At 32.9% G+C, this 57671-nt stretch carries 53 protein-coding genes and 1 pseudogene (2 of these 54 cut by a window edge); 31 read left to right on the forward strand and 23 right to left on the reverse strand.

From position 1 onward, the window contains the following. The 5 genes in view from Q0912_RS06965 to Q0912_RS06985 are tightly spaced (at most 52 nt apart) and all read right to left on the reverse strand, a layout consistent with a single transcriptional unit that may run on beyond the window. Positions 1 to 542, reverse strand: the beginning of a protein-coding gene (locus Q0912_RS06965) for an RsmD family RNA methyltransferase (RefSeq protein WP_299113420.1). Its footprint begins 637 nt before the window's first position; 542 of the gene's 1179 nt are visible here — the first part of the coding sequence; its start codon is at positions 540 to 542; its stop codon lies off the left edge, out of view. Positions 543 to 549: 7 nt separating this feature from the next. Beyond that, entirely contained in the window at positions 550 to 1638 is a 1089-nt protein-coding gene (locus Q0912_RS06970; protein ID WP_299113422.1) for an AI-2E family transporter, read from the reverse strand. A 25-nt stretch (positions 1639 to 1663) separates the two neighbouring features. After that, complete coding sequence (locus Q0912_RS06975) at positions 1664 to 2167, reverse strand: TrmH family RNA methyltransferase (protein ID WP_299113424.1); 504 nt, start codon at positions 2165 to 2167, stop codon at positions 1664 to 1666. 52 nt (positions 2168 to 2219) lie between these two features. Further along, complete coding sequence (locus Q0912_RS06980; RefSeq protein ID WP_299113426.1) at positions 2220 to 2552, reverse strand: hypothetical protein; 333 nt, start codon at positions 2550 to 2552, stop codon at positions 2220 to 2222. 10 nt (positions 2553 to 2562) lie between these two features. Next, complete coding sequence (locus Q0912_RS06985; protein ID WP_299113731.1) at positions 2563 to 3183, reverse strand: DUF4159 domain-containing protein; 621 nt, start codon at positions 3181 to 3183, stop codon at positions 2563 to 2565. Between the two features lie 76 nt (positions 3184 to 3259). Here Q0912_RS06985 and Q0912_RS06990 point away from each other — a divergent pair, with 76 nt between their 5' ends. Further along, entirely contained in the window at positions 3260 to 3985 is a 726-nt protein-coding gene (locus Q0912_RS06990; protein WP_299113428.1) for a DUF1223 domain-containing protein, read from the forward strand. Here the strand turns inward: Q0912_RS06990 and Q0912_RS06995 are convergent, their stop codons facing one another. From Q0912_RS06995 to tsaD, 3 genes are all read right to left on the reverse strand, one after another. Beyond that, positions 3986 to 4690 carry a 16S rRNA (uracil(1498)-N(3))-methyltransferase gene (locus tag Q0912_RS06995; RefSeq protein WP_299113430.1) on the reverse strand — a complete coding sequence of 235 codons (705 nt, stop codon included), beginning with the start codon at positions 4688 to 4690 and terminating at the stop codon, positions 3986 to 3988. Then, positions 4690 to 5319 carry a peptidylprolyl isomerase gene (locus Q0912_RS07000; RefSeq protein ID WP_299113431.1) on the reverse strand — a complete coding sequence of 210 codons (630 nt, stop codon included), beginning with the start codon at positions 5317 to 5319 and terminating at the stop codon, positions 4690 to 4692. Before Q0912_RS07000 ends, Q0912_RS06995 begins: the two co-directional genes overlap by 1 nt. A 555-nt stretch (positions 5320 to 5874) precedes the next feature. Then, positions 5875 to 6897: a tRNA (adenosine(37)-N6)-threonylcarbamoyltransferase complex transferase subunit TsaD gene (gene tsaD, locus Q0912_RS07005; protein ID WP_299113432.1), complete on the reverse strand. Its 1023-nt coding sequence runs from the start codon at positions 6895 to 6897 to the stop codon at positions 5875 to 5877. 193 nt (positions 6898 to 7090) lie between these two features. Between tsaD and Q0912_RS07010 the strand changes: the two genes are divergently transcribed. From Q0912_RS07010 to Q0912_RS07035, 6 genes are all read left to right on the forward strand, one after another. Further along, positions 7091 to 11470, forward strand: coding sequence for a translocation/assembly module TamB domain-containing protein (locus Q0912_RS07010; RefSeq protein WP_299113434.1), 4380 nt, complete (start codon positions 7091 to 7093; stop codon positions 11468 to 11470). A gap of 138 nt (positions 11471 to 11608) precedes the next feature. Further along, positions 11609 to 12595, forward strand: coding sequence for a 6-phosphofructokinase (pfkA, locus tag Q0912_RS07015; RefSeq protein ID WP_299113436.1), 987 nt, complete (start codon positions 11609 to 11611; stop codon positions 12593 to 12595). 31 nt (positions 12596 to 12626) lie between these two features. Further along, entirely contained in the window at positions 12627 to 13628 is a 1002-nt protein-coding gene (gap, locus tag Q0912_RS07020) for a type I glyceraldehyde-3-phosphate dehydrogenase (protein WP_299113438.1), read from the forward strand. Between the two features lie 76 nt (positions 13629 to 13704). Further along, positions 13705 to 14568 carry an N-acetylglucosamine kinase gene (locus tag Q0912_RS07025; protein ID WP_299113440.1) on the forward strand — a complete coding sequence of 288 codons (864 nt, stop codon included), beginning with the start codon at positions 13705 to 13707 and terminating at the stop codon, positions 14566 to 14568. Between the two features lie 122 nt (positions 14569 to 14690). Then, complete coding sequence (locus Q0912_RS07030; RefSeq protein WP_299113442.1) at positions 14691 to 14873, forward strand: hypothetical protein; 183 nt, start codon at positions 14691 to 14693, stop codon at positions 14871 to 14873. Between the two features lie 95 nt (positions 14874 to 14968). Then, a complete protein-coding gene (locus tag Q0912_RS07035; RefSeq protein WP_299113444.1) occupies positions 14969 to 16306 on the forward strand; it encodes a M24 family metallopeptidase in 1338 nt (445 codons plus the stop codon). Here the strand turns inward: Q0912_RS07035 and Q0912_RS07040 are convergent. Continuing rightward, complete coding sequence (locus Q0912_RS07040; protein WP_299113447.1) at positions 16303 to 17583, reverse strand: MFS transporter; 1281 nt, start codon at positions 17581 to 17583, stop codon at positions 16303 to 16305. The genes Q0912_RS07035 and Q0912_RS07040 overlap by 4 nt on opposite strands. A 2-nt stretch (positions 17584 to 17585) precedes the next feature. Further along, complete coding sequence (locus Q0912_RS07045; protein ID WP_299113450.1) at positions 17586 to 19229, reverse strand: carboxyl transferase domain-containing protein; 1644 nt, start codon at positions 19227 to 19229, stop codon at positions 17586 to 17588. Between the two features lie 198 nt (positions 19230 to 19427). On the opposite strand from Q0912_RS07045, the gene Q0912_RS07050 reads away from it, so the two are divergent. The 7 genes from Q0912_RS07050 (at position 19428) to ettA (ending at position 24427) form a co-directional block, all read left to right on the forward strand. Beyond that, positions 19428 to 19958 (forward strand): NAD(P)H-dependent oxidoreductase, encoded by a 531-nt coding sequence (locus Q0912_RS07050; RefSeq protein WP_299113452.1) that lies wholly within the window; start codon positions 19428 to 19430, stop codon positions 19956 to 19958. A 2-nt stretch (positions 19959 to 19960) separates the two neighbouring features. After that, positions 19961 to 20242 carry a GNAT family N-acetyltransferase gene (locus tag Q0912_RS07055; protein ID WP_299113454.1) on the forward strand — a complete coding sequence of 94 codons (282 nt, stop codon included), beginning with the start codon at positions 19961 to 19963 and terminating at the stop codon, positions 20240 to 20242. A gap of 1 nt (position 20243) precedes the next feature. After that, entirely contained in the window at positions 20244 to 20681 is a 438-nt protein-coding gene (locus Q0912_RS07060; RefSeq protein ID WP_299113457.1) for a MarR family transcriptional regulator, read from the forward strand. Positions 20682 to 20833: 152 nt separating this feature from the next. Then, positions 20834 to 21706, forward strand: coding sequence for a pirin family protein (locus Q0912_RS07065; RefSeq protein WP_299113459.1), 873 nt, complete (start codon positions 20834 to 20836; stop codon positions 21704 to 21706). Between the two features lie 19 nt (positions 21707 to 21725). Continuing rightward, on the forward strand, positions 21726 to 22442 hold the full coding sequence (locus tag Q0912_RS07070) for a pirin family protein (protein WP_299113462.1): 717 nt from the start codon (positions 21726 to 21728) through the stop codon (positions 22440 to 22442). 111 nt (positions 22443 to 22553) lie between these two features. Continuing rightward, on the forward strand, positions 22554 to 22736 hold the full coding sequence (locus tag Q0912_RS07075) for a CAL67264 family membrane protein (RefSeq protein WP_299113465.1): 183 nt from the start codon (positions 22554 to 22556) through the stop codon (positions 22734 to 22736). After that, positions 22736 to 24427 carry an energy-dependent translational throttle protein EttA gene (gene ettA / locus Q0912_RS07080; protein WP_299113467.1) on the forward strand — a complete coding sequence of 564 codons (1692 nt, stop codon included), beginning with the start codon at positions 22736 to 22738 and terminating at the stop codon, positions 24425 to 24427. The genes Q0912_RS07075 and ettA overlap by 1 nt, the downstream gene beginning before the upstream one ends. A 76-nt stretch (positions 24428 to 24503) precedes the next feature. Here the strand turns inward: ettA and Q0912_RS07085 are convergent, their stop codons facing one another. Together Q0912_RS07085 and Q0912_RS07090 are read right to left on the reverse strand one after the other, a co-directional pair. Continuing rightward, the gene (locus Q0912_RS07085; protein WP_299113469.1) at positions 24504 to 24731 is read right to left on the reverse strand and encodes a hypothetical protein; all 228 of its coding nucleotides are present in this window, start codon (positions 24729 to 24731) and stop codon (positions 24504 to 24506) included. Positions 24732 to 24937: 206 nt separating this feature from the next. Further along, a complete protein-coding gene (locus tag Q0912_RS07090; RefSeq protein ID WP_299113471.1) occupies positions 24938 to 25708 on the reverse strand; it encodes an MBL fold metallo-hydrolase in 771 nt (256 codons plus the stop codon). A gap of 167 nt (positions 25709 to 25875) precedes the next feature. Here Q0912_RS07090 and Q0912_RS07095 point away from each other — a divergent pair, with 167 nt between their 5' ends. The 9 genes from Q0912_RS07095 (at position 25876) to Q0912_RS07135 (ending at position 35716) form a co-directional block, all read left to right on the forward strand. Beyond that, a complete protein-coding gene (locus Q0912_RS07095) occupies positions 25876 to 27216 on the forward strand; it encodes a microtubule-binding protein (RefSeq protein ID WP_299113473.1) in 1341 nt (446 codons plus the stop codon). Between the two features lie 81 nt (positions 27217 to 27297). After that, entirely contained in the window at positions 27298 to 28338 is a 1041-nt protein-coding gene (locus Q0912_RS07100; RefSeq protein WP_299113475.1) for a hypothetical protein, read from the forward strand. A 2-nt stretch (positions 28339 to 28340) separates the two neighbouring features. Beyond that, a complete protein-coding gene (locus tag Q0912_RS07105; RefSeq protein ID WP_299113477.1) occupies positions 28341 to 28895 on the forward strand; it encodes a hypothetical protein in 555 nt (184 codons plus the stop codon). A 41-nt stretch (positions 28896 to 28936) separates the two neighbouring features. Next, complete coding sequence (locus tag Q0912_RS07110; protein WP_299113479.1) at positions 28937 to 30898, forward strand: AAA family ATPase; 1962 nt, start codon at positions 28937 to 28939, stop codon at positions 30896 to 30898. Between the two features lie 5 nt (positions 30899 to 30903). Continuing rightward, entirely contained in the window at positions 30904 to 31491 is a 588-nt protein-coding gene (locus Q0912_RS07115; protein WP_299113481.1) for an NUDIX domain-containing protein, read from the forward strand. Between the two features lie 52 nt (positions 31492 to 31543). Next, a complete protein-coding gene (locus Q0912_RS07120; RefSeq protein ID WP_299113483.1) occupies positions 31544 to 32779 on the forward strand; it encodes a DUF6638 family protein in 1236 nt (411 codons plus the stop codon). A 41-nt stretch (positions 32780 to 32820) separates the two neighbouring features. Next, positions 32821 to 33363, forward strand: coding sequence for a hypothetical protein (locus Q0912_RS07125; protein ID WP_299113485.1), 543 nt, complete (start codon positions 32821 to 32823; stop codon positions 33361 to 33363). Positions 33364 to 33470: 107 nt separating this feature from the next. Further along, positions 33471 to 35162 carry a hypothetical protein gene (locus Q0912_RS07130; RefSeq protein ID WP_299113487.1) on the forward strand — a complete coding sequence of 564 codons (1692 nt, stop codon included), beginning with the start codon at positions 33471 to 33473 and terminating at the stop codon, positions 35160 to 35162. Positions 35163 to 35242: 80 nt separating this feature from the next. Beyond that, the gene (locus Q0912_RS07135; protein ID WP_299113489.1) at positions 35243 to 35716 is read left to right on the forward strand and encodes a hypothetical protein; all 474 of its coding nucleotides are present in this window, start codon (positions 35243 to 35245) and stop codon (positions 35714 to 35716) included. On the opposite strand, the gene Q0912_RS17485 is transcribed toward Q0912_RS07135, so the two are convergent. Beyond that, positions 35705 to 36655 carry a bifunctional helix-turn-helix transcriptional regulator/GNAT family N-acetyltransferase gene (locus tag Q0912_RS17485; RefSeq protein WP_366125123.1) on the reverse strand — a complete coding sequence of 317 codons (951 nt, stop codon included), beginning with the start codon at positions 36653 to 36655 and terminating at the stop codon, positions 35705 to 35707. The two genes, Q0912_RS07135 and Q0912_RS17485, sit on opposite strands and share 12 nt — an antisense overlap. Before the next feature lie 73 nt (positions 36656 to 36728). Then, positions 36729 to 37739 carry a formimidoylglutamase gene (locus Q0912_RS07150; RefSeq protein WP_299113491.1) on the reverse strand — a complete coding sequence of 337 codons (1011 nt, stop codon included), beginning with the start codon at positions 37737 to 37739 and terminating at the stop codon, positions 36729 to 36731. Positions 37740 to 37846: 107 nt separating this feature from the next. On the opposite strand from Q0912_RS07150, the gene Q0912_RS07155 reads away from it, so the two are divergent. After that, positions 37847 to 38734: a chromosome partitioning protein ParA gene (locus Q0912_RS07155; protein ID WP_299113493.1), complete on the forward strand. Its 888-nt coding sequence runs from the start codon at positions 37847 to 37849 to the stop codon at positions 38732 to 38734. 26 nt (positions 38735 to 38760) lie between these two features. On the opposite strand, the gene hutI is transcribed toward Q0912_RS07155, so the two are convergent. The 3 genes from hutI to fumC form a co-directional block, all read right to left on the reverse strand. Continuing rightward, positions 38761 to 40029, reverse strand: a complete 1269-nt coding sequence (gene hutI, locus Q0912_RS07160) for an imidazolonepropionase (protein WP_299113495.1) — start codon at positions 40027 to 40029, stop codon at positions 38761 to 38763. A 93-nt stretch (positions 40030 to 40122) separates the two neighbouring features. After that, positions 40123 to 41556, reverse strand: a complete 1434-nt coding sequence (locus tag Q0912_RS07165) for a T9SS type A sorting domain-containing protein (RefSeq protein WP_299113497.1) — start codon at positions 41554 to 41556, stop codon at positions 40123 to 40125. A 79-nt stretch (positions 41557 to 41635) separates the two neighbouring features. Further along, positions 41636 to 43033, reverse strand: a complete 1398-nt coding sequence (gene fumC, locus Q0912_RS07170) for a class II fumarate hydratase (RefSeq protein ID WP_299113499.1) — start codon at positions 43031 to 43033, stop codon at positions 41636 to 41638. Positions 43034 to 43345: 312 nt separating this feature from the next. On the opposite strand from fumC, the gene Q0912_RS07175 reads away from it, so the two are divergent. The 5 genes and pseudogenes from Q0912_RS07175 (at position 43346) to Q0912_RS07195 (ending at position 48469) form a co-directional block, all read left to right on the forward strand. Further along, positions 43346 to 44050, forward strand: coding sequence for an alpha/beta fold hydrolase (locus Q0912_RS07175; RefSeq protein ID WP_299113501.1), 705 nt, complete (start codon positions 43346 to 43348; stop codon positions 44048 to 44050). Between the two features lie 38 nt (positions 44051 to 44088). Next, positions 44089 to 45036 (forward strand): annotated as a pseudogene (locus Q0912_RS07180) (hypothetical protein); the annotation flags it as partial. 296 nt (positions 45037 to 45332) lie between these two features. Continuing rightward, positions 45333 to 46427, forward strand: a complete 1095-nt coding sequence (locus Q0912_RS07185) for a carboxylate-amine ligase (protein ID WP_299113505.1) — start codon at positions 45333 to 45335, stop codon at positions 46425 to 46427. Between the two features lie 15 nt (positions 46428 to 46442). Then, positions 46443 to 47261: a GMP synthase gene (locus Q0912_RS07190; RefSeq protein ID WP_299113507.1), complete on the forward strand. Its 819-nt coding sequence runs from the start codon at positions 46443 to 46445 to the stop codon at positions 47259 to 47261. A gap of 5 nt (positions 47262 to 47266) precedes the next feature. Next, positions 47267 to 48469, forward strand: coding sequence for a hypothetical protein (locus Q0912_RS07195; RefSeq protein ID WP_299113509.1), 1203 nt, complete (start codon positions 47267 to 47269; stop codon positions 48467 to 48469). Between the two features lie 3 nt (positions 48470 to 48472). Here Q0912_RS07195 and Q0912_RS07200 read toward each other — a convergent pair whose 3' ends face one another. The 3 genes from Q0912_RS07200 to Q0912_RS07210 form a co-directional block, all read right to left on the reverse strand. Beyond that, entirely contained in the window at positions 48473 to 49672 is a 1200-nt protein-coding gene (locus tag Q0912_RS07200; RefSeq protein WP_299113511.1) for an ATP-grasp domain-containing protein, read from the reverse strand. A 102-nt stretch (positions 49673 to 49774) separates the two neighbouring features. Next, a complete protein-coding gene (locus tag Q0912_RS07205; RefSeq protein ID WP_299113513.1) occupies positions 49775 to 51214 on the reverse strand; it encodes a leucyl aminopeptidase family protein in 1440 nt (479 codons plus the stop codon). Beyond that, entirely contained in the window at positions 51199 to 51966 is a 768-nt protein-coding gene (locus tag Q0912_RS07210) for an alpha/beta hydrolase-fold protein (protein WP_299113515.1), read from the reverse strand. Before Q0912_RS07210 ends, Q0912_RS07205 begins: the two co-directional genes overlap by 16 nt. Before the next feature lie 269 nt (positions 51967 to 52235). Between Q0912_RS07210 and Q0912_RS07215 the strand changes: the two genes are divergently transcribed. Next, entirely contained in the window at positions 52236 to 53516 is a 1281-nt protein-coding gene (locus Q0912_RS07215) for an ammonium transporter (RefSeq protein WP_299113517.1), read from the forward strand. A 2-nt stretch (positions 53517 to 53518) separates the two neighbouring features. On the opposite strand, the gene Q0912_RS07220 is transcribed toward Q0912_RS07215, so the two are convergent. Both Q0912_RS07220 and Q0912_RS07225 read right to left on the reverse strand, forming a co-directional pair. Continuing rightward, the gene (locus Q0912_RS07220; RefSeq protein ID WP_299113519.1) at positions 53519 to 54178 is read right to left on the reverse strand and encodes an ABC transporter ATP-binding protein; all 660 of its coding nucleotides are present in this window, start codon (positions 54176 to 54178) and stop codon (positions 53519 to 53521) included. 33 nt (positions 54179 to 54211) lie between these two features. Next, the gene (locus tag Q0912_RS07225; RefSeq protein WP_299113522.1) at positions 54212 to 56740 is read right to left on the reverse strand and encodes a DUF5916 domain-containing protein; all 2529 of its coding nucleotides are present in this window, start codon (positions 56738 to 56740) and stop codon (positions 54212 to 54214) included. Positions 56741 to 56949: 209 nt separating this feature from the next. Between Q0912_RS07225 and Q0912_RS07230 the strand changes: the two genes are divergently transcribed. After that, a complete protein-coding gene (locus tag Q0912_RS07230) occupies positions 56950 to 57219 on the forward strand; it encodes a hypothetical protein (protein WP_299113525.1) in 270 nt (89 codons plus the stop codon). 55 nt (positions 57220 to 57274) lie between these two features. Here Q0912_RS07230 and Q0912_RS07235 read toward each other — a convergent pair whose 3' ends face one another. Next, positions 57275 to 57671 carry the 3' portion of a type 1 periplasmic binding fold superfamily protein gene (locus Q0912_RS07235; protein ID WP_299113528.1) on the reverse strand. It continues 158 nt past the right edge of the window, so the window shows 397 of its 555 coding nt (coding positions 159–555); the start codon falls outside the window, past its right edge — the gene reads right to left on this strand; the stop codon is at positions 57275 to 57277.

Consider the following 57671-nt stretch of genomic DNA (forward strand, 5'->3'; position numbering starts at 1 on the left):
GGTGTGCAATCTGATAGCATAAACACCTTTTTCTTAGTATGATCTCGACGTGAAGGATCAATATAAATCCAATCAAATGTTTGGTCTATACGGTTTAAAGCATCAATACCACTTTCGTTAAAACAGTCTATGTTAGAAACATTTAAAGCTTTATAATTGTGTTTTGCAATTTGTGATAGTGCAGAATTAATCTCGCAATGCACTACAGAATCTATACTTTTTGAAAAAAAATAAGCATCTACACCAAATCCACCTGTAAGGTCGATTAAGGATTTACCGGAAACTAAATTTGTTTTATATCTCGCTGTAGTTTCTGAAGAAGTTTGCTCTATGTTTAATTTATTAGGGTAGTATATGTTTTTTTCGCTAAACCAGGTTGGCAATTTTTTTTCGCAAGATTTTTTAGCTTCAATTTGCTCAATGATATCTTTAGGATCTATATAGTTAAAAGGAATCCCTTTTAATAGTAAACTCGCGATGTCAGTCTTAAGATTAGAATTTATAAATTCTTGAATTTCAATATTTAAAATTGAAGTATTCAAATGTGTATTATAAACCTTTTGTGAGTTTACCCACAACTTTATATTCAGATAAAAACTCTTTTAAAACCACTTTAATTGCTGTGTAAACAGGGATGGCTACTATCATTCCTATAATACCAAATAAAATACCAGCAATTATAATAACTAAGAAAATTTCTAGAGGGTGTGACTTTACACTCTTAGAAAATATAAATGGTTGACTAAAGAAATTGTCTACCAATTGAGCGATAATGAAGCCTATCATTACATAGGTGGTTTTTGGTAAAATAACTTCACTAAAACTTTCCCCCAAATTGCTAGACATACTTAGTAAAAGCATTAAAAAACCACTAACTAACGGTCCAACATATGGTACCAGATTTAATAAAGCACATAAAAAAGCAATAACTACAGCATTATCAATTCCAAAAATTAGTAGTACAATGGTGTAGATAATAAACAGAATTAATATTTGAAATATTAGACCAACAAAATAACGCGACAATAGATCTTTTATCTTAGTGAAGGAACGCTTTGTGCGCTTTTCATTCCCACTTGGTATAAACGTTAAAAGACCATCTTCAAATAAACGACTGTCTTTAAGAAAGAAAAAAGAAATGAACAAGACCGAAAACAGACCTATACTAAAGCTTCCTAAGCCACTGATTAAGCCATTAAAAAAGTTGGGAATCATTGAGAAATCTAGCTTAGATAATAAGTTAGAATCCTTTATAGATTGCTCTACATCAATATTTTTGAATTCAAAATATGTTAAAATCTCATTGTAAAGATTTTCAACATTGGTTTCTAATTGTTGAAGGTCTAAAAGTGATAACTTCTGGCCTTGATCTGTTATTAACGGAATAAACATACCAATTAATCCTACTAATAAACCTATAAATACAACCATAGTAACCACTACAGCAATCGTATTATTGAATTTTAATTTGCGCCTTAAAAACAAAACAATTGGCCTTCCAATTAACGAAATCACTGCAGCGACAGTAATATAAACAATAACAGATTGTATTTTATATAGAAAAAAGAGCACTAATACAATGGCTAGTAAAATACCTATTGCCCTTAAAATACCGTTTGCTATTATTTTTGAATTCATGGTTTAAATATAACTAAATTCTTATTTAAGAGTTAAGTTGTTTTACAATTTCATATAAGGTAATACTTGTAGCCTGTACTACATTCATACTACTATTGTTACCATACATGTTTATATGTACAATGGCATCAGATTGCTTAAGAATAGTTTCTGAAACGCCAAAACTTTCATCACCAAAAATTAATACTATTGGTCGACTTGTATCGATTTTAAAACCCGTAAGTTCTATGCTGTTTTCTGTAATTTCTAAAGCGATAACGTAATGATTATTGGTTTTTAATTTTTCTATAACCTCATTGATATCAGCTTCAACTTTATAGTTAACATAGCGTTCTGTAGAACGCGATGTTTTGGTCATACGCTTTCCTAGTGGAATATCATCACCACAAAAAATAAGTTCTGTAATACCAAAAGCATCAGCTATACGAAACAAGCTCCCGATATTTGGTGCATTACTTATATTATCACATACTAAAGTAATAGGGTTTTTTCGTTTTTTAAAATTGGAAGTATAGTGGGTGAGCTGCATTTATCTCTCTGGAAGAATATAATATAATTTATGTGGCTAGGCATTTAGTCATCTATTTTACCATAGTTCGATTAAACATACTTGACTTTTTTTTCATTTCTGTAAAAAACCAAATTGGTATAGAAAAGGTGAGTGTTGAAATATAACCAAAATCCCACAGCAAAACTGTGGCAATGGCAGCAAGTACAAAACCTATTATTACAAATGTATAATCATCATCGGCATATAATCTATTGATGTGTTTTTTTGTAAAATTTCCACAATGTTTACAACGTTCATTAAATTCGTTCGAACCCCTTTCCATCAGTAAACCGTGTCTGTCTTTTGCTTTAGTTTTAATAGTATTGTCTTTTTTGCAAGAACTGCAACGGTAACTTAGTTTCATGTATTAGTTTTTAATTCTCAAAAGCATACTTTACAATGTTCGCCCCCATTTTTAGAGCTTTCTCTCTCACTTCTTCTGGGTCATTATGTACTTCCTGGTCTTCCCAGCCGTCACCTAAGTCGCTTTCAAAAGTAAAGAGTACTACGAGTCTGCCTTCATGAAAAATACCAAAAGCCTGTGGTGCTTTACCATCGTGCTCGTGTATTTTTGGTAAGCCGTTTGGAAAATTATATACAGCACTGAAAATTTTGTGATTCTTCGGAATTTCTTTCAGCTCGTTATTTGGAAAAACTTTTTTTAGTTCTTTAGTAATGTATGGTTCCATACCATAATTGTCATCGATATGTAGAAAACCTCCAGAGATCAAATAATTTCTTAGATTATCAGCAGCATCATCTTCAAAGAAAACATTACCATGACCTGTCATATGCAACAGAGGAAACTGAAAAATATCTGTACTACCAACTTCTACAGTCTGAATGTTTTCATTAATATTAGTATCAATATTGTCATTACAATACTTTACCAAATTTGGTAGCGCTGTTGGGTTACTATACCAATCTCCACCACCTTTATATTTTAACACAGCAACATCTTGAGCAGCAAGAAAGCTAGTTGTTAAACTCATCATAATTCCTAAGAGTAGTGTAAGTGGGCGTATATTTTTCGACTTAGATATCATAATGTAAATTTAAAAAAGAAATTCTATGAAATCTGCACTATTAACATTATTTATAATACCGATTCTTTTCTTTTCTTCATTAATTGATAAGCCTCTTGAGTCCAGAAATGTAGTTGTGTTAGAATTATTTACTTCGCAAGGTTGTTCTAGTTGTCCACCAGCAGATAAATATTTAAACGACGTTAAGAGTGATAAGGTTATTGCGCTATCATATCATGTAGATTATTGGAATTATATAGGTTGGAAAGACCCATTTAGTAAATCTGTATATACTGAGAAGCAACGTTTATATGGTGCTAAGTTTAATAGTCGTACGATTTATACACCTCAATTGATCATTAACGGAAGTGAGCATATTGTCGGTTCTGACAAGCGTCTTGTTAATCAAAAAATAAAGGAATACTCAAAAAAGGACAATGCTAATAGTATTTTATTGTCTGAAGTTTTACAATCTGAAAGCCTAATAAAGTTCAATTACAATATTGAAGGAGATGTAGACGATAAATATATACGAACTATTTTGGTAATCAATCAACGAAAGACTTATGTGAAACGTGGAGAAAATAGAAATAAAGAGCTTATAAATACTAATATCGTTGTCAATGAGCAGCGCTTTAAGCTTGAAAAACCTATAGGTAAAGGTTCAGTGATAATACCTGAGATTGTTAAATCTTCGGACGATTTATCTTTAATAATTGTCATTGAAAATACGGCTTTAGATATAACAACAGCAGCACAAAAAGCTTTGTAGTTATTCGTTGATGAATGCTACGGAATGACAAGCCACTATAGCTGCAGTTTCTGTTCTAAGTCTTGTATTGCCCAATGTTACAGGAATAAAGTTAGTAGCTAGGGCTATTTTAATTTCATTACTACTAAAATCCCCCTCAGGACCAATTAAAATGATAATATCTTTATTGGTTTTAAGTTGAGTTTTTAAAGATTTTCGGTCGGTGTCTTCACAATGCGCTATAAATTTATGACCAAAAACTTCTTGTTTAATAAACTCTTTAAATGCAACAGGTGGATTCAGTTTAGGTAAATAGCACTGTAGGGATTGTTTCATTGCTGCTTGAAGAATCTTTTCAAAGCGTTCTTTTTTTATAACTTTACGTTCACTATTATCACAGATTATTGGTGTGATTTCTTCAATACCAATCTCAGTTGCCTTTTCTAAAAACCATTCGTAACGGTCATTCATTTTAGTAGGTGCAACCGCTAAATGCAGATTGTATTTCCGTTTAGGTTGTAAACTTTGCGAGATGATATTAACTGTGCAATGCTTCATATCAGCTTGTATTAATTGAGCTTTAAATAAATGACCTTTTCCGTTGGTAATATGTAATTGGTCACCAATGCTTTTACGGAGTACTTTTACGATGTGCCGACTTTCGTCTTTATCAAAGTTAAACCTTGTATCGTTTTCGGTAATATTTGGGTTATAGAATAGTTGCATTACTTAACAGCTTCTGTATATTTTAAAACTGTTATTTCTTCAATAGGCTTAGGGTCAAAGGTCTTTAAGACTATATAATACCAGTTTTTGTCAGCAATGTCTAAAGTAAAGATATCATTGGTTTTATGATGCTTCACTGCGTCTTCAAATTGAGGATGCATTTGTCCTTCAGGAAACCAACCTAAATCACCACCGCGTTTGGCATTAAGATCCATGGAATGTAGTTTAGCTAATGCATCAAATTTATAACCTTCATTGTATTGATTTAGTATTTTATTTCTTTTATCATTAATCTCGTTGAGTGTCATTTTATTGCCATCAAAATAGATATAGCTTACTCTATAATGCAGTACTTTGTTTTTGTCAATAATCTTATAATATGTTTTCTTATAATCTGTCTTTACGATTTGCTTTCCACCTTTTGAGAGCCTAAAAAGATCGTCAGCCAAACGTGTTTTGTGCTTTTCTTTATTAAAAGTAAAGAGTTTACTTTTATTCACTTTTTTATGAGTTTTTGCGAATGTTTTGGCTTCTTCTGTTGTAGTTATAGAATCTAGCTCCTGCTCTAAAGATTCTTGAGATAAACTGATGATTGGAAAAAATAATAACAGTATTAATAATCGTTTCATTTTTTATAGAGATTGATTGTGTCACAAAACAACTAAATTTTAAAATGTAATAGGAGTAATATAGTTTAGCTTATTAACAGATGTTTTAACAATTTCGGTTTTTTTTCGAGTAATGTTTAAATAGACTTATAAAAATATTTAAAATGAAAAATAATTGGGCAATTAATCCGATTAAAACCAAAGTTGTAATTAAAATATTGGATTTAGATGTATCGTCAAATAAAGGGAATTCAGATTTATAGAATCTATTTAATAAACAATATCCGATAAAATATGCAGGAATTACCAACAAACTAAGTATTATATGTATTAGAGAGAGGTCTATTTAGAGCAATGTTTGATTTTGAAAACATACAATATACAAACCCTAAAATCAAATAAAATAAACACAAAACAATGGTAATATGCCAATAAGAAATAACATAAAAGGTGTCATGTACATTTATATCTAAAACTGAGTCTCCAATTTTTGCTAAAACTATATATCTATAAATTAAAATAACCAGTGAAGTAAACCATAAGTAGTAATAAGGTTTTGAAAGATGTTTTTTCATATCATATCTTCAATCTAGCTGTTGCTATCACATCAAAACCTGAGAAATCTTTATTTAAATATTTTAAATAACCAACAATGCCAATCATAGCAGCATTGTCTGTAGTGTATTCAAATTTTGGAATATAAGTCGTCCAACCATGTTTGCGCTCGGCTTCTTTTAATGCTTTTCTAATACCAGAATTTGCAGAAACGCCTCCACCAATAGCAATATGTTTAATACCAGTTTGTTTTACAGCTAGTTTTAGTTTGTCCATCAAAATACCAATAATTGTATATTGAATTGAGGCACAAATGTCATTTAAATGTTCTTCAATAAAGTTTGGATTGGCTTTGGTTTCGCGTTGTACAAAATAGAGAATTCCTGTTTTTAATCCAGAAAAACTAAAATTAAGATCATCAACTTTGGGCTTGGTAAATTTATAAGCCTTAGGGTTGCCTAACTGAGCACGTCGATCAATCTCTGGACCTGCAGGATAGCCAAGACCTAATACTTTGCCACTTTTATCATAAGCTTCACCAACGGCATCATCAATAGTTTCTCCTAAGACTTCCATTTCAAAATGATGACTCACTTTTACAATTTGTGTATGTCCACCAGAGATGGTCATAGCTAAAAATGGGAAAGGAGGCTTTTTATGTTCGTCTTCATCAATAAAATGAGCCAGAATATGAGCTTGCATATGATTTACATCAATCAAAGGTATATCTAGCCCATAGGCTAAAGATTTTGCAAACGAAGTACCAACTAAAAGAGAACCCATTAAACCTGGTCCCCGAGTAAAAGCAATAGCACTTAATTGTTCTTTAGTAATACCAGCTTTTTCTATTGCTTGATGCACTACAGGAACTATGTTTTGCTGATGTGCTCTTGAGGCTAATTCTGGGACGACTCCTCCAAATTCTGCGTGTATTTTTTGGTCAGCTACAACATTGCTTAAAATTCTATCGTTACATAATACAGCAGCCGAAGTATCATCGCAAGAGGATTCAATACCAAGGATATAAATATTTTCTTTTTCCATAGTCGATGATGGCACTATAATTGTTAATTTTACAGGATATAATCCAATACCTTATGAAACAACGTATTATTACATGCAAAGGTAGTGAAGATTTCATCAATTTTTAAGCGTTAATCTTATCAAAAAAGTACTCAAAATAATAAGTAAGATAGTAGGCATATTTTTGCTGCTCTTTCTTATTGTTTTCTTAATCTTGGGGATTCCTGCTGTACAAACCAAACTTGGTAAATATGCAACAAAACGTCTCAACGAAGATTTTAAAACCGATATTAATATAGGCAAAGTTGGGCTTCAGCTTAACGGAGATATAGAGCTTAAAGAGATTCTTATTAAAGATTATAAAAAAGATACACTTATAGCTATAGGTGAATTAAATAGTTCTATTATTAGTTTTAAAAATCTATATAATAGTAAATTGAATTTTGGTGATATTGATATTGAAGACTTAGTCTTTAATCTCAAAACTTACGAAGGAGAAGACGACACAAATCTCGATGTTTTTGTTGCTAAGTTTGATGATGATAACCCTAGGCAAGGACCAAGTAAATTTTTATTTTCTTCTAGTGATGTATCCATAGAAAATGGAATCTTTAGATTAACTGATGAAAATCTGGAAACACCTAAAGTTTTTGAGTTTAGTAATTTGAATGCTAACACCACCAATTTCTTAATTAATGGACCAGATGTAAGTTCTCGGATTAATAAATTTAGTTTTACAGATAGTAGAGGTATTAGTATAGCGAATCTAATGGCTAATTTTGAATATACCTTAGATCATATGAACTTTGGTGATTTAAATATAAAGACCAAGGGTTCTGAGTTAAAAGGAAATTTAAGATTTAATTACAAACGTGAAGATTTAAAAGACTTTACTGATAAAGTAAATGTAATTGCCAGCTTTAGGGATTCTAAAGTTTCACTGACAGAGCTAAACGTGTTTTTTGATGAGTTTGGTACTAATCAACGTGCAAGTCTTAATGCTGATTTATTGGGTACGCTAAATAATTTAGAGGCCAAGAACCTTAATGTTAGTACAACCAGAAATACAAGAATTATTGGAGATATAGCTTTTAAGAATTTATTTAGTAAGGAAGCTGATAGTTTTACTTTAAATGGTAGATTTAAAAATTTGGCATCTAATTATAATGATCTTGTAGCATTACTCCCAAATATTCTTGGTAAGTCTATTCCGACTGTACTATCTAAAGTAGGTAATTTTAAAATTAATGGAACATCTCATATTACATCTAAGCGAATAGATGCTAATATAGAGATTGATACCGATTTGGGGTTTGTAAAATCTGACTTAGAGCTTACAGAGATTGACGATATAGACAATGCAAGTTATATTGGTAATATCGTTTTCGATGAGTTTAATATTGGAGAATTAATTGAAGACCCAAAGGTTAAATATGTATCAGCTAATGTAGATGTTGACGGTAAAGGTTTTACATTAGATAATCTACGGACTGATGTAAAAGGAGATGTGTTTAGTCTAGAATACAACGACTATACTTACGAAGGTATTAATGTTTCAGGGGATTTAGGAAACAAAGTTTTTAACGGAAAATTAAAGGCCAACGATCCAAATCTTAAAATGGATTTTAATGGTTTGGTTGACTATGCTGAAGAACAAAAAAAATTCGATTTTAAAGCAAATGTTGGTTATGCCAATCTTAAAGTTTTAAACTTTGTAACGAGAGATAGTATATCCGAATTTAAAGGTTTAGTTAATATCACTGCTACAGGTTCTAGTTATGATAATGCAAGCGGAGCAATTAATATTAAAAATACAATCTATAAGAATCAAGACAGTAGTTATAAGTTTCAGGATTTTGATATTGTTTCTACCTTTAAAGCTAATGAACGCACGATTTCCGTAAATTCACCCGATATTATTAATGGTAAGATTACGGGGCAATTTAAGACTAGGGATATCTTAAAGTTGATTGAAAATTCTATTGGAAGTATTTATACTAACTATGTTCCTAACGATGTAGAAGAAGGGCAGTACATTAATTTTAAATTTAATATTTATAATAAAATAGCAGCTGTATTCTACAAAGATCTCACCTTGGCAAGTAATACCTTTATTCAAGGTCGTATTGAAACCGAAGAAAAGGGATTTGAGCTTACATTCAACTCTCCAGAGATTAGGTTTCAAGAGTATTTTGTAAACAATATCAATGTAACAGTAGATAATAGTAATCCTATTTATAATACGTTTATTGAAATTGATACCTTGAGCACTGGTATTTATAACGCTTCAGATTTTAGTCTTATTAATGTTACTAAACGAGATACCTTACTCATTAAATCAGAGTTCAAAGGTGGTTTAGGTAATAGAGATCAATTCAACCTTAATCTGTTTTATACTATAGATGAAGCCAATAAATCTATCATTGGTTTTAGGAAATCTGATATTTTATTTAAAGGTTATGATTGGTTTATCAACTCTGAAAAAAACTCATTTAACAAAATACGTTTTGACAGACAGTTTAAAGCTTTCGATATTTTTCCAATAACGATTAATCAAGGCAATGAAGAGATTGAACTCTCTGGTATTATCAGTGATAAAACCAACAAAAATTTAAGAGTCGATTTTAAGGATGTGCAATTAGTGAAAATTACACCGCGCATAGATAGTTTAGCATTAAAAGGTGTTGTTAATGGTAAAGTAGATATTACGCAAGCCAATGGAATATATTTACCCAAATCTAATATAGAGGTTAGTAATCTTTTTGTAAATAATTACGATTTAGGCAATTTAACAGCCAAATTAGAAGGCAATAATTCAATCACTAATTATAAAGCAGATGTGTCATTGATTAATGATAATTTAACCTCTCTATCAGCAAAAGGGATCATTGATGTTGCAGAGCGTAACCCAACAATTAATTTAGATGTTGCTTTTGAAGAGTTCTTACTAGATCCTTTAAATCCGCTAGGGGAGGGAGTTATTAGTAATATAAGAGGATTGGTTTCTGGTAATGCAAAAGTTTCTGGGAGTCTTAAGAAACCGAGTATAGACGGTGAGCTCCTATTAGACAGAGCAGGTTTGTCTATTCCATATCTTAATGTGGATTATGGTTTTGATTTCGATTCTAAAGTAACCCTTCGAGATCAACGTTTTATCTTTAATAATGTCGCTATGACAGATTCAAAATACTTCTCACAAGGAAGATTAAATGGTTACATTGAACACAATAATTTTTCAGATTGGGAGTTAGGCCTTGACCTTTCTACCAATCGCCTTTTGGTATTAAATACTGAAGAGTCTGAAGACGAACTCTATTACGGCACAGGCTTTATATCCGGAACCGCAAAGATTAACGGGCCTACAGATCAACTGGTTATTAAAGTAGAAGATGGAAGAACAGAATCTGGTACAGAATTCTTTATTCCACTTAATGATTCTGAAAGTTTTGGCGATAACTCTTTTATACACTTCCTAACTCCAGAAGAAAAAGCAGCAAGAATAAGTGGCGAAATACAAGAACAAATTGCCGTTAAAGGATTAGTCTTAGATTTTGATTTAAATGTAAATCAAAACGCTACGATAGAAATTGTAATAGATAAAGACTCAGGAAGTACTATAAAGGGCAAGGGAGAAGGTAATTTAAACTTTTTGATTAATACCAAAGGTACATTTAACATGTGGGGAGATTTCTCTGTATTTGAAGGTACATATAACTTTAAGTATCGAGGTTTAGTGGAAAAGCGGTTCGATGTAGAAGAAGGAAGTATAGTTTGGGAAGGCAACCCTTTAAAAGCACAAATAGATATAAAAGCGGTTTATAAAGGATCAGCTAACCCATCAGTTTTGTTAGATAATCCAATTAATCAAACTATTCCTGTAGAAGTAGAAATACAACTTACAGGCCAATTAGAGCAACCAGACCCTGAGTTCAATTTTAGATTTCCAACTGTTACATCTACTGTAAAATCCGAGTTAGATTACAGATTGTCTTCAAGAGATGAACGCGATAATCAAGCATTGATTTTTTTAGCAACTGGAGGTTTCGCAAATGGAGTAAGCGGGCTCGATTTTAATGGTACTATTGCAGAGCGTCTTTCAGGAATAGTTAATAACCTATTAGGTAGTGATAATGAAGACTTACGCGTAGGTGTGGATTTAGAGTTAGGTCAAGATACACCTGAGTTGCAAACCAACAGTAGAGTGGGTTTAACACTGCAAACTAAATTATCGGATAAAATTTTGGTAAACGGTAAAGTTGGTGTACCATTTGGTACGGCTCAGCAAACTACTATTACTGGCGATGTGCAGATTGATTGGTTACTCAATGATGATGGTACATTACGTGCCAAGGTATTTAATAGAGAAAATACAATTAGAAATTTTGGAGAAGAAATTGGTTACACACAAGGAATAGGGTTGTCTTACAATGTAGAGTTTAATGACTTTAAAGAGTTAATTGATATAATATTTTCAGGGAAAAACAGAAAAGATAAAAAGGCAAAAAAAGAAGAAGAAAAGAAAGAAGAAGCAGAGGATAGTTTTATGCCAGAGTACATGTCAATGAAAAAGAAAAAGACAAAATCTAAGTCTTAAAACTCGTATCATTTTTCATTTTATCAAAATACTTATTAACGAAAACGTTTGAATTAATTATTGGTCTATTATTTTATGATAATAGTCACACTAAACTGTGTATTGTTTAGTAATTTTACTGTAAAGAATTAAAAAAAAATGCTACATACAATAAAAAAAATAGGAGTAATGACTTCTGGAGGTGACTCTCCAGGAATGAATGCAGCTGTTAGATCTGTTGTTAGAACTTGCGCTTTTCATAATATCGAATGCTATGGAATTTACAGAGGTTATGAAGGTATGATAGATGGTGATTTTGAAAAAATGGACGCACGTAGTGTAAAAGGTATAATCAATAAAGGTGGCACAATTTTAAAATCAGCACGTTCAAAAGAATTTAGAACTAAAGAAGGAAGAACTAAAGCACACAAGCAATTAAAAAAAGCTGGTATTGATGCCTTTGTGGTAATAGGTGGAGACGGAAGTTTTACTGGTGCTATGATATTTAACCAAGAGTTTAATTTTCCTGTAATGGGGATTCCTGGCACCATAGATAATGATATTTTTGGTACAACACATACCCTAGGCTATGATACAGCTTTAAATACAGTTGTAGGAGCTATAGATAAGATTAGAGATACAGCAAGTTCTCATAATCGTCTGTTTTTTATTGAAGTAATGGGACGTGATGTAGGGCATATTGCTTTAAATGTTGGTGTTGGTGCTGGTGCTGAAGAGATTTTAATCCCTGAGGAAGATTTAGGTTTAGATCGTTTATTGGAGTCCTTGAGGCGTAGTAAACAATCTGGTAAATCTTCAAGTATCGTTGTTGTTGCAGAAGGAGATAAAATTGGTAAAAACGTATTTGAATTAGCAGATTATGTTGAAGAAAATATGTCAGAATATGAAGTACGCGTATCTGTACTAGGGCATATGCAACGTGGTGGTTCACCATCTTGCTTTGATAGAGTATTAGCCAGTAGAATGGGAGTTAAAGCGGTAGAAAGTCTAATTGTTGGAAAAAGTAACTACATGGTAGGTCTTAAAAACGATATTATGGACTTAACACCGTTTGACCAAGCTGTTAAAGGAAAATCAAAAATAAATATGGAGCTCTTGAGAGTTTCAGATATAATGACAATATAAAAGATAACACTTAAATTAAACGAAAAGAAAAATGTCAAATTTAAAATTAGGAATCAACGGATTCGGTAGAATAGGTAGAATAGTATTTAGAGCCACAGTAAAACGTCCAGATGTCGATGTAGTAGCTATAAATGATTTATTAGATGTAGAGCATCTGGCATATTTATTAAAGTATGATTCTGTACATGGTCGTTTTGACGGTACAGTGGAGGTTAATGATGGTCACTTGGTTGTAGATGGTAAAACGATTCGTGTAACTGCTGAGCGTGACCCTAAAAATTTAAAATGGGACGAAGTTGATACAGATGTAGTTGCTGAATGTACAGGTATTTTTACAACACTTGAGACTGCACAATACCATATTGATGCAGGAGCTAAAAAAGTGGCAATTTCTGCCCCAAGTAAAGATGCACCTATGTTTGTTATGGGTGTAAATGATGATGAATTAACTGCTGATCATAAAATAGTTTCTAATGCATCTTGTACAACAAATTGTTTAGCACCAGTTGCTAAAGTTTTAGATGATAACTTTGGTATCGAAGAAGCTTTAATGACTACAATACATGCATCTACAGCAACGCAATTAACAGTAGATGGCCCATCTCGTAAGAACTATAGATTAGGACGTTCTGCGTTAAACAATATTATTCCTTCTACTACTGGTGCGGCAAAAGCTGTTGGTAAAGTTATCCCAAAACTAAACGGAAAATTAACAGGTATGGCTTTTAGAGTACCAACAGCAGATGTTTCAGTTGTGGATTTAACAGTAAGAACTAAAAACGAAACGTCTTTAGAAGAAATTAAAGCAGCATTTAAAAAAGCTTCCGAGAGTTCTATGAAAGGTGTGTTAGGCTATACAGAAGAAGCAGTTGTTTCTCAAGATTTTGTTAGCGACGTGCGTACAAGTATTTTTGATGCTAGTGCTGGCATTGAACTTAATTCTAAATTTTTCAAAGTTGTATCCTGGTACGATAATGAATTTGCTTATTCTAATAAGTTAGTAGATCTAGCTCAGAAGATTAATAGTTTATAATTAGATTTACAATTAATTCAGAAATTCCGTAGGATTATGAATTACCCATATCTACGGAATTTTTAATTTTTTTACTATGATTTTAATTACAGATGGCGGTTCTACAAAATGCGATTGGATTGCAATTGACGAAAGCGGAAACCTCGCAACTCAAAAAATTAGAACAAAAGGCTTAAACCCTGCTATACTTAGCGAAAAGAAGCTAAATAAAATTATAAGTAAGAGTGATGAACTCTTAGCCATGAGTAATGATGTAACTCATGTATTTTTCTACGGTGCAGGTTGCGGAACTGAAAACCCAAGAATTATATTAAAATCAATCTTAGAAGACATTTTTTATAATGCCAAAGTCGAGGTTCAAGAAGATACTATGGCAGCAGTAAGAGCTTGTATCAACACCAATGATGAAGCTGCTGTAGTATGTATACTGGGCACAGGATCTAATTGTAGCTATTTTGATGGTGAAAAACTTCATCAACGTGTTTTGAGCCTGGGATATACCTTAATGGATGAAGCTAGTGGTAATTATTATGGTAAGGAATTAATCCGAGATTATTATTTCGAAATAATGCCTCACTATTTAAAATTAGCATTTGATCATAAATATAACTTGGAGGCTGATTACATCAAATATAATTTGTATAAACAACCCAATCCTAATGCATATTTAGCAAATTTTGCAGAGTTTATGTTTTTAAATAAGGATTCAGATTATATTAAAAATTTAATTAAGCGTGGGTTGCGAAAATTCACAGAGCATATGATTCTTCAGTTTAAAGAAGAATTAAGTACAGGCATTCCGGTTCATTTTGCAGGGTCTATTGCTTATTTTTCGCAGGATGAAATTAAAGAAGTCGCTGCAGAATATAATTTTAAGGTAGGTAATTTTGTAAGACGACCAATAGATGGTTTAGTAGAATACCATGTTAAAAACCTGTAATTAAAACGTTGAAGAAGAGATAAGTTTATTCTGTTTATTTCGTGTTAATAAATCTCAACTTTGCTGTTGTAAAACTTATATTTTGGTTATATCTTTGTGCAAGTAAAAAATTAAGCGCAATTATGTTCGAATTTGATCAGTATTTAGGATTTTTAGCATTTTTAACCATACTAACAATAGGGTTTTGGTTAATGATATTCCTTTTAACATTTGTTATTCCTTATTGGGTATTTGGTTCGGCAATTGAGCGTTTTAAAGAAATTAGAGAAGAAAAGAAAGCAAAGCGAGAGGCTGAGGCTAACTAAAAGCATATAAACACACGCAAATTAAAGAGTACCAAAAGGTGCTCTTTTTTTATGCCTAAGATTTAGGTATTTTAGTAATCCTAATTATACCCAACATGAAACGTCTATTTATATTCATACTTTTTATTTGTATCAACCTGGAAGCTCAGCAAATCCTACCAGAGCGTCAGAGAGCAGAAGTTATAGATAATATCTTAAAGGATAGATTCAATAATCTGTTACCAAAATTGATGGACGATACCGGGTTTGATATGTGGATTTTAATTTCTCGGGAATATAACGAGGATCCAGTTTTAAAAACAATGTTGCCTGCAACATGGCTTAATGCAAGACGTAGAACAATTTTGGTTTTTTATAGAAATAAAGAACAAGATACGATTGAAAAATTGGCAGTAGCCAGATATAACTTCGGTGAAAATATAATTTCTGCATGGGATAAAGAAAAAGAACCTAATCAATGGAAGCGTTTGACTGAAATTATTGAAGAACGAAACCCAGAATCCATTGGATTAAATTATTCTGAAAGCTTTAATATTTGTGATGGCATTGTAAAGACAGACTACGATGCTTTTATGAATAACCTTCCTGAAAAGTATAAAGCTAAAGTAATGTCGGCTGAACAATTAGCAATTGGATGGATAGAAACACGTACGGAAACTGAAATGATTATTTACAATCAATTGGTAGACATTACCCACGATATTATTGCTGAAGCATTTTCAGAAAGGGTAATTACTCCTGGCATTACAACCACAACTGATGTAGAGTGGTGGATGCGAGATAAAGTTACGGCATTAGGTTTAGAAACGTGGTTTCATCCAACTGTAGATGTACAGCGTACAGCAGAAGAATTAGGTAATCATTTATATGCATTTTCAAACCGACCAGAAGATATGGTAATTCTTCCTGGGGATTTATTGCATTGTGATTTCGGAATTACGTATTTGCGGTTAAATACGGATTGTCAGGAATTAGCCTATGTTTTAAAACCTAATGAAGCAGAGCCCCCGGAATATTTACAAAATGCATTGAAAGACGGTAATAGAGTTCAAGATATATTTACATCAAATTTTAGAACAGGTAAAACTGGAAATGAAGTTTTGAAAGAATCCTTAGAGCAGGGTAAGGCTAAGGGTTTGCGACCTGCTATTTATACACATCCATTAGGAACATATGGACATTCTTCTGGAACCACTATAGGAATGTGGGATTCTCAAGGTGGTGTACCTGTAAATGGCGATTATCCATTACATGAAAATACAGTTTATGCTATTGAATTAAATACCACAGTAACTATCCCAGAATGGAAACGTGATATAAGAATCATGCTCGAGGAAGCTGGGTTTTGGAGCGAAAATGGTTTTAGATATGTCAATGGTCGTCAAACAAAATTATTAACTATTCCAAGAGTTAAAGGGCATCAGGGGAATTAGGCTATTTTTGATTTTGAATGCTTGTAGAACAAGTATGAAGCTATCAAACCTATTAAAGTAAAAAGTCCCATTATACCAAAAGCGTTCTGTAACCCAATTGTTCCTGGGTTAGCATCTAAGAAATACCCCATTAATAAACCCGCAAAAATATCTGGTGTATATCCTACTATTGAGATAAAGCCAACTGCTGTGCCAGTTACAGCTAATGGTATTTTAGCTTCTTCAAGTGTAGCAAAATACAATACTCGAGCAGAATACACACCTAAAGCCATAGTTCCGATGGATAATATGAATAATAATGTGGTAGAATCATCAATGATTCCTAAATAGAATATAAGACTCGTTATTGCCATTAATAAAAAACCTATAACAATCCATAAAGAAGCTTTAGTTCTATCAGCCAGTAAACCAATAACAACACCAACAACTGGTCGCATATATAGTAAATATGTACTAACTTTAGCAGCTTCAATCTTATTGTAGTTCATCACTTGTTCGGCATATTTACTAAAAAGGTCAGTCATTTTATAACCATAATAAGCGCAAAGAATAATAACCATGAGCAGCCAAACTGCTTTAAACTTCATGACTAGTTTAAAATTCTCTAAGGTTAATATTTTCGATGGTTTTTCAGAATCAATAGTATTAGTTTCTGAAAAGTTCAAAAAGAAATAAACGATAAAACCTATTAATAATACGGCAATAGAAGTATAAGTTATGACTTGTTTAAAAGCAATACGACGCTCTTCAATAGAAGTCAATTCTACTTCTTTTGTAATAAATAATGAAAAAATTATCACTCCAGCTGAGCCAAAAAGAGCAGCAACTAAGCCTCGGCCACCATCTAAAAAACCAAAAGCGATACCTTGTTTATTAGAACCTCCCCAAATTCTGGTAGCCTTAATCATAGCAGCCCAAAAGAGAAAAATAGTTGTAACCCCCCAAAAGCCATAAAGTATATGAAGATTATAGAGGTTAGGATATGTTGCTAAATAAAAACCACCTAAGGCTGTTAGGACAAGCGCAACAGACATTAATACATTTGGTTTGAACCTGTCTGCTAATGGACCTCCAAAAAGATAGGATACCAAGGCAACCGTACCATAAGCTGCGAAACAACTTCCTATTTCAGTATCATTAATAGAAAAAGATTCTAGAAATGTGGTTCTGAAAATTCGTTGTAAAACAAACGGTAAAATAAAAATAGCCTCTGCAGCTAGGATTAATAATACTATAACATATAGAGGCTGTTTCTTTTGATTTGAATCGTCTTTCATTTTTAAACTTGTAAAACCCCTAAGTTAAAAGGTTTTTCGATAGGAGCATGGTTTGCGGCTTCTATTCCCATGCTTATCCAAGTTCTGGTGTCTAATGGGTCAATGACAGCATCTGTCCATATTCTGGCAGCTGCATAGTATGGCGATACTTGATTGTCGTATCTCGACTTTATTTTATTGAATAACTCTTCTTCTTTTTCTTTTGTAATGGTTTCACCTTTCTTTTTAAGCGAAGCGGTTTCAATTTGCAGTAGAACTTTAGCTGCAGATTTACCGCTCATAACAGCAAGTTCAGCACTTGGCCAAGCAACAATTAATCTAGGGTCATAGGCTTTTCCGCACATAGCGTAATTACCGGCACCATAACTATTACCAATAACAATTGTGAATTTTGGTACTACAGAATTACTCACAGCGTTTACCATTTTAGCACCATCTTTAATAATACCTCCATGTTCAGATTTGCTTCCTACCATAAAACCAGTTACATCTTGCAAGAATACAAGTGGAATTTTCTTCTGATTACAATTAGCAATAAAACGTGTAGCCTTATCAGCGGAATCATTATAAATGACACCACCAAATTGCATCTCTGCAGGTTTAGTCTTAGCTCCTTTAGTCTTTACTATCTGTCTTTGATTAGCAACAATCCCAACTGCCCAACCATCAATTCGCGCATAACCAGTGATTATTGTTTGGCCGTACCCAGCTTTATATTCTTCAAACTCAGAGTAGTCAACTAAACGCTTTATAATGTCATTCATATCATACTGGTCAGCTCTGCTTGCAGGCAATATACCGTAGATATCTTCAGGGTTTTCTTTAGGTTTAGCGGATTTAGTTCTATTATAACCAGCTTTATCAAAATCACCTATCTTATCTACAATATTCTTTATAGTATCTAAAGCATCTTTATCATCTTTAGCCTTATAATCGGTTACACCAGAAACTTCACAATGCGTTGTTGCACCACCTAGAGTTTCGTTATCTATGCTTTCTCCAATGGCAGCTTTAACCAAATAACTACCAGCAAGAAAAATACTTCCTGTTTTATCAACAATAAGAGCTTCGTCGCTCATAATAGGTAAGTAGGCACCACCAGCGACACAACTACCCATAACTGCAGCAATCTGTGTAATACCCATACTGCTCATTACAGCATTATTCCTAAAGATACGACCAAAATGCTCTTTATCAGGGAAGATTTCATCTTGCATAGGTAAAAACACACCAGCACTATCAACAAGATAGATTATTGGTAATCGATTTTCTATAGCGATTTCCTGAGCTCTTAGGTTCTTTTTCCCTGTAATAGGAAACCAGGCACCAGCCTTTACAGTAGCGTCGTTAGCGACAACAATACATTGTTTACCTTTAACATAGCCAATTTTTACAACCACACCACCTGAAGGGCAACCGCCATAGTCTTTATACATATCTTCACCTGCAAAAGCACCGATTTCTATAGATTTAGATTTTGGGTCTAACAGGTAATCAATACGCTCACGAGCAGTCATTTTACCTTTGCCATGATGCTTTTCTATACTTTTTTCGCCACCACCAAGTTTTACTTTGGCTAGACGTTTTTTAAGATCTGAGAGTTGTAATTTATTGTAATCTTCGTTTTTATTGAATCTGATATCCATATGTTTTGCCCACTAAAGTGGGTGTCTTTAGTTGTTATACCTAAATTTTGTTTTGCACGAATTTACGAAACATTACCATTATTTGATAAAGCTAATTTCTAAATGAAACGTTAAATATAAGTTACATGGAAATATATTCCTTGGAATATAAATTATTTTTTCCTAAATTTGTACAATCAAATAAAAACAATATAGAATATGAAAACAATAATAGCATTTGCAGGTAGTAATAGTAAAACATCTATAAATAAAGAGTTAGCGAAATATGCTGCGTCTTTAGTTGATGGAGTAGAAGTAAATGTGTTAGATTTAAATGATTTTGAATTACCTTTATATGGAATGGATCATGAATTATCTCATGGTATTCCAGAAAATGCGCAAATTTTTTTAGATTTAATTAAATCTACTGATGGTATAGTATTATCGTTAGCAGAGCATAATGGAACTTATGCAACTGTATTTAAAAACTTATTTGACTGGATGTCTAGAATAGATGGTAAACTCTGGAGTGATAAGCCAATGTTATTGATGGCAACTTCACCAGGAGCTAGAGGTGGTTCTACAGGATTAGAAATTGCTAAAGGACGTTTTGGATATATGGGAGGTAATATAGTTGGAAGTTTTAATTTACCATCATTCGGAGATAATTTTTCTGATGGGAAAATCATTAATGAGGAGCTAAATAAAGAATTATTAGAAGAAGTAAAACAACTGGAAGAAAGCTTATAGATATGGAAATTCAACAAAATGATAATGAAAAGAAAGGTGAGTTCTTTTACGAAATTGATGGAAAGAAACTCGGTTTAATGACCTATAGTCATGCAGGAGCAGACAAAATAATAATTGACCACACAGAGGTTGATGAATCTCTTAAAGGACAAGGTGTGGGTTATAAATTAGTTGAAGCTGCTGTAATTTACGCCAGAGAAAACAATCTCAAAATTATGCCGCTTTGCCCTTTTGCTAATGCAGTTTTTAAGAAACGAAGTGAATATAATGATGTAAGATTCTAATATGGGTGATTTAGCAAAAGATATCAATTCAAAGTTTGAAAATAATAGAATTAAGGCATTACTTAATATTATTTACACAGCCAATTGGATTAACAGTTGCCAGAATGAATTTTTTAAGGAATTTGGTATTAGTCCTCAACAATACAATATTTTAAGAATATTACGTGGTGCAGGAGAGCCTTTAAAAGTTCAGACCATTAAAGATAGAATGTTAGAACGCTCACCGAATGCAACTAGGTTAATGGATAAACTATGTGCTAAAAATTATATAGAACGTTTACCATCTGAGCATGACAGGCGCGTTGTAAAAATTGCAATTACCCAAGAAGGTAAAGACTTATTAGATTCTATACCTAAAAACTTAAATAAAGAATTGCTAAAAAACTTAAATGAAGAAGAAGCAGAACAATTAAGTAATTTATTAGATAAAATGCGTTAACGTTAAACGTGTTTTTTTAACTAAATATTTTCCATGGAAAATATTTTAAATGATAGAGAACTAAAATGAAACATCTTTTATCTGAATTTAATAATAAAATAATGATTTTAAAGATGTTCCATGTGACTTTTAAAAACAATAAGAATTAACACATGAAAACAAATTCAATAAAAAGAGTAGGACGGAGTGACTTCGTTAATATGGGGCTAATACGTTTGCGTCAACCATTGCCAACACAAGGCATAGATATGATTGACCCGTTTATTCTATTGCATCACTATGGTCCTTATGAAATCAATGAAAAAAGTAATCCATTCGATTTAGGACCACATCCTCATAGAGGTTTTGAACCTATAACATTTTTAGTGCAAGGAGAACAACTACATAGAGATTCATTAGGTAATGAAAGTGTAGTTAAAGCTGGTGATGTGCAATGGACCACAGCAGGAAGAGGAATTATTCACGCAGAAGGGCCAACTAAAGAATTCGTTAATAAAGGTGGAACCATAGAAGGTATTCAACTATGGCTAAATCTTCCAGCTGAAAAGAAGATGATGCAACCCAACTATCAGCATGCAAAGCAAGAAGATTTTAGAGTTGTTACTTCTGAAGATAATGAAGTAGAAACAAGAATAGTTTCTGGAGAATTAAACAATACCTATGGAAGAATAGCTACACAGACATCTGTAAACGCTTTCTTGATAGAAGCTAAAGAAGGAGGGTTAGAGTCTATTCCATTTTCAAATTCACATCAAAGTCTATTGTACTTATTAAAAGGTAAAGTGAAAGTTAATGGAGAGATGACTTTAGAATTAAATAAAAATCAACTCATTCAGTTTAATCAAGATGGGGATGGTTTTACAATTGAAGCTTCATCAGATAGTTTATTGTTATTTCTATCAGGTGAGCCGTTTAATGAGCCTGTGACAACATATGGGCCATATGTAATGAATAATCAAACAGAATTAATGGAAGCAATGCGAGATTACCAAATGGGTAAAATGGGGTTTCTTCCTGCAAGTTAATAATATAAATACAAGAAAAATGAAAACTATAATTCACAAAGCAGATACAAGAGGATATGCAGACCATGGCTGGTTAAAGTCTTATCACACATTCAGTTTTGCTAGCTATCAAAATGCAGAGCGTATGAATTTTGGTATGTTACGCGTTTTAAATGATGATGTAGTACAGCCAAAAATGGGATTTGGAACACATCCACATCAAAACATGGAGATTATTTCAATTCCATTAAAAGGTGCTTTATCACACAAAGATAGTATGGGTAATAAACGCGCTATTGAAGTAGGAGAAGTTCAGGTAATGAGTGCAGGTACTGGTTTAACACACTCTGAGTTTAATGATAGTAAAACTGATGAAGTCAATTTTTTGCAATTATGGATTATTCCAGAAGAATTGAGTGTAAAACCTAATTATGAGCAAAAGCAATTTTCTGAAGAAGGTAAGAAAAATAAAATCCAGACCGTTGTTGCTCCAAAGGATAAATTAGAAGGGGAAGCTCTTCCTATAAGTCAACAAGCTTATATATACAGAACTAGCTTAGATGCTGATGCCTCCATTGATTTAAACTTTAAATCTCAAAATAATGGACTGTATGTTTTTGTTGTTGATGGTGATATTGAAATAGACGGGAATTCTTTAACAAAAAGAGATGCAGTAGGTATTTCAGAAACAAATCATGTATCCATTAAATCTAAAACCAATTCTGAACTGGTCATGATTGAAGTTCCAATGAGTTAGATTGGTAACAATTAATTAATAGTAGAAAAAGCATTCTAATTTTAGAATGCTTTTTTAGTTTATTTCACGATATTTGTTTTTAGCTAACGATTAAAAATTAAGAATATAATTATGGCGATGAATAAAAATACAGTACTAGCTTGGGCTACAGTTCTTATGCTGGTAATGGGAGTAGTATTAATATTAATGGGAGCTTACAGGTATGATGATGTAGCAGGATGGGGTTTTGCAACGGTTGGATTTGGTTTTTTTGCTATAGCTTGGGTGTTTAATGCTTTAAAAGGACGTGTATAATGAGTGACGATAAGCAAATAATCTTCTCAATGTCTGGTGTTACAAAGACATTTCAATCCGCAAATACACCAGTTTTAAAAAATATTTATTTAAGTTTTTTCTACGGAGCCAAAATAGGAATCTTAGGTCTTAATGGTTCGGGTAAATCTACCTTATTAAAGATTATCGCTGGAGTTGATAAGAATTACCAAGGTGAAGTAGTCTTTAAACCAGGCTATGCTGTTGGTTATTTAGAACAAGAGCCACAGTTAGATGATAATAAAACCGTAATGGAAGTTGTTCGGGAAGGTGCAGCAGAAACAGTAGCTATACTAGATGAATACAATAGTATTAATGATCAGTTTGGCTTAGAAGAGGTTTATAGTGATCCTGATAAGATGGAAAAACTTATGAATCGCCAAGCCGAGTTACAAGATCAGATTGATGCTTCTAATGCCTGGGAATTAGATACTAAGCTTGAAATCGCTATGGATGCTTTGCGTACACCTGATGGTGATAAAAAGATAGGAGTATTATCTGGAGGAGAACGTCGTCGTGTTGCTTTATGCCGTTTATTACTTAAAGAACCAGATGTATTATTATTAGATGAGCCTACTAACCATTTAGATGCAGAATCTGTTCATTGGTTAGAACATCATTTAGCACAATATAAAGGTACTGTAATTGCTGTTACGCATGATAGGTATTTCTTAGATAATGTGGCAGGTTGGATATTAGAACTCGATAGAGGTGAAGGTATACCGTGGAAAGGTAATTATTCGTCTTGGTTAGACCAAAAGTCTAAACGTTTAGCACAAGAAAGTAAGTCTGCTTCTAAGCGTCAAAAAACATTAGAACGTGAGTTAGAATGGGTAAGGCAAGGTGCTAAAGGACGGCAAACTAAACAAAAAGCGCGTCTAAAAAATTACGATAAATTAATGAGTCAAGATCAAAAGCAACTTGACGAAAAACTTGAAATATATATACCTAATGGTCCACGTTTAGGAACAAACGTAATTGAAGCTATTGGTGTAGCTAAAGGCTATGGTGATAAGTTGTTATATGATGATTTGAATTTTAATCTTCCACAAGCAGGTATTGTTGGTGTTATTGGGCCCAACGGAGCAGGTAAGACTACAATTTTTAGAATGATAATGGGAGAAGAGACTCCAGATAAAGGGGATTTTAAAGTAGGTGAGACTGCTAAAATTGCATATGTAGACCAAAAGCATGCAAATATTAATCCTGAAAAATCCATTTGGCAAAACTTTAGTGATGAGCAAGAATTAGTAATGATGGGAGGACGACAAGTAAACTCTAGAGCATACCTTAGTCGATTTAACTTTTCAGGAAGTGAACAGAATAAAAAAGTAAAACTGTTATCTGGTGGAGAACGTAACCGTTTACATTTAGCAATGACCTTAAAGGAAGAAGGTAATGTTTTACTTTTAGATGAGCCTACTAATGATTTAGATGTCAATACATTAAGGGCTTTAGAAGAAGGTTTAGAAAACTTTGCAGGTTGCGCGGTAGTGATTAGTCACGATAGATGGTTTTTAGATAGAATTTGTACGCATATTTTAGCTTTCGAAGGGGATAGTCAAGTCTATTTCTTTGAGGGTGGTTTTAGTGATTATGAGGAAAATAAGAAAAAACGTTTAGGAGGTGATTTAATGCCAAAACGTATTAAATATAAAAAATTAGTAAGATAATCATCTAATGATCAGATGCTAACATCATAAAAAAAGCCTGCATTTTGCAGGCTTTTTTTATGATGTTTAATTAATATTAGTTATCAATATCATAAAGATGGCTACTTGTAAAATCCTTGTAGGAATCATCTGCATCACGAAATGCATTTGTTTCCATTAATTTCTTATTCTCAGCCTTTAATTTGTACATCTTTATAATGGCATGAATAATAAAAATAAGAAATATTGAAGCAACAGCTATTAGAATCATAGTTAGTTGTTCTGTAGTCACAACTAAAGCCTTGAAAAGCATATTGTTAAGCATGGTTATAATTGTTAGATTTGGGTTCTACAGTGCTAATATAGTAAAAAATACTAATGTAAATGCTTAATTTTAAATTATTTACCCTTACATTTTTTGTAAATTCATCGATAAAAGGGTCTTATAATGCGACGAAACGCACTGTTTTAGGCTAAAGGACGTAATTTGAAAACATGTTAACAATACTAAAATTTAACATATTTAATCTGTTAATACCAGTCTAAAAATTCAATGTTTATAGAACTATTGTCTTTACTTACAATTTTCTTGAATTTATTTAAATCACTCATACCCTCAGACCCTCTATAATGGTATGGATAAACAGTTTTAGGCTTAAATTCTAAAACAGCACTTGCAGCACTTTCAACAGTCATTGTCCAGGGTAGATTCATACATATAAAGGCTTTGTCGATATTTTTTAGACTTCTCATTTCCGGAATATCTTCTGTGTCACCAGAAATATAGATGCGTTCCTCTTCGATATTTAATACATAACCATTACCTCTTCCTTTTGTATGATATTCTAAAGCCTCATTTCTTAGGTTGTACATAGGAATAGCCTCAATCTTAACGGCTTCATGCATGTAAGTATCTCCATTATTTATAGTTACTATAGTTTTACACGTCGTACTTGGTATTTTATCAGTTACTGCTTTAGGTCCAACAATCGTTGCATTATTGAGATCTAGTGATTCGAGGGTGCTTTTACTTAAATGGTCTCCATGAATATCCGTTATCAAAACTAAAGTAGGATCTTTTTGGTTATTGAAAGCTTTTAGCCCTCCTGTGGGGTCAATATATATAACATCATTTTCGGTTTCAAGAATTAATGTACCGTGGGTTATAGGAATAACTTTTACAGGTTCGTCAATAATTAGTTTATCTTCTTTTTCAACAATATCAGTACTTTCTTTTTCATTTTTACAGCAAAATAATACTGTGAGAAGTAATAAGATCAATATAGATTTTATGGATTTCATTTTTTTGATTTTCTATAAAGATATTCAACATCTTGTCAGATATAAAAATATTGTAACATTTTTATTACAAATGCTACATATAATTTGCAGGTAAAGTTTTTATAGTCTTAAAAAATTACCGAAATTGCTTATCCGAAAAATTGTTCAATTAAATAATACCATACAATATGTCTGATGATTTTGATTTATTAGAAACTAATTCACAAGAAAAAGCTGAAAAAGTAGATGTAAACTGGGGGAAAGCTATAGACCAAATGAAGTCTAAGCTTGCTCAGGAGGATGATCCGGAAAGCCGTCAGAAAATTCTAAATGCTACATTAGACAATGTTGTGGATATGGCAGAAAAGGATAGAACTACACTTCTTGATGCTATTAAAGATTTAACAGACTATCAAGATGAAGTAGGTATTATGTTTGAAGGTTTTTCTGCACTTAATGCTGCTGAGCAAAAGATTATTGATGATGCTGTAAAACGACTAGAACGTGCAAAAGTTGAGTTAGAAGATGCTAACAACAAACCAGATACCTGGTGGAATAACCTCTGGGGACGTAAAGGAAAAATTAGAGATGCTGAGCAAGAGTTAGCATCAGCACAAAAAGAACGGGGTTCTGCAGATAATAGAGCAAAAGCTATGTTTCAGCAACGTATAGAAACTGCAGATGTGCAAACATTGTTAAATGAATTGTCATTTAAGAGTCAAGCTGCAATTAAGCGTTTAAAAGATAGAGAGCTAGAAATTAAAGAGGTAGAAGAGAGTCTTAAAACGGCTATTGTAGAAGCTAGTAATAATCATACCAAAGCTCTCCAGAAGAAAAAAGAAGTTGAAGTAAAACTCGAGGAGCAATATGCATTGTTAAAGCAGGCACGCCAAGCTTTAGAAGAAGTTGCAGATAAGCAATCTACAGAATATTCTGAAGCTTTAGAAAAAGTCACACAATTAGAGCAGCAAGTTGAAGAATTAGAAGGTTTGAAAAATGCCTATACGACTTTAGCAGCGTCAAAGGATAGTTTTGTTCATAAACATAACTTAACCATTAAAGTACTTACTTCTTTAAGAAGTAATTTACAAACACATCGTGCTAAATTAAAATCAGATACTGATGAACGTTTAAAATACTATGATGGCTATGTGGTTGCTCTCAAAGCACGTACTGATCAGGAATTTGCTGCAATTTTAGAACATTTAGGTGTTAAAACTGATGAACATATTGGCGAAACACTTGCAGCAATGCATACAGCTAGTGCCAAAGCGCGTCAGGAAATGATGGATAATATTCCAGTCCACGAAAAAGTAATGCAAGGAGTATACGGAAGTTATGCTGAGGCTTTAAAGGATATTAGGTCTAAGGATGCTGAAATTCAAAAAAACTTTGCTGATCGTTATGGGATTGATATGAAAGAGATTTTTGATGAATATTATAATGCTGATCCCAATGCACCTGCAGATGGTGGTGAACCATCAGATGAGCCAAAACCAGAAGCTAATGACGATGACTTGTTGTCTTAAATAGTATAGTCTTAGGTATTCTGTAGGGATTTGGTAATGCTCAACTGCTGAATACTGCGGCTGTTAATTGCATAACTAAATATGATTGTTACACCATTAGATTCAGCAGTATTAGACTCTAAAGAGCAGTACGTATTCTATCATAAGATGATAGATTTTACACTTAAAGAATTGATTACTGCTGTGCAAGAGAAGCAAATACTTAATCAACAAGAAATAGTATTATTTAAGCAATATACGGACTTGTTGCTCTATTCTATTGAGGCTATGCGTGTTAAGTATATGTACGATGATGAGGATAATATGAAAGTCGATTTAACCGATTCAAGTTTTCCAAATTATCTTGAGTTTCGTTATCTGTTCAATGATTTAGAATTAAGAGAAGAATTCTTAAATAAACTTACAGATATTGATATTTTAAAAGACGAATTCTTAGATACGTTAATGCGCAAAAAACTACCCATTTCTAAGCGCAAGTTGTTCCAGGCTTCATCAATAGTTTACTATACATCGGCCAAAAAAGAATATATTTTTAATCGTTTTGTACAAGGTAAAATTATTGCAGCACCAAAAGAATCACCTGCAGAGTATTTAGTGAGTTGGAGTTTTTATGATGTTACGCACAACAGACCATTTATTTGTTACCTCTATTTTAACTATGATGGTAGAAATGCTCAAGATTATAAAGATGAAATCTATACAGTTTTAAAAAACACATCTGATCGAGAAATGGCTTTAGATACTATGGCTTACGCTATAGATAAGCGTTTACCAAAAGTATTACCAAAACTTATTAAGCGTATAGACTTAGGACCAATACATAATGTCTTTGCTAAGGATGAGAATGAAATTACCCATACGATCTTAGATGGTATAGCTAAAAAAACAATCCCACTAGAATCTTATGTGGTATCTTTTAAGGTTGATGAATTAGCTTCGCAGAGCGAATTTAAAGAAGGTGGTTTTTTTAGTAAACAGACCTTCCAAAAATGGGGAAGCACATATAGACAGCGTTATGTTTTTGCACCACACAGAATCATACAATTATTGTATAATAAGACACCAGAAATTATGAATAAACTAGCTATTCCGCCTGTTCAGGTTTCTGATTTAAAAATATAAGAATGAATTTAAAGTATAAATTTTATATAATCATTATTAGTTTTTTAACGGTTTTTGCATGCTCAAATGATGATGATGGTGGTAGTTCTAATAAAACAGCTATAGATATAGTAACTGGTATTAATGCACGACAAGATAATCTTTCAGCTGGCTTTAGGTTAGGAAACCCTAATGTTAGAATGCCTTTAAACATCTCTTCAGTGTCGGTGATTGCATTCCCTAATCCTGTTAGAGATTTTCTATCTATTCAAATTTCTCAAACTAATGAAGTAATAACAGATATTTGGTTAGTTGATGCAAATGCAAACAAAATATTTCAAGATACTGATTTCAATGCGATTTTAAATGAAAACACCTATACTGTTAATGAAATTTCTCAAGCTTCAATGCAATCATATAATGATTTATCAAATACAAATATCAATTTAAATCTCGAAGGTTTTGAAACGGGTTATTATCGTGTTTTTATAAAAACTGACCAAAGCCTCTATTGGGATAATATTTATGTAGATAACGATGGAGCAGATATTACTGAGTTTTTTGACTCTTGGGAATAATATACACTAGATTTAAGATTTTTAACTTTTTAGCAAATTAAATGGAACACAATTCAACATTTCCTATAAAACAAAATGAACTCGATATGCTTCGTGATGAAGCGACATCCTATTTAAAATCTATACAATGGGAGCAGAGTCAACGTGCTAAGAATAAAGACAGCAATGGTAAAGATGAATCTATTTTACTGTATTTATCCCGAGCAAATAATGGAAGTAATGTATCTATAACTTCAGTGTCTAAAACTATTCTGGCTTTAAAGAAACGCTTGCTACCAGAGTCAGTTGCCATTCCAATAGATTTAAACCATACATTATATGCTGTACAAGAAGGTTTAACTCTGGGTATCTGGGTAAAAGATAGTTACTATGATGCTTCAGGTTTATCCACCTTGTATGAAAATAGATCTGCACTGGATAATGCAGGGAAAAGAGAATACGAAAGTAAGATGCAGACAGCAACGGCGTTTATGTTATTTGCAACAGCATACAAGATCTTACACGATTTAAAGCCTCATGCCTCAGATGATTTATCAGTTATGAAGCAGAAGTTTGCAGGTATTCCTGAGGTATCATTAATATCACCTTTAAAAGGAATTTCATGCCAATTGTTTTATTACGACAAGTATTTAGGACATCCAGATATAATAAAATCAGATAAAGATGTCATTGATTTTACAGTTGTTTATTTTGAAGCCCTGATTGATGAAATTCAATTACGTAAAAGTACACTTGAATATACCGAAACCATTGAAGATAGAACCTATAAGTTAGAAAGTTCAGATTTTGCTGTCGATGGTTGGAACAATGTTTTTGCTGGCACTGCTGTTAGTGTAGAATTCAATAAGGTTCAGTTTGAACAAATCGTCGGTAACAAGGATGCTAAACACTTTGCCAGACGTTTAACTGAACGTATCTTAAGTTATGATTTTGAAGTTAAGAAAAATCCATTTCAAGAACTGGGTGGTTTTATGCCTGTTTTTATGGGTTATGGAATTCCGGGTACAGGAAAAAGTATGCTTATAGCAGCAATAGCTACGCGACTAAAAGAATATAGTGAAAATTTAGAGATCCCATTTTTATTTCACCCAATGCCAGATACCATTGTAAGTACATTTCAAGGTGGATCTGCAGAAAAGATGGTAGAATGGATGAAACCATTACAAGATCCTACACGTTTAATTTTCGCCCCAATTGATGATGCTGAGAATAATCTACAAGAACGAACAGCACAAGGTGTCTCAGCAGGTGTTAAGGAAGTGATAGGTGTGTTTTTGAGATATACTGAAGGTGCTTATGCAGTTAATTATGGCAATAGTTCTATTGGTTTGTTTACTAACCTTCCAGAAATGCTCGATAAGGCTGTAATTTCTCGTGTACAAGGGCGTTTTAAAATTGATGGTGCCAGAAACGAAAAAGACTTTGTCGATCAGGATTACTTATGGTGGAGAAAGCTTGAAGACACTATGCCAGAATTTATAAACATGAGTAATCCTAACGGTTACAACTATTTAGATGCACAACAAGTAGCTAAAAATTTAGGTGAAATTTTAGATAAAATAGATAAGCCTACAGAAGAACGTGTTCTTGATACTTTTGAAAAAGTGTCGAGTAAGTATAAAGATAATGAGCATATGTTCTATGCACATTTGTATACTGAGATTCAGAAGATATTTCCATTCTTTTCGTCTCGTGACGTGCGTAATATTCAAAAAGCAGTATCGCTTAGACTTACAGACTTTGACTTAGAACAAGATTGGTTCGAAAACCCTGAAGTGTACTTTAAAAAAGATTACGACACTAAGTTTGGTATGCTAAAAGAATTAATGCGATCTAATATGAAAGGATTAGATTTTAGTGATATCAGACGACAAGAAGTGGTACGTTATTTAGATAACGTAGCAACTATAGCAGATACGGACTTTAAGCGAAAAGTTGATGCGAGAATCAATCAATTAAATATTGAAACTGAAGCTAGAGAGCAGTTTGGTAATGGTGATTAGTTTTTATGAAAAACTTGAAAAATATAAAACACATCAACCTATCAAATGCTTGGGCAAAGTTAGACCGTATTGACTATGATTTTAAGTTTAAAAATGGTGAATGGAAGCGTTTATCTCGAGAAACCTATAATCGTGGAAATGGTACAGCAATATTGCTATATAATAAAGAAAAGGGAACAATTATTTTAACCAAACAGTTTAGAATGCCAACTTATGAGAATGATAAAAATGATGGCATGTCTATAGAAGTTTGTGCAGGAGCTATTGATAAAGGCGGAACACCATTACAAACCATTATAAGAGAAGTAGAAGAAGAAGTGGGTTATAAGATTACCGATGCAAAACAAGTGCTAACAGCATATACATCTCCTGGCGCATTAACTGAAAAAATGTACTTATTTGTAGCTGAATATAATGACGGAATGAAGATCAATGATGGTGGAGGCTTAGAAAGCGAAGGCGAAGAAATAGAAATTTTAGAGATTCCCTTTAATACAGCAATACTAATGATACAAAATGAAGAGATTATTGATGCAAAAACTATAATGTTATTGCAGTATGCTAAGATAAATACGTTAGTAATTCCTGTGTAGGCAGGAATCTCAAAATAATAGAAAAATAAAATTACTGTTTTGCGGCAATAAAATGGACAAGTTAAAACAAGCAAATTTATATAGAAGTGAACTTATTCCTGTAAATGGTAAGTTAGTAGAGCGTTATAATAAATGCCTGAAAACTTTAGGATTTAAAGAAACTAAGTTAAAGTCGTTTTCGATTGATGGAGTAGGTTGGAGCCCTGAAGTTGCAGAGGAAAAAAAAGATGTTCAGTACCTTAATCACGGAGATGCTAATCCTCATGGTATTATTATTTCCCCTTTACAAAAAGGAAAACCTGTGTACTTACCATTTCACTCATTTGATAGAGAAATGATGCAGCATATTTTTAGGACTCATGGTAGAAAGATTAATGATATTACCAGAGATTCTGCAATATGTATCGATTTTGACCAAGATATAGATGTATTTTACGAGCCCTTAGATGTTTTAAAATATAATGATGTTAGCATCACGTTTAGGCTTATAGATAATCTCGAAGACAAGCAAAAACAACAGTTAAAATTGGTCGATAAGTTTAGAACTGGCAACAACTTTATAGACGAAAACATCCATAAAGAGTTGTTACATTCAGCTATGACTTATGGTGACTTGCGCGATAGAGATTTAAGTTTGCATCCATTACACTTTTCAACAGGTTCTTTCTATACACGTGCATTTGACGGAGTTTATTTATTAAGGGATTTTATAAAACCCATTGTGGTTTTTGAAAGTAAAGATGCTTATAAAGAGGCAATAAAAGACACTATCCACGATGTGTTGATTTATCATATTTCGCAACCAGAATTAGTAGATAAACTCAAGGATCACATTATTATTGAGTGTGATTTAGAGCATATGGTAAAAACAACAAACTATGAACGCATTAAAAAGTTTGAACTCTACCAATCCCTAAATGATACTGACCATCCTATTAAAGAAATTTTAAATAGCAATTCCTTGTTTAAAAGCTATTTGAATAAAATCGATATAAAGACACGTAAACAAGTTATGGGAGTAGAGCTATATCTCGAAAAGCTTGAAAGAAGTAATGCATATAAAATCGAAGACATGGTAGACCAGTCCATGTATTTTGCCTTGCACCATCCGCATTCATCACTCTCGGCTGAGCATCGCGATTTAATTCATAAGCTTTTAGTTAATATATCGCCAAAGGATGTACTGTTTTTATACTGGTATGATAAAGAACAGTTTTATAAGAGTTATGATACTTGGGACGATTCTTTTAGAGATTGGGTAATAGAAACGATTCGTAACAATATTTAAGAATTTTAGACTAATTTTATAAGAAGCTAAAACACAAAGTCATGGGAATAGATATTATAGCATTTATATTAGGTATATTACTCGGAATATTTTTGTATTGGAGAGAATCTAACAGTAATGGCGTATATAGGTTTCTAAACAAAATTGTAAATAGTAAAGAATTGCAAATGAGTGCTGATAATCCTAAGGGATTTGTTTTTAAGCAATCGTTTTTACCACGTTTAATTTTTGTAATTATATTAACCTTAACTGTGACGTTAATCGTTCAATTTTTAACTCCTTTAAATATTTTTTCTAGCGTAGATGGTGTTTCTGCTTATGCATCCTTTGCAACAGGAACACTTTTAGGAACTTATTTGGCTAACTTCGTTATTAAAACTACTGAAGTTGTTGAAGAAAAAAGTGATTCCATAGGTGATATGGTAGAAGGCGCTGTAGAAAAAGGAAAAGATTTTATAGAGGATTTAAAAAATAAAAACAATAAGGTTATTGAAGTAGCCAAAAAAGAAATAGAGAATGAGCCAGAGCCAGAAGCAGATCAAAAATCTGCTCGTGAGCGATTAAAGGATAAGGGACTAATGTAGAAGATCGAGTCATTCTGAACTCATTTTCAGAATTTCTTAAAAAAATTATTAATCTAATGATTGCTATGTCCTAATGTATCAGGTCCCGCAATGATAACAATATATTCATGATAAAATCTTATTGGAATAAAGGAACAAAACAAAAACGAATTACAATTTTTGTAGGGTTACTCCTTTTAATACTACTCTTTTTCTTTAGAGACGATTACCAACCTTTTTTACTATTTATTAGAAAATACATTTTTGTAATTTTAATAAGCCTTTTGGTTTTAATACTGGGTTTAAGAAAGTTTAGAAAAACAGCAAGTACAGGTAGTAGATTAGGTATTTTAGGTTTACTAATTGTATTTTTTGGACTTTTATATTTTCTGGGCTGGAACCAAGGCCTGTACGATTACATGAAAACCTATAATGTATTTAATAGTCTTAATAAAGTAGAAATTGACGAATTACCTTTAACACAGAACGAACGCATTCAGCCATTGCGAAATGTTTTCTCAATGGCCAATGAAAGTGTAGGAGAAACCAAGGATGTATCATTACCACATTTAGTAAGAATTGGTACTGAGAACAAATGGACCATGGCTATACAGCCTAGTGAAAAATATATTATGCAGCGTATTAGCGATAATACTGAAGAAGTTTTTGCAGTGAGTAGTACAACACCATTTCCAAGGTTTTCAAACGAAAACCGTATTGATGTCACCTTTTCAATAGGTGAGTCTTTAAAGTTTAGTAGAAATACCTATAATGCCGTGGTACAACGCTTTAATCCATGGATGTTATTTAATTACCAGCCTAGTGACACCTATTATATGAAGAATGATGAAGGTGTTTGGGTACAGGTGGTAAGTCTAATAAAGTGGAAAGGTTTCTTTTTTCCTTATCCATCGTTTGGTGGTGTAATGATTATTGATAATGGAGAACACGATATCAACGATTATATAGAACGTATTACCATAGGTAAAGGTACGTTTGTGAGTCCAGATGAAATTAAAAACTACCCATTTTTAAACAAACAGAATACTTTAGCAGAAGAAGTATCGCAACTACAGGCAGAATCTTTAAAATTTTTAGGTGGATTTAGCGACCCTTTACCTTGGAACATGGAGACAGCAGTAAAAATTCCATTAATGCCAAAAGACCAGAATCAGCAACCATATGTAACCGATTTTGATTTTGCAGGGAGTAATTCTGATGCTTACAGTGGCTTATATCATTGGTTTGGATTAGAACCTGTAGGTGATGAGCGTACAAGCTTAAGTTACAGTGTCTTTGTACCTGCAGATGGAACCGATAAACTATACTACTATGACCATGCCACTAAGAAACAAGGTTATGCAGGTGTGTCAGCGATGCCACTAAAAGTAAAAGAATCTCGTAAAGAATATGACTGGAAAGCCAGTACACCAGTTGAGTTTAGACCCTATATTAAAGATATAGCAGGAAGAAAACGTATGTTCTTCTTAGGAACAATATCTTCAATTAGTGAAGAAAATGCGCAACAGTTCGATGGCTCTGCAACACCAGATTTGGTTTTAATAGATAGCGAATATAGAGACGTCATATGGATTGATGTTAAGCATCCTAGTAGTTGGGATGAAACTGTATACAACCAATTAAATGAAGCCTGGAGAGCAAGCGAGGGAATTGGTTATTACTATAAAGAAGAGCCAAAAGATGAAGATTTAATGCAAACACAGATTGACTCATTAAAAACGATTCCTAAAGTTGATGATAATACTGAGCAAATAGAAGCATTACAGCGTCAAATAGATTCTTTGAAGGCTTTAAAATGACTATGATTAATGGATATACTATAGTCTTCATATTGTAACTTTAATGAAAGTTTTAAGACCTATATTATAAAGATTTTATTATGGGTTTCATGGGGTTTGGTATGCAGAAATGGATTTATACGATGCGTCCGCGTCAACCATATTCTATGGAGCGTAAAGGCTCATTTACAAAAATCCCGATTTATGAAAGAGAGTTTAAGTTGCGGCCTTCAAAAAATAAAGGGAACTATAATTTTGGAATTTTACTTTTTTTAGTATTAACTATGCTAACCTGTATTTCTATACCTAATTGGTTAAAACAAGCAAGAATACATAATCAAAAAGTAGAAACTTTGAGAGAGGCTAAAAATGATCGAGCTTTTAAATTTCTGTTAACATCAGGAACGAGGAGATTAAACGCACAAAATTACATAGGCGCATTATCAGAATTTAAGCTTGCTAAAAATATCAAACCAAATTCAATAGAAGCTAATCAATTATTACTGGAAGTTGTAAGTTTACTTTGTGAAAAAAATGATATATACTGTAAGGAATATGAAAATTTACAATTCTAGCAACATCTTAATATCTGATCGTTTATAAGGAGTATTCACTTCTAATTTCAATTCTTTAAAGCCATATTTTCTGTATAAATAAATAGCATTTTCTAATTTAGTATTAGAGTAGAGGAGCAGGGCTTTAAGATGCTTTTTTTTACCAAAATCTATACAATGCTGTAATAATTTCTGTCCGATTTTTTGCCCTCGTTCTTCAGGATGAACAGCCATTTTTGTCAGTTCTAAAATTCCGTTGTCTTTAGTTGGCATTAAAGCAACAGTACCAACAATAACATCGTTTTTTAAAGCGAAGAAAATATAACCTCCTTTATCAATAATGTATTTATCTGGTTTATTTAACACTTCTTCATCAAAAGGTTCAACATAGAAAAACGTTTCTAACCATTCGATATTTAAGTCGTAGAAATGATTAGCAAAGTTTTTTCTATAGTCAACTATTGTTATTAAATTCTTCATTTTAGAGTCCATATTTTTTAATATCAATTCGCTAAAATGATTTTGCTTAAATGTATCCTCCAAGTAATTTATTTGATCTAATAGTGTATCCGATTGGTGCTTAGTTATTTGTTTCACAGTCTTTTCTATAGCGTTCCATAATGGTTTTATTTTTGGTAAAAGGTTTTGTCCTTTTTCAGTTAAAAGGATCATTTTCTTACGCTTATCCTTTTCACTGCTCACTTGTTTTATTAGACCCTTTTTGTTTAATTTATTTACAAATTGCGTAATTGCTGGTTGTGTAAATTTTAATTGATCTACCAGCTCAACATTTGTGATGCCATCATAATTGCTTATAGTTTTAAAGATGGGAAATAAATATGGGTCAAAGTCTATATGATAAGTGTTATAAACGAGTTGCGTTTCTCGCATCATATAATCACTAACTCTTTTTAATCGCGAACCTAAGCCTAAATAGCCATAACCTCTTAACGAATCCATATTAATAATAGTTTATATAAGTACTTATGTAAATATATTAAATTCTTAACTTTATAACAAAAGATTTTGGTAATTAAGTTTTGGCTCTAATGAAATCAGTAATTAAATAGGTGATGAGTTTACCTGTTAGTGCTTCGGTTTTCTTTTTTGGTGCAGCTTCACATATATGCAGATAACTGGCATTACTATTTTTTCCTAAATAGTTAATAAACTGTCTGGCTTTTAGGGTCGAAAAACCACAAGGTGTCATGGCACTACTAGGTATATTTTCTATAGCATCACAATCTATTTCAATACCAAAAGGCTTGTTAGAGACATGAATTAAAGCAGATTCTAATTCAGAATTAAAATCTAACTCATTTCTAACCTCTAAAGCTTCATATGTATTATACTTTAGATGTTTTATTTTTTTTAGTGTTTTAAACAACTTTTCTGAAGTATAGTTTTCGTGTAACCCAAAAATGAAATAGTTTTTCAAAAAACCTTCGGCATAGGCATAGCTAAATCCATTACCGCTGTGTCTACCTTCTTCAGCTCTAAAATCGGTATGCGCGTCAAAATTTATAACATTGATTTTATCATTTGTTGCTAACGCTAGACCTTTTATATTTCCATAGGCATTATTGTGTCCACCACCAATAATTATTGGTGTTTTTCCAGCTTTTACTATAGACGAAACAATATATGCTACATCTTTATCTATAGTTTCAACCAGTTTTCGAGCTTTAGAAATGGTTTTTTTAATAGGTTTCTGCGTAATAATATCGCGTTCTTTTTCGTAATCCAATTGTCCCAGAATAAGAACACGTTTTGCCTTTGTGTAACGATTACTTTGTATGTTTAACAAAATTTTAAGTACAGCCTCCCAAGCTTTATAAGTACCTATTTTTCCGTAATTTGCAAAAACACCAATATCCTCTGAAATACCAAAAATTACATAGTCAACATCTAAATCTGTAATGTCATCGTATATGTTAGTGAGGTTAGGTAATAACTGAATATGTTCTCCAAATTTTGATTCTCCTTTACGAGGCTTTAAAAGTGTATCGCGGTCTTTTGAAGTAAATAATATGAGATTTTCCATTTGGAGTTGATATTTTACAAAATAAAAATACAGTTTTATTTAATTATAATAATCTTAAAATAAGATTTTAAAATCTAGAATTAACAATAACTTAAAACAAATATTTTATGGAAAGTTCGCAAAAAACAAGTACAGGATTAAAAGTAGGATTAGGAATTCTTTTGGTTTTATTTTTAGGAACAGCATTTTATGCTTCTAAACTTTACACAGATAAAAAGGAAACCGAAAAAACACTTGTAACTGAAAAGCAACAAGTGATGAATGACTTAAATAATATGGCGATGCAATATGATGAAGCCATAGCTGAGAGCGAAATTAAAAACCAGGATTTGATTGCTGCAAGAGAGCGTATTCAGGGTTTAATGGATTCGCTTAAAGTATCTCAAAATAGTGTAAATAGCTTATGGAGATATAAAAAGAAATTTTTGGCTTTACAGGAAGAAATGGAAGTGCTAATGGTAGAGAATGACAAGCTAAAAGTTGAAAATGAATATTTGGCATCCTCTTTAGATAGTACGCAAATACAATTAGCAGAACGTACTGTATTTACAGATTCTCTTTTAGTACAAAATACAGAATTGGCAAGCGTTGTTGAAGATGCTGCGGCTTTACAGACTGTTGGACTTGTAGGAATGGGTGTTATTGAGCGAAGAAATGGCAGACAAATACCAACCGAGCGTGCAAGTAGAAGTGATAAAATTAAAGTTTGCTTTACTGTAGCGAAAAATACATTGACAGAAGCTGGAGACAAAGAATTGTATGTGCAAGTTATAGACCCTAAAAATAATGTTCTCGGATCTAATGACCAGATCGAGTTTGAAGATCAAGTACTAAACTACAGTTTAATAAGTCGTTTTAATTACGAAAACAGAAACCTTGCAATTTGTGAGTATATATCAGAAGACAAAGATTCTAAATTTGAAAAAGGACGTTACAAAGTTAACGTATTTAATGATAAAGCATTGATTTCTACTTCAGAATTCGTTCTGAAATAAGAATTGATTATTTGATTGATTGATAGTTAAATCCGGAAGTTCTCTTCCGGATTTTTTATATCCTTGAGTTGCCCATTAATAATAACTTGTTCTACTGGATTGTGGGCAAAAGCATATGGAATCTCACTGTAATGATTTAAAGGTTTTGTAATAATGAGATTGGCTTTTTTTCCTCTGGTTATACTACCATACATATTACTTATTCCCATAGCATAGGCTCCATTTATAGTTGCAGCATTAATAGCTTCTTCTGGGGTCATTTTTAACTTTACACACGCTGCGCTTACAACAAAATTCATGTTACCACTTGGAGCTGAACCTGGATTGTAATCTGTGGCAATAGCTAGTGGTAATCCTGCATCTATAAGTTGTCTTGCAGGAGTATATGGGATGCTTAAAAAATAAGAACAACCAGGCAGCGCAACAGGAATAGTACTACTTCCTTTTAAGGCTTCAATATCTGCTTTGTTTAGCTCTTCGAGATGATCTACTGAAAGCGCATTGTATTTTACACTTAGTGCAACACCGCCAAGAACATTAAATTGGTTGACATGTGTTTTTGGCCTTAGATTATATTGTTTTCCAGCTTTTAAAATTGCTTCTGTGTCATTAATATCAAAATAACCCTCTTCACAAAATACATCTATAAATTGAGTGATGTTTAATGCAGCAGCTTTGGGTATTAAGTCTTTAATAATGTGCTCAATATAATTTTGTTTTTTATTTCTATAAGTTTCAGGAATAGCATGTGCTGCCAAAAGGGTAGGGATTATCTTAGCTAAACTCTCTTGTTTAATTCGTTTTATAACACGTAGCATTTTTAACTCTGCTTCGACAGTTAAACCGTAACCTGTTTTAATTTCAAATGCTCCAGTACCCATTTTTATAAGCTCTTCTAATCTATTGATAGATTGCTCATATAAATCCTCTTCGGTTGTTTTTTGTAGTAGTTTGGCAGAATTTAAAATACCACCTCCTTTATTTGCGATTTCTGCATAAGTTAACCCATTGATACGGTCTACAAATTCAGATGTTCTGTCACCAGCATAAACAATATGCGTATGAGAGTCGCACCAAGAAGGTAAAACAATTTTCCCAGTGGCATCGATGATTGTTTCAGCTTCAATGCCTTCACAATCTTTCATTTCTCCATATTCTATTATGGTATCATGCTCTATATATAAGTATGCATTCTCTAATGCAGGTAGCTCTTTCATAGCTTTACCTTTAACTATGGTAACATTGGTATCATATACCTGTAGTAATTGTTTGATGTTAGTGATAAGAATAGACATGTTGTTGGCTTTTTGTAAAGTTGCCTATTTTTTTTGAATAAAAAAAACGCCAGCCATTTCGACTAGCGTTCTAATTTATTCGTTTTTCAATTGTTACTCTTTAAGTAATTTTGAAGCAAAAGTACCATTTATATTTATCGTATAAAGTCCGATAGCTAACTCTGAAATATCGAGCATTTCATTCGTATTATGTAATTGATTTAACACCTTTTTTCCTTGCATATCAAAGATTGAAACCTCAATAGTTGATACAGAGAATCCTTCAAAATTCAATATATTTTTTGCTGGGTTTGGAAATATTTTTACAGCGTTAAAATCTAACTCGTCTATATCTAAGGTTTCAAATTGATTTTCGAAATAATTTAGACTGTCTTGGTTATATGCACAACTAGCTATGTCCATATCTCCGTCATCATCAAAGTCATTTACCGAATAAACAAATGCTTGACTTTGCGTAGCATCTATAACCATTTCACTTCCAAAACTTCCTGAGCCATTATTTTTAAACCAAACTAAATCATTACCACTACCCGAAGTACCACTACTGAGTATAATATCATTTATATCATCTTCATCTACATCTTTAAATTGTGCTACAGCAGGATTTGCAATAGTAGTAGTAAATGTAGTTTCAGTAAAACCAGAGCCATTATCTTCGTACCAAAATAGGTTTCCTGGTGTATTGCTGCAGAAAGAACCACATGATACTTCGGTAGCAAGAATATCTAAATTTGAATCTCCATCTAAATCTTCGAAAGTAGCATTAAAAATTCCTTTTTTACCTGTTGCAATTGATGTAGCATCTTTTGTAAAGGTTACTGTTCCACTTGGTACTAAGTTATTTCTAAATATTTCAATAACATCTGTAGCATAGTTTGCAGTGGCAATTACAGCATCTAAATCTCCATCACTATCTATGTCTTTCATGTTAATTACAGCTGGTGAATTCAAAACATTATCTATACTACTAGCTGCACCGAAAGTTCCAGAACCATCATTTGAAAACCAAATAACTTCGCTATCAACTAAAGACGTCACAGCGATATCTATTGTAGCACCAGCATCTATAGTGCCAGCAAAAAGGCCACTCATACCATCATACGCATCTGTAATTAATTGTTCAGCCCCAAAAGTACCATTACCATCATTTTCAAACCAAACGAGTTTAGAGTTTTGGCCATAATTAGCGGCGTAGTTTCCAAAACCTACAGCTAAAATATCTAAATCTCCGTCTGTGTTTAAATCAATTAGTTTTAACCCAACAACATTAACTATGGTATTGGTTACAGCAGTTTGTTTTACAAATGTACCGTCTCCATTACCTTTGTACCATACAATAATATTATCTGTATCTGCACCCATTAAAATATCTAGGTGAGTATCACTATCAATTAAACCAGAAGCAATAGTATAAGGATTATCTCCGGTTGAGGGGTCTATAGTATTTTTTGCAGACCAAACCGTTTGCGATGTCACGGTAGCGGCCGTACAAAATATTATTAATAAAGCAAGTAATTTTTTTTTCATGTTTATAGATTTTGAGCCGACAAGGTATCAATAAAATTTTAAAAATTGCATTTTGTCGATAAAAAATAACCTTTTATCGTTATTTTAAACTACCTACCATATCTTCTGGTTTTACCCATTCATCATAGTCCTCTGCTGAAACATAACCCAAATTAATAGCTTCTTCTTTTAAAGTTGTTCCATTTTTGTGTGCCGTATTTGCGATTTCTGCGGCTTTATAGTAACCGATTTTAGTGTTTAATGCAGTTACTAACATTAAAGAATTATTAAGTAATTCTTTAATTACAGCATGATTTGGCTCGATGCCTTCAGCACAGTTTTTATCAAAACTTACGCAAGCATCACCAATTAGTTGAGCAGATTGCAAAATATTGGCGGCCATCATAGGCTTAAATACATTAAGCTCGTAGTGACCTTGAGTTCCGCCTACAGTAACTGCAACATCATTACCCATAACTTGGGCACAAACCATAGTCAAGGCTTCACATTGCGTTGGGTTGACTTTTCCAGGCATAATAGAACTTCCTGGTTCGTTCGCTGGTATGATAATCTCACCAATACCAGAACGTGGCCCAGAAGCCATCATTCTAATATCGTTGGCTATTTTATTGAGTGATACAGCAATTTGCTTTAAAGCACCGTGAGTTTCTACAATGGCATCATGTGCAGCAAGTGCTTCAAACTTATTCTCAGCGGTAACAAATGGCATACCTGTAAATTCAGCAATGTATTTTGCTACCAAAATATCATAACCCTCAGGAGTATTTAATCCTGTTCCAACAGCTGTTCCTCCTAATGCAAGTTCACTTAAATGAGCTAAGGTGCTTTCTAATGCTTTTAAGCCATGGTCTAGTTGTGATACATAACCCGAAAATTCCTGACCTAAAGTTAACGGAGTTGCATCCATGAGATGAGTTCTGCCTATTTTTACTACATCTCTAAAAGCAATTGATTTGTTGTGAATTGTATTCCTTAATTGTATAACTCCAGGAATTGTAGTTTCAATAACTTTCTTATATGCTGCAATATGCATTCCTGTTGGAAACGTATCGTTAGACGATTGCGATTTGTTAACATCATCATTTGGCTGGATTGTTTTTTCACCCTCACCAATTACACCTCCTGCTATCTGATGTGCCCTGTTGGCAATCACCTCATTTACATTCATATTACTTTGTGTGCCAGAACCAGTTTGCCAAATCACTAACGGAAATTGGTCATCGTGTTTACCATCTAAAATTTCATCACAAACTTGCGCAATTAAATCACGCTTCTCTTTATCTAAAACATTTAATTCACAATTGGCATAAGCTGCAGCTTTTTTTAGATAGGCAAAGCCGTAAACGACTTCTAATGGCATTGATGCTGGGGCACCAATTTTAAAATTATTACGAGAACGTTCTGTCTGTGCTCCCCAAAGCTTATCAGCAGGAACACGAACTTCTCCCATAGTATCTTTTTCTATTCTATAAGTCATAAAACAAGAGTATTTTGATTACAAAATTACGGCTTTTAGGGATTTTATTTATGAATTCTAATCCTTTTATTTCTCAATATTAAATTTATAGTTATGGTCATCAGAATTAATAATCTTTACTAATTATAACCTATCAATTTGTCACATATAAGGGATTTTACCTCAGTTATATTTCAATTTTAGTTTTTCGAAAACGATATAGTTAATAAAATTAGCTGATTTACACCTATTTAGGGGGTTATTATTTGTTTTGGATGATTAAAAAACTATAATTTTGCTTGCTTAAAACTATAACTAACTAAAATAGAATAATTGAAAGAAGAACATTTTAAATGGTATTCGCCAACATTAAGTAGGGATATTGAAATGTTGGTATTTGGTCACTCGGGTTATCCTGTTATTTTGTTTCCTACGACTATGGGTAAACATAATGAATGTAGAGATATGGAGCTTGTAGAGTCCGTACGATGGTTTGTTGAGCAAGGGATCATTCAGATTTATTGTCCAGATGGCATTAACGAACTAAGTTGGTATAATAAGAACATTCATCCTTCATTACGTGTTAAGAATCATATTGTTTACGATGAGTTTATAATGAACGAGTTGGTGAACAAGATTTGTAGTGAAAAAGGAATACAAAAAGTAGCGATGGCTGGACCTAGTTTTGGAGGATATCAAGCCGCAAATTTTGCCTTTAGACATCCAGAACGTGTAAGTCATATGTTTAGTATGAGTGGTTCGTTTGATGTTAAATCTTTTATGGATGGTTATTATGATGATAATGTATTTTTTAATAACCCAGTAGACTTTATGCCAGATGCTAGTCATTCAGACTTATGGAACATGAAAATTGTTCTTGGTGTTGGTGAATGGGATATCTGTTTAGATGCCAATAAAAGAATGGCAGAGATATTAAACAATAAAAATATACCCTTTTGGTACGATGAGCGTAAATGGGCTGAGCACGATTGGCCATTGTGGCGACAAATGTTTCCGCATTACCTATCAAAATTATAAAACTTAGATGTAATCTAAAACAACTAATTAATTGAAACATGAAAAAAATAGGAATATTATTTGGTCAAGAAAATACCTTTCCATGGGCATTTATCGATAGAGTAAATGAAAAAATAAGGGCACAAGGCATAAAGAATATGATGGCCGAAGCCGTATCCATAGATACTGTTGAGCAGGCGAAATCAGATGAATACGCCGTAATAATAGATAGAATTTCGCAAGATGTACCATTCTATAGAGCTTATCTTAAAAATGCAGCAATTACAGGTACAGCAGTAATCAATAATCCATTTTGGTGGAGTGCAGATGAGAAATTCTTCAATAATGCCTTAGCAGAAAAAATTGGCGTACCTGTACCAAAGACATTTATTTTGCCGACATCTCACAGACCACCGGACACTGACGAAAATTCTTTTAGAAATATGAAGTTTCCTTTCGATTGGGAAAAAATGTTTAGTACCATAGGATTTCCTGCCTATATGAAACCGCATGATGGTGGTGGCTGGAAAAGTGTTTACCGTGTAGACAATGCTGAAGATTTATGGGCAAAGCACGCTGAGACAGAACATTTAGTTATGATGTTGCAAGAAGAAATTCAGTTTACCGAGTATTTTAGATGTTATGTTTTGGGTACTGACAAAGTACACATAATGCAATACGAGCCTAGGAATCCACATCATTTAAGATATGTAATTGATGGGCAAGAAGTAGATAAAAAGTTGCTCAAGTTGGTTGAAAATTATTGTATAAAGCTTAATAAAGCTTTGGGTTACGATTTCAATACAGTAGAATTTGCAGTGAGAGATGGAGTACCTTACGCTATTGATTTTTGTAATCCGGCACCAGATGCTGACATACATTCTGTAGGGCAAGAAAATTTTGATTGGATTGTTGAAAATGCAGCAGACATGGCTATTGCAAAAGCAAAGCAATATAAGAAAGGGCAAATGAATTTAACCTGGGGAACTTTTGTAAAAGATCAATTAGCTACGCCAAAAGCTTCAGCAAAAAAATCTGCACCAAAAACGATAAAGGATGCTGTAAAGAAAGCTCCAGTTAAGAAAGCACCGACCAAAACCACATCAAACAAAAAGACTACTGCTACAAAAGCAGTTACAAAGAAAACAACAACTAAAAAAGCATCTGCTACGAAAGCAGTATCCAAGAAGAAGTCCACTACAGCTTCAAAAAAAGTTGCACCTAAAAAAAGAGCTACTAAGAAGTAAATATATTAACGCCCTGATTGTTTATCTTAATCAGGTCTTATTTAAATTTTATTAATATGAAGTTTACATTAGGTATTGAAGAAGAGTATCAGGTAATCGACCCAGACACTAGAGAGCTCATTTCACACGATCAGAAAATTGTTGCCGAAGCTTCAAAGGTTTTAGGAGAACAGGTTAAGGCAGAAATGCATCAGGCCGTTGTAGAAGTTGGGACTAATATCTGTGAAGATATCACTGATGCTAGGCAGCAGATTAAGCACCTGAGAAAATCAATATCTGGTATCGCTAAAGATTTAGGATTTAATATCGCAGCAGCTGGTACACACCCTTTTTCAAAATGGGAAACACAATTACTTACACCTAATCCACGTTATGATCAAATTATTAATGAGCTACAGGATACTGCACGTTCTAATTTAATTTTTGGACTTCATGTGCACGTTGGCATTGCAGATAAAGATTTAGCACTTCATATTACAAATGCTATGCGTTACTTTTTGCCGCATTTGTATGCCTTGTCTACTAACTCACCATTTTGGGAAGGTAGAAACACAGGATTTAAATCATATCGATCTAAAATTTTTGACAAGTTTCCGAGAACAGGCATTCCTGGTGTTTTTGATAATTATGCTCAATATCAAAACTATGTAGACACTTTGGTTAAGACCAATTGTATAGATAACCCTAAGAAAATTTGGTGGGATATTAGAATACATCCAGTTTTCCCAACATTAGAAGTAAGAATTTGCGATGTGCCAATGACTTATGAGGAGACCTTGAGTATTGCAGCATTAATACAAGCTCTGGTAGCAAAGCTCTATAAATTAAAATGTCAAAACCTTAATTTTATAACTTACCATAGAGCGCTCATTAACGAAAATAAATGGCGTGCTGGGCGTTATGGAATAGATGGTAAGATGATCGATTTTGGTAAACAGATTGAAGTAGATACTACTATTTTGATGGAAGAGTTACTAGACTTTATAGATAATGTAGTAGATGAACTTGGCTCAAGAAAAGAAATCGAAAATGTACGAAATATGATGAGAAATGGTACAGGAGCTGATCGCCAATTAACCGTATATAAAGATACACGAGACCTTAAAAAAGTTGTAGATTACATTGCACAGCAAACTATAACAGACCTTTAAGACCTACAAATATTTATGACAAAAGCTAAATTGAAATTAGCCATATTAGATATGAATGATGGAGAACCCAATCAAGGGTTACGTTGTATTAGAGAGATTGTTGAGACCTTTAATGAAGATGTTGTATTTAATATATTTGATGTGAGGGTTAAAGGAGAAATTCCAGATGCGTCATACGATATTTATATTTCTAGCGGAGGACCAGGTAGTCCGTTAGAAGAGGGCAAATGGAGAAAACCATACTTAGATTTAATGCAAGAGTTATGGGATATCAATCAATCTGAAACAACTCAAAGGAAACACGTGTTTTTTATTTGTTATTCGTTTCAGGTGATTTGCGATTATTTTGAATTGGGTGAGATAAAACCAAGACGGAGTACATCTTTTGGTATCCTGAAGGTACATCAAACTAAAAAAGGGCATAAAGATCTTATATTTAAAGGACTTAACGATCCGTTTTATGCTGTAGATTCCAGAGATTGGCAGCTCGTTCAACCTAAGCTTACCGTTTTTAAAAGTCATGGAGCCACTATTTTGAGTTTAGAAAAAATTAGAACACATGTAGAATTAGAGCGCGCTATTATGGCGGTACGTTTTTCTGATGAATTTGTAGGTACACAGTTTCATCCCGAAGCAGATCCAGTAAGTATGGAAGCTTTTTTTAAACTCGAAGAAAATAAAAAAGTAGTTATTGAAAGTTTTGGAGAGCAGAAGTATAATCAAATGATGGATAGAGTAGATGATGCTGATAAACTTATTATGACCTATAATACTGTACTGCCAAAGTTTATCACTAATGCTATGAAGATGATTAAGCAACCTGTAATGTCTTAAGAGCAATGATTAAGAGTAATAGAAAAATCTATAACGATAATTTTACCTTAGCGAAATACAATGCATTATTAAATGAGATTAATGATGAATTTGATTATAAGGTAAGGTTTAAGATTGCTGAAACACCAGTATTTATACCTAAAACGCTTAGAGATAAATTGGTTGAGGCATGTAACGAAATCATTGATGTAATTAATCAGCCAAATTTTAGTGAGTTAACGAAAGATGCATTTTTTGATAACAATACCATTGTACCTAATGAAGTTGGCCCGCCAAAATTTATTCAATTAGATTTTGGGATTTGTAGGGACGATCAAGGAGAACTTGTTCCAAAACTTATTGAACTTCAAGGTTTTCCTTCATTGTATTTTTTTCAAGAGTTTTTAGGGCGCATGTATAAAAAACACTTTGGCGATGCCATTCCCAGAGATTACTCACAGCATCTCAATGGTATGAGTACTGAAGAATATATTGATTTACTTAGAACAGAAATCGTTGGGGATACAAATCCAGTACAGGTGGTTTTATTAGAAGTAGAACCACATGAGCAAGCAACCGCTATAGATTTTTACGCTACAGAGGCTATGTTAGGAATTAAAATATTATGCATTACCGATTTGATAAAGAAAGATAAACAGCTATTTTATAGAGATGATAAAGGGAATGACGTTAGAATTCTAAAAATATATAATCGTATTATTTTTGATGAGCTGCACCAACGTAAAGATTTAGAAGGCCAATTTAAATTTCAGGATGAAGTAGATGTAGAATGGATAGGGCATCCTAATTGGTTTTTTAGGATTAGTAAGTATACAATGCCTTTTTTAAAAGGTGATTATGTGCCAAAATCCTATCATTTGGATAAGTTAGAAACAATTCCTGAGGATTTAGAAAATTATGTATTAAAACCTTTGTTTTCATTTGCTGGTTCTGGAGTTTATATTAATGTTACAGCTAATACCATAGAGAGTATTGCAGATAAATCTAATTATCTACTACAAGAAAAAGTTACTTATGCACCAATAATTGAAACCATGGATGTCCCTGCTAAATGTGAAGTGCGTATGATGATGGTTCACAATAGTAAAACCAATAAGATTGAAATTGCTAGTAATCTTATTCGTCTCAGTAAAGGGGAAATGGTTGGAGTTAAGTACAATAAGGATAAAACCTGGGTTGGTGGTAGTACTGGTTTTTTTGAGGTTTAAAGTTTACTCCGACTTATTTGGTGCTGGTAAACTTGCGTGAAACTCTTTACTTATACGTTCTGTATAGTTATCTAACAACTCTAAAACACGTTTACTGGAGTCCGATACTATAATTAGACCAATATGCCATGCTTTGTTCATTCTCCATACAATTTCCTTATCAGTAAAGCTTGATGTATCAGGATGCTCAAATCTGCTGAGCGAAACCACAATACCAGCATAAGTATTATTAATCTTTGGTAATTTGTAAGTTACTTGTCTTAAGTTAGCTATTTCTACATTTGCCCACTCTGACCAAAGGTTTACACCAGATGCATATTGTACCATTTCGGCTAAATTTGCACCGCCAACACGAGAAGAGGTTTCCAGAAAAAATAACTCTCCTGTAGATTTAGATTGAATAAATTCTGTATGAGACGCACCAAATTGCATCCCAAAAGCCTTCATTACATCTTTATTCATTTTTTGTAAGGCTTTTTCGGTTTTAGACCCTATTTCACAAGTTGCAGATCTAAATATGCCTCCGCCATGAGCTACTTCAAAAGGTGTGTCTAAATATTTACTAACTCTAGAAAAAGCAACTTTGCCTTCAACATTAAGACCATCTACATGATATACATCACCAGGAGCAAATTTTTCTACTAAATAGCCATCACGATCGTCACCCAATGAATGAATAACTTGCCAGAGCTCGTCCTTACTGTGTATTTTTTTTATACCAGTTGCAGAAGCTTCCATACGTGGTTTTATTAGCCATGGTGGGCTTATACTATCGGCATAATCATTAATGTTTTGGTCATTAAATAAGTCTGAAAATTCCGGCACATTGACCCCTTCATTTTTAGCTTTAATACGCATTGCCAACTTATCTCTAAAATAATGTGCAGTGGTACGTCCCATACCTGGCATTCTAAAATGCTCTCTGAGTAATGCAACTTTTTCGACATCAAAATCGTCTAAAGCTACAAACCTATCAAACCTTATAGAGCGAAATTTATATGCTATGCCTTTGGCTACATCATCCTGGTTCCATTCTTCAATATAAAACGTTTCATCAATAGCTTCCCAAGGCCAGGACTCATGTTCTAACTTTTTCTTAGTTAGAAGAAATACGTTATTGCCATTTGCTTTACAGCTTTTTAAAAAATCTATTCCTTTAAAATATGTACAAATACAAAGAAAATTTAAGGGTTGTTTAGCCATAGTTATTGATTTTATAGTTGTCCCAGATGTTCTGGTATGCCTAAAATTATTACATAGATAATTTGTGCGGTGTTCTATAGATTGAAATTACAAAAACTTATGTTATTTAGTCGCCAGAGTTTTAATAAATTCTAAAAGTAACTGAATACCATAACCCGTAGCACTTTTCATTTTTGCATAAGCTGAATCACCAAATGCTACACCAGCAATATCTAGGTGCATCCAATTTTTATGATTGTCGGTAAAAGCTTCTAAAAATTTAGCAGCATTAATAGCACCTGCTATAGGTTTACCACTAAAGTTTCTAATATCTGCTATATCACTATGCAGATCATTTTCAAAATCTTCGAATAATGGTAAAGGCCAAACACGTTCGTTAACTTTATAGCCAATCTCAGAAAATGTTTGTGCCATCTCTTGATTGTGTGTAAACATACCAGCAGCTGAGTAACCTAAGGTTCTAACTACGCTTCCTGTTAAAGTAGCTATGTCAATTAGATAAGTTGGCTTAATATTTTTAACAGCATAGCTTAATCCATCGCACATCACTAGTCGCCCTTCAGCATCAGTATCTATAATTTCTATAGTTTTACCAGAATAGGATTCTATGACATCTCCAGGTCGGTAACTCGCTGCATCAACTGCATTCTCGGCAGAACATACTATTCCTGTTACATTAACACTAAGGTTTAATTTAGCAATGAGTTCAATAATACCTAAAACCACAGCTGCACCTCCCATATCGCTTTTCATGTAATGCAAATTGGTAGAGGGTTTTATAGATAAGCCTCCAGAATCGAAGGTTATGCCTTTTCCAACTATAACTAAATCTACTTCTTTATCTGTTTTACCTTTGTATTCGTTAAAAATTGCTACAGGTCTGTTTACGCTTCCTTTTCCTACGGCTAATACGGCTTTAAATCCTTTATTTTTTAATTCTGCCTCATTAAAAATAGTGCATTTATAATTTGTGTTTTCAGCAGAATTACCAGCCCATTTTGCTAAAAACTCTGGTGTTTTAATATTTGGTGGAGCATCAACTAATGCTTTTATTCTGTTAATAGTTTGCCCTATAAGTGCACCTTCGTTTATTATGGTCTCTACATTTTCTGTTGTACAGATAGAAACCGATGTTTTAGATGTTTCTTCTTTAGTAGATTTATACTCTCCAATTTTATATTGAGCAAGTTTCAGCCCTATAATGGCTTTACGAATTTGGTGTCCATTTAAATCATTGGTATAGACTTGTATGGATTTACCCCAGTATTTTTGAGTATCTACAGATAGTTTTCTAAAGGCCTCTTCAAGTTTAGTACTGTGTTTTTCTTCACCGAGTCCTAATAGGTAAATACGATTGCCATTTTTTCCATAGAGTAGAAGGTGTGTAGAAAAGCTACCATCAAAATCTGGATTGGTAATGGGTAATATATCTTTAACAGCTTCAATATTGTTTTTTTGGCAGGGTACGATATAATCTTTGGAAGTGTCTAGATGTTGTTTTTGATCAAATGTCATAGTTTTTTTAATTAAAAATAAAGCCATTTTACGGCTTTAGGAAATTCTTCGCGCCAATGCACTTCTGCATGGCTACCTTCTTCATTAATAGAAAAATGAAAATCGATATTGTAACCTTTTACCATTTTTTCTTTAATGATTGCTCCAAGTTTTGTTGCATTTGGTAAATGTTCAATACTTTCTTTTCCGCCAGCATAAAGATAAATCTTTGATTCCGCTAGAGGTTTAAATGATTTTGTATGATTAAATACTGCTTTTGATATCCATAAGCTGGGTGAGAAAATCATCATTTTACCAAACACCCCCGGATTTTTAAGACCAGCATAAAGGCTAATTAGGCCTCCCATAGAACTACCACCAATACCTGTGTTCTCAAAATCGGTTAATGTTCTGTAATGACTATTAATGTAGGGTATTAGCCTTTCTATCATAAATTGGATATAAAAATTGCCTTTGCCTTCTCCAAAGCGAGGATGATAATAGGGTAAATATTCGTTAATACGTTCTTTTTCACCATGATCTACTGCTATGATAATAAGGTCACCATGATCTTCTTTTGCTAATTTAGCCATAGATTTATCGATAGCCCAATCTCCATATGGTGCTAATGGATTAAATAAATTTTGACCATCTTGCAAGTATAATACAGGATAACGTTTTTCTGTTTCATAGTAATTATGTGGTAATACTGCTGAAATCTTTCGGGTAGCATTAAGATGCGGAATTTCGTAAGCTTCTTCTAAAACTTCTATTATAGGATTAAACTCCGTCACTGTCATTGATTATTTTTTTGGGTTGACGAAAATACTGATTTAAGCTATTAAAAACCATTAGTGTTAGTAAAACTTTTTAAAGTAAAGCAGTAATATATTATTCTAATCTATTTTTAGATTTATGTTATTTACCTAATTGAATTTATGGATCGTATTTTTATCATATTCCAAAAAAACATTTAGGTTTTTTACAGATTCTACATTGATTTTCAGCGATATTAAACATATTTTGCTACCTGTTTTTTTAAATTGAAATTAACTAAACATAACCATTCATGATAGGTAAGAAAATTAACTTCATTGTTCTAACAATAATTGTTTTATTTATTGCTTTTACTGCAACGAGCTACCAAGAATTAACTTCTAGTATAAATAAGGCAGATACAGCATGGATGCTTGTAGCTAGTGCCTTTGTTTTATTAATGACTCCTGGCTTATCCTTTTTTTATGGAGGAATGATAAACAAGAAAAATGTGATATCAACAATGCTTCAAAGTTTTGTGGCCTTAGGTGTAATTAGTGTCCTGTGGGTATTAGTTGGGTTCAGTTTAGCTTTTGGCGACAGTATTGGTGGGATTATAGGTAATCCATTCACATATTTTAATTTTAAAGACGTTGGTGTAGAACCCAATCCAGATTTTTCTGATTCTATTCCTTTTTTGTTATATGCACTATTTCAATTAAAATTTGCTATAATAACTCCGGCATTAATAACTGGAAGCTTTGCTGGGCGTATTCGTTTTAGGAGCTATATTTTATTTATGGTATTATTCAGTCTTTTAATTTATAGTCCATTGGCACATATGACGTGGCATCCTGATGGCTTATTTAGAAATTGGGGTGTTCTTGATTTTGCAGGAGGAACAGTAGTACATATGTCTGCTGGTTTTGCTGCTCTTGCAGGCGCATTGTATTTAGGAAAACGAAAAGTCGCTGAGGAGACACATGCAAATGTGCCGTATGTTATTCTCGGTACAGGTATGCTTTGGTTTGGTTGGTTTGGTTTTAATGCAGGCTCAGCTTTAGGAGCCAATGGCGATGCTGTTATTGCTTTTGCTAATACTAATATTGCATCGGCTACAGCTATGATTGCATGGTTGTTCTATGAGCGTTTTATGGGAAGGAAGATGTCAGCGGTAGGTGCATGTATTGGTGCAGTTGTTGGTTTAGTAGCTATTACACCAGCAGCAGGCTTTGTAAATATTGGACAGTCCGTTGTCATTGGTTTTGTTGCTTCTATAATTTCTAATTGGATGATCCATTTAAAAAATAAATCTGGCATTGATGATACTTTGGATGTGTTCCCTAGCCATGGTATTGGTGGTGTTGTAGGTATGTTGCTAACTGCCGTTTTTGCTGCAAACGTTGGTTTGGTTTATGGAGAAACTGAAACGTTTTATTATCATATTATTACCTTGTTTTTAACAGCCATTTTTACGTTTGGAGGAAGTTATTTACTCTTTAAAATTGTAGATGTATTAGTTAAAATGCGTGTGCGTGAAGACCAAGAAGAACGAGGTCTGGATATAAGTCAGCATGGCGAACAGATTGAATAGCTTTAAATAATCTTACCATCTACCATGGTTAACTTTCGGTCTGCCATTTCAGCAAGTTCTTGGTTATGAGTTACGATTACAAAAGTTTGTTTAAACTTATCTCTAAGTTTAAAAAACAAATTGTGAAGTTGTTCAGCAGATTCGCTATCCAAATTTCCCGACGGTTCATCGGCAAAGATAATTTTTGGTTGGTTTATAAGAGCTCTGGCTACTGCTACACGTTGTTGTTCTCCACCAGACATACTATTAGGTTTATGATGTATACGCTCTTTTAAACCTAAATAATCTAATAATTCTATAGCGCGTTTTTCGGCTTCGGACTTTGGCGTATTATTAATAAAAGCAGGGATGCAGACATTCTCTAAAGCTGTAAATTCTGGTAATAATTGGTGAAACTGAAAGATAAAACCTATATGTTTGTTTCTAAATCTTGCCAATTCTTTATCTTTTAATATTGTAACAGGTTGATCATTGATAATTAATTCTGTATCGGGTTTATGATCGGGTACATCTAAAGTACCTAAAATTTGCAAAAGGGTTGTTTTTCCTGCTCCAGACGCACCAACAATGGATATAATTTCACTTTCAGAAATAGTAATATCTACCCCTTTAAGTACTTTAAGTGCGTTGTAAGATTTATAAATGTTTTTGGCTTTAATCATATAGAAAGCGAAAATACTATTTTAATACGATTATTACATTATCAATTGAGGATGTGTATTGATTGTATAGGAATTATTAATTGAATTGTAAAACATATTAGCTTGTCCATTTTGCCCTTTGTTTTTCTTATTAAAAATAGATTTAATACCATTAAAATCTATAAAATATTGCAAACGAACAGAAAACGTGTGTTGAATTGGTTGTTCAAATAATGTTCCTAAACTTTCTGAAAAACTATCTTCAGACATATCATTATTATTAAATAACTGGTTTCTATATAGAGCAGTTAAGAAGCTGCCAGGTGCAAATTGCCATGAGTAACTAAGATCAATATTCCATGTGCTGAAGTTGATATTTGGGTCGTTCTCTACATTATCTACAGTATAGCCAGAATCTGTTGTTAGTTTACCATTATCTAGTAGGGTAAACAGTTCACGGTCATATTTCACAGTATCCCAATAATGTCTAAAGGTCAATGCGAGTGTGTTAAAAGGATTGAACGTATAATTAGCAGAAATTGTATTTGTAACTCTTTTACGATTGCGTTCTCCAAAAATAGGCTGGTCATCTTCAAATGTTGCATAACCTCTTTGTCCGTTTGACATGTTAAGGTTAAAACGATAAATCATTAGTAACTTATCATTTGCTCTTATTCTGGGGCTTAGGTTAAAGTTATATCCGAATAAATCTCTACCATCTTCAAATATTTTAAAAATATTAGCATTAATATCGAAAGCAAATTTCTTGTTATAGTTTGAAGAATAAAAACCTCGAACACTAGCTATGTTTTCAAAGATGAAAGGCCTACCATCTCTAGATTCAAAATAATCATATTGCTTACCGGGCGATATATTAATATTAAAACCATAACTATTAAGCTTTTTAGTTTGTGCATTATAGTTAGCTCCAAAATTAGTGCCTGTAAATACACCAGGATTTGCAAGGTTTCTATAATTAATCCATGCATTAAAACGATAACTATTTAGGTTGCCTTTGGGCTCAAAGATTTGATACCAAACATCTGCACCAAAATTATTGAAGTTATTTCTAAAGTTAAGACCTAAATCATTGATTTCGTATTTAGTGTCTGCAAATCTATGGTCAAAACTATAACGCCAGTTTCCGTGAGTTTTACCGATATAGAAGAAAGAGCTAAAACCTGTTTCACTATCTATATCCTGATAGTTTACATGACTCATTTTTGCTTCAGCATTAATCTGGTAGGTATTCCTTTTGTTTTGAAGATTGGTTACAATAGCAGTTGCATTACCATCTCTAAATTCACCTTCTCTCATTACATTAGTATTAATTAAACTAATTGAAGAGTTACCGTTAAACTGCTGATCAACAACTACTATATTATAATTGGTAAATGGTTCTACAATCTCGCGTCTTTTTTCGCCAGTTTCCGTATTTGTAATTGTTGCTTCAGTTTTTTCTGTAATAGCATTAAAAATACCGACACCTAATCCATTTTTGGTTCTACCTGAAACCTTGATAGCATTTAGTACTTTAACCTCATCTGGCACATTTGCTTCTTCACTTTCATCGAGGTCTAAAATGCCGCTAGGACGACCACCTACACGTCTAGAGAAAAATAAACCCCCTTTAGAGAAAAGATCCACACCTTCAGTAAAAAATTGACGTTGCTCAGAAAATGTTTGTTCAAAAGGACCAAGGTTAAGCACTATATTATCAAATCCTGCCTGGCTAAAATCTGGTACTAAAGTCGCATCGAGTGTAAAATTATCTGTAATGCCGTATTTAACATCCATACCAAATGTTAAATCGGTTTCTGTGTCACCATCAAAGCTATCTACAATTCCTGTTGAAAAGGGGTATAGATTTAGCCTAACAGGTGGTTTTAAATCCTTTAGACCTTTTAATTCTCCATGATATAAACCTATATTTCCTTGAGTGGGGTCAAATTCATTCCATGTAAATTGCGAACGCTCTCTTCTAAAATGTCTATGAAATTGTAAGCCCCAAGTAGGTTCTTCTTGGTTAGGAAAACGCAAAGTCCTATATGGAATTTCAATTTCAACGATCCATCCATCATCCACAATCTTTACAGCACTCTGCCAAACGGCATTCCAGCTAAAATCTTCACCTATACTTGGATTTGCAATAGCATCTGCTTGTTGACCAGAGCTAAATACAAAAAAGTTAGTGTCATTTTGAGCATCATTATTTGGATTTAATATAACTGAAAAGAAGTCATTTTGTCCAAAATTATCCCTGCTAGTTAACTGCTTCATGATTTTTGTCGGGTCATCATAAAGATATGCAGCTACATAAATAGCTTTATCATCGTATGTCATTTTTACTTCAGTACGACGTTCTGGTGGGAGTGTATTACCAATATCTGGTCTAAATTGAATAAAACCTGTTGCAATTTCTGCATTTTGCCATGCCTCATCATCTAAAATAGCATCTATTTTTGGCGCTTTTTCAGCTCGGGTAATATAGAGTGTTTTTTTATCTTTTGTTAAAACCGTATTTTCTTGGGACTGCGCAATAGTTGAAAAACAAAAAATCAAAAAGGCAAGTATGGAACGCATTCGCAATGATTGATGATGATTATTCTAAAGGGTAAAGATATATGCACTTTTACCGTTGTTACAATATAACACTACAAATCTAAGTTCTAAGGTTATGCAATGCTCTTAATTAAACGTTAAAATGAGTGCGTAGCTGTAGACCTGCTGATTGGGCTACTTTTTGGAATACTTATTGTACATAGTAAAATGTTTAACACTATAAACTATAAATGAAAAAACACCAAAAACTTATATTAAGTCTACTTTTTGATGGACTTGGATACGTATCTTTTATCTTTCCTCCATTTGATTTTATTTGGGCTCCAATGTCTGCTTTTTTTATGACGAAAATGTACAAAGGGAGAGAAGGGAAAATTGCTGCAGTTATTACTTTTGTTGAAGAAGCATTACCATTCTTTGACGTAGTACCTACATTTACTTTAATGTGGTTGTATACATTTGTTCTAAAATCAGAAAAAAATAATACCATACTATCTTAAATAAAAAGGGCTGAATTTTAATTCAGCCCTTTTTATCCGTATTACAAAAATAGTTTTATTGAACAGAAATAGAATAATTAACTTCTACATCTGTACTTCCTCCTGCACCAGCTAAAGTACCATCATTTGGTTTTGAAGGCTCATGTCTTAAAACTACATTTAGACCTCCTGTTCCTACAGTTCCGGTAGTAACAGTAGTTTCAATACCTAGAGGATTTCCATCACCATCTGTATCAGTTTTAACAACAGTCATACCAGCAACGCTTGGTGTATAGAAAAACTCATGCTCATCAGCTTCTCCTACGATTTCTTCATTTACATCTTCTGGTGGATTCTCTGTAGCATTCCATAACTGGATTGAGCCAGTATACGTTGTATTGGTAGATAATGTTGATACAGCAGGAGTATAAACGGGTTCATTACCACCTTCACCATCTAAATCTGTGAAAGTT

The sequence above is a fragment of the uncultured Winogradskyella sp. genome (assembly GCF_947498345.1).
GTDB lineage: Bacteria > Bacteroidota > Bacteroidia > Flavobacteriales > Flavobacteriaceae > Winogradskyella.

Excerpts from the sequence above, each read along its gene's own strand:
- tsaD (WP_299113432.1), bottom strand. The coding sequence starts at position 6,897 with ATGGAAAAAGAAAATATTTATATCCTTGGTATTGAATCCTCTTGCGAT.
- Q0912_RS07085 (WP_299113469.1), bottom strand. The coding sequence starts at position 24,731 with ATGCTTAACAATATGCTTTTCAAGGCTTTAGTTGTGACTACAGAACAA.
- Q0912_RS07200 (WP_299113511.1), bottom strand. The coding sequence starts at position 49,672 with ATGGCTAAACAACCCTTAAATTTTCTTTGTATTTGTACATATTTTAAA.
- Q0912_RS07035 (WP_299113444.1), top strand. The coding sequence starts at position 14,969 with ATGAAACGTCTATTTATATTCATACTTTTTATTTGTATCAACCTGGAA.
- Q0912_RS07205 (WP_299113513.1), bottom strand. The coding sequence starts at position 51,214 with ATGGCTTTATTTTTAATTAAAAAAACTATGACATTTGATCAAAAACAA.
- Q0912_RS07105 (WP_299113477.1), top strand. The coding sequence starts at position 28,341 with ATGAATTTAAAGTATAAATTTTATATAATCATTATTAGTTTTTTAACG.
- Q0912_RS07090 (WP_299113471.1), bottom strand. The coding sequence starts at position 25,708 with ATGAAATCCATAAAATCTATATTGATCTTATTACTTCTCACAGTATTA.
- Q0912_RS07220 (WP_299113519.1), bottom strand. The coding sequence starts at position 54,178 with ATGATTAAAGCCAAAAACATTTATAAATCTTACAACGCACTTAAAGTA.
- Q0912_RS07025 (WP_299113440.1), top strand. The coding sequence starts at position 13,705 with ATGATTTTAATTACAGATGGCGGTTCTACAAAATGCGATTGGATTGCA.
- Q0912_RS07135 (WP_299113489.1), top strand. The coding sequence starts at position 35,243 with ATGGGTTTCATGGGGTTTGGTATGCAGAAATGGATTTATACGATGCGT.
- Q0912_RS07050 (WP_299113452.1), top strand. The coding sequence starts at position 19,428 with ATGAAAACAATAATAGCATTTGCAGGTAGTAATAGTAAAACATCTATA.
- Q0912_RS07065 (WP_299113459.1), top strand. The coding sequence starts at position 20,834 with ATGAAAACAAATTCAATAAAAAGAGTAGGACGGAGTGACTTCGTTAAT.
- Q0912_RS07115 (WP_299113481.1), top strand. The coding sequence starts at position 30,904 with ATGAAAAACTTGAAAAATATAAAACACATCAACCTATCAAATGCTTGG.
- Q0912_RS07165 (WP_299113497.1), bottom strand. The coding sequence starts at position 41,556 with ATGAAAAAAAAATTACTTGCTTTATTAATAATATTTTGTACGGCCGCT.
- fumC (WP_299113499.1), bottom strand. The coding sequence starts at position 43,033 with ATGACTTATAGAATAGAAAAAGATACTATGGGAGAAGTTCGTGTTCCT.
- Q0912_RS07120 (WP_299113483.1), top strand. The coding sequence starts at position 31,544 with ATGGACAAGTTAAAACAAGCAAATTTATATAGAAGTGAACTTATTCCT.
- Q0912_RS07075 (WP_299113465.1), top strand. The coding sequence starts at position 22,554 with ATGGCGATGAATAAAAATACAGTACTAGCTTGGGCTACAGTTCTTATG.
- Q0912_RS07070 (WP_299113462.1), top strand. The coding sequence starts at position 21,726 with ATGAAAACTATAATTCACAAAGCAGATACAAGAGGATATGCAGACCAT.
- Q0912_RS06980 (WP_299113426.1), bottom strand. The coding sequence starts at position 2,552 with ATGAAACTAAGTTACCGTTGCAGTTCTTGCAAAAAAGACAATACTATT.
- Q0912_RS06970 (WP_299113422.1), bottom strand. The coding sequence starts at position 1,638 with ATGAATTCAAAAATAATAGCAAACGGTATTTTAAGGGCAATAGGTATT.
- Q0912_RS07060 (WP_299113457.1), top strand. The coding sequence starts at position 20,244 with ATGGGTGATTTAGCAAAAGATATCAATTCAAAGTTTGAAAATAATAGA.
- Q0912_RS07195 (WP_299113509.1), top strand. The coding sequence starts at position 47,267 with ATGATTAAGAGTAATAGAAAAATCTATAACGATAATTTTACCTTAGCG.
- Q0912_RS07225 (WP_299113522.1), bottom strand. The coding sequence starts at position 56,740 with ATGCGTTCCATACTTGCCTTTTTGATTTTTTGTTTTTCAACTATTGCG.
- Q0912_RS06985 (WP_299113731.1), bottom strand. The coding sequence starts at position 3,183 with ATGATGAGTTTAACAACTAGCTTTCTTGCTGCTCAAGATGTTGCTGTG.
- Q0912_RS17485 (WP_366125123.1), bottom strand. The coding sequence starts at position 36,655 with ATGGATTCGTTAAGAGGTTATGGCTATTTAGGCTTAGGTTCGCGATTA.
- Q0912_RS07190 (WP_299113507.1), top strand. The coding sequence starts at position 46,443 with ATGACAAAAGCTAAATTGAAATTAGCCATATTAGATATGAATGATGGA.
- Q0912_RS07040 (WP_299113447.1), bottom strand. The coding sequence starts at position 17,583 with ATGAAAGACGATTCAAATCAAAAGAAACAGCCTCTATATGTTATAGTA.
- Q0912_RS07100 (WP_299113475.1), top strand. The coding sequence starts at position 27,298 with ATGATTGTTACACCATTAGATTCAGCAGTATTAGACTCTAAAGAGCAG.
- pfkA (WP_299113436.1), top strand. The coding sequence starts at position 11,609 with ATGCTACATACAATAAAAAAAATAGGAGTAATGACTTCTGGAGGTGAC.
- gap (WP_299113438.1), top strand. The coding sequence starts at position 12,627 with ATGTCAAATTTAAAATTAGGAATCAACGGATTCGGTAGAATAGGTAGA.
- Q0912_RS07030 (WP_299113442.1), top strand. The coding sequence starts at position 14,691 with ATGTTCGAATTTGATCAGTATTTAGGATTTTTAGCATTTTTAACCATA.
- Q0912_RS07055 (WP_299113454.1), top strand. The coding sequence starts at position 19,961 with ATGGAAATTCAACAAAATGATAATGAAAAGAAAGGTGAGTTCTTTTAC.
- Q0912_RS07125 (WP_299113485.1), top strand. The coding sequence starts at position 32,821 with ATGGGAATAGATATTATAGCATTTATATTAGGTATATTACTCGGAATA.
- Q0912_RS07210 (WP_299113515.1), bottom strand. The coding sequence starts at position 51,966 with ATGACAGTGACGGAGTTTAATCCTATAATAGAAGTTTTAGAAGAAGCT.
- Q0912_RS07185 (WP_299113505.1), top strand. The coding sequence starts at position 45,333 with ATGAAGTTTACATTAGGTATTGAAGAAGAGTATCAGGTAATCGACCCA.
- hutI (WP_299113495.1), bottom strand. The coding sequence starts at position 40,029 with ATGTCTATTCTTATCACTAACATCAAACAATTACTACAGGTATATGAT.
- Q0912_RS07095 (WP_299113473.1), top strand. The coding sequence starts at position 25,876 with ATGTCTGATGATTTTGATTTATTAGAAACTAATTCACAAGAAAAAGCT.
- Q0912_RS07150 (WP_299113491.1), bottom strand. The coding sequence starts at position 37,739 with ATGGAAAATCTCATATTATTTACTTCAAAAGACCGCGATACACTTTTA.
- Q0912_RS06990 (WP_299113428.1), top strand. The coding sequence starts at position 3,260 with ATGAAATCTGCACTATTAACATTATTTATAATACCGATTCTTTTCTTT.
- Q0912_RS07130 (WP_299113487.1), top strand. The coding sequence starts at position 33,471 with ATGATAAAATCTTATTGGAATAAAGGAACAAAACAAAAACGAATTACA.
- Q0912_RS07230 (WP_299113525.1), top strand. The coding sequence starts at position 56,950 with ATGAAAAAACACCAAAAACTTATATTAAGTCTACTTTTTGATGGACTT.
- Q0912_RS07110 (WP_299113479.1), top strand. The coding sequence starts at position 28,937 with ATGGAACACAATTCAACATTTCCTATAAAACAAAATGAACTCGATATG.
- Q0912_RS07215 (WP_299113517.1), top strand. The coding sequence starts at position 52,236 with ATGATAGGTAAGAAAATTAACTTCATTGTTCTAACAATAATTGTTTTA.
- Q0912_RS06975 (WP_299113424.1), bottom strand. The coding sequence starts at position 2,167 with ATGCAGCTCACCCACTATACTTCCAATTTTAAAAAACGAAAAAACCCT.
- Q0912_RS07045 (WP_299113450.1), bottom strand. The coding sequence starts at position 19,229 with ATGGATATCAGATTCAATAAAAACGAAGATTACAATAAATTACAACTC.
- Q0912_RS07000 (WP_299113431.1), bottom strand. The coding sequence starts at position 5,319 with ATGAAACGATTATTAATACTGTTATTATTTTTTCCAATCATCAGTTTA.
- Q0912_RS06995 (WP_299113430.1), bottom strand. The coding sequence starts at position 4,690 with ATGCAACTATTCTATAACCCAAATATTACCGAAAACGATACAAGGTTT.
- Q0912_RS07155 (WP_299113493.1), top strand. The coding sequence starts at position 37,847 with ATGGAAAGTTCGCAAAAAACAAGTACAGGATTAAAAGTAGGATTAGGA.
- ettA (WP_299113467.1), top strand. The coding sequence starts at position 22,736 with ATGAGTGACGATAAGCAAATAATCTTCTCAATGTCTGGTGTTACAAAG.